The organism is Pseudomonas sp. PSPC3-2, assembly GCF_049897085.1.
GTDB classification, from domain to species: domain Bacteria; phylum Pseudomonadota; class Gammaproteobacteria; order Pseudomonadales; family Pseudomonadaceae; genus Aquipseudomonas; species Aquipseudomonas paraveronii.
The window spans coordinates 222,354-275,810 of record NZ_JAFCVO010000003.1; the positions used below are offsets into that span (position 1 = coordinate 222,354).

At 62.3% G+C, this 53,457-nt stretch carries 56 protein-coding genes (2 of these 56 running past the window's edge); 23 read left to right on the forward strand and 33 right to left on the reverse strand.

Translation table 11 applies throughout. The features are described from left to right. The 5 genes from ACP7CJ_RS07735 to ACP7CJ_RS07755 form a co-directional block, all read left to right on the forward strand. On the forward strand, positions 1–1,460 hold the 3' portion of the coding sequence (locus ACP7CJ_RS07735) for a putative 2-aminoethylphosphonate ABC transporter permease subunit (protein ID WP_426099955.1). The gene continues 253 nt to the left of window position 1, outside the view; only the last 1,460 of its 1,713 coding nucleotides appear in the window; its start codon lies beyond the left edge, outside the window; it ends in the stop codon at positions 1,458–1,460. Between the two features lie 18 nt (positions 1,461–1,478). After that, positions 1,479–2,501 carry a putative 2-aminoethylphosphonate ABC transporter substrate-binding protein gene (locus ACP7CJ_RS07740; RefSeq protein ID WP_276195320.1) on the forward strand — a complete coding sequence of 341 codons (1,023 nt, stop codon included), beginning with the start codon at positions 1,479–1,481 and terminating at the stop codon, positions 2,499–2,501. 141 nt (positions 2,502–2,642) lie between these two features. Then, a complete protein-coding gene (locus ACP7CJ_RS07745) occupies positions 2,643–3,776 on the forward strand; it encodes a TIGR03364 family FAD-dependent oxidoreductase (RefSeq protein WP_426099956.1) in 1,134 nt (377 codons plus the stop codon). Continuing rightward, on the forward strand, positions 3,773–4,330 hold the full coding sequence (locus ACP7CJ_RS07750; protein ID WP_426099957.1) for a phosphonate degradation HD-domain oxygenase: 558 nt from the start codon (positions 3,773–3,775) through the stop codon (positions 4,328–4,330). Before ACP7CJ_RS07745 ends, ACP7CJ_RS07750 begins: the two co-directional genes overlap by 4 nt. 92 nt (positions 4,331–4,422) lie before the next feature. Further along, positions 4,423–4,962 carry a hypothetical protein gene (locus ACP7CJ_RS07755; RefSeq protein ID WP_426099958.1) on the forward strand — a complete coding sequence of 180 codons (540 nt, stop codon included), beginning with the start codon at positions 4,423–4,425 and terminating at the stop codon, positions 4,960–4,962. A gap of 9 nt (positions 4,963–4,971) precedes the next feature. Here the strand turns inward: ACP7CJ_RS07755 and ACP7CJ_RS07760 are convergent, their stop codons facing one another. Both ACP7CJ_RS07760 and ACP7CJ_RS07765 read right to left on the reverse strand, forming a co-directional pair. Then, positions 4,972–6,339: a GTPase/DUF3482 domain-containing protein gene (locus ACP7CJ_RS07760; protein ID WP_276195316.1), complete on the reverse strand. Its 1,368-nt coding sequence runs from the start codon at positions 6,337–6,339 to the stop codon at positions 4,972–4,974. Further along, complete coding sequence (locus ACP7CJ_RS07765; RefSeq protein ID WP_276195315.1) at positions 6,332–7,711, reverse strand: DUF2868 domain-containing protein; 1,380 nt, start codon at positions 7,709–7,711, stop codon at positions 6,332–6,334. Before ACP7CJ_RS07765 ends, ACP7CJ_RS07760 begins: the two co-directional genes overlap by 8 nt. A 90-nt stretch (positions 7,712–7,801) precedes the next feature. On the opposite strand from ACP7CJ_RS07765, the gene ACP7CJ_RS07770 reads away from it, so the two are divergent. Then, a complete protein-coding gene (locus ACP7CJ_RS07770; protein ID WP_276195314.1) occupies positions 7,802–8,314 on the forward strand; it encodes a dihydrofolate reductase in 513 nt (170 codons plus the stop codon). Between the two features lie 122 nt (positions 8,315–8,436). Here ACP7CJ_RS07770 and ACP7CJ_RS07775 read toward each other — a convergent pair whose 3' ends face one another. Further along, positions 8,437–9,828 carry an L-cystine transporter gene (locus tag ACP7CJ_RS07775; protein WP_276195313.1) on the reverse strand — a complete coding sequence of 464 codons (1,392 nt, stop codon included), beginning with the start codon at positions 9,826–9,828 and terminating at the stop codon, positions 8,437–8,439. A gap of 241 nt (positions 9,829–10,069) precedes the next feature. Here ACP7CJ_RS07775 and ACP7CJ_RS07780 point away from each other — a divergent pair, with 241 nt between their 5' ends. Beyond that, positions 10,070–11,131: a haloacid dehalogenase-like hydrolase gene (locus ACP7CJ_RS07780; RefSeq protein ID WP_276195312.1), complete on the forward strand. Its 1,062-nt coding sequence runs from the start codon at positions 10,070–10,072 to the stop codon at positions 11,129–11,131. Positions 11,132–11,366: 235 nt separating this feature from the next. Here ACP7CJ_RS07780 and ilvD read toward each other — a convergent pair whose 3' ends face one another. Further along, positions 11,367–13,208, reverse strand: coding sequence for a dihydroxy-acid dehydratase (gene ilvD / locus ACP7CJ_RS07785; RefSeq protein ID WP_276195311.1), 1,842 nt, complete (start codon positions 13,206–13,208; stop codon positions 11,367–11,369). Positions 13,209–13,660: 452 nt separating this feature from the next. Here ilvD and ACP7CJ_RS07790 point away from each other — a divergent pair, with 452 nt between their 5' ends. Further along, positions 13,661–14,119 (forward strand): REP-associated tyrosine transposase, encoded by a 459-nt coding sequence (locus tag ACP7CJ_RS07790; protein WP_426099959.1) that lies wholly within the window; start codon positions 13,661–13,663, stop codon positions 14,117–14,119. A 124-nt stretch (positions 14,120–14,243) separates the two neighbouring features. Here ACP7CJ_RS07790 and ACP7CJ_RS07795 read toward each other — a convergent pair whose 3' ends face one another. Both ACP7CJ_RS07795 and ACP7CJ_RS07800 read right to left on the reverse strand, forming a co-directional pair. Further along, positions 14,244–15,443, reverse strand: a complete 1,200-nt coding sequence (locus ACP7CJ_RS07795) for an MFS transporter (protein WP_426099960.1) — start codon at positions 15,441–15,443, stop codon at positions 14,244–14,246. A 225-nt stretch (positions 15,444–15,668) separates the two neighbouring features. Then, positions 15,669–16,865 (reverse strand): class I SAM-dependent rRNA methyltransferase, encoded by a 1,197-nt coding sequence (locus tag ACP7CJ_RS07800; protein WP_426099961.1) that lies wholly within the window; start codon positions 16,863–16,865, stop codon positions 15,669–15,671. Positions 16,866–17,115: 250 nt separating this feature from the next. Here ACP7CJ_RS07800 and ACP7CJ_RS07805 point away from each other — a divergent pair, with 250 nt between their 5' ends. Together ACP7CJ_RS07805 and mutM are read left to right on the forward strand one after the other, a co-directional pair. Beyond that, on the forward strand, positions 17,116–17,928 hold the full coding sequence (locus ACP7CJ_RS07805; protein ID WP_276198005.1) for an HDOD domain-containing protein: 813 nt from the start codon (positions 17,116–17,118) through the stop codon (positions 17,926–17,928). A 21-nt stretch (positions 17,929–17,949) separates the two neighbouring features. After that, complete coding sequence (mutM, locus tag ACP7CJ_RS07810) at positions 17,950–18,762, forward strand: bifunctional DNA-formamidopyrimidine glycosylase/DNA-(apurinic or apyrimidinic site) lyase (RefSeq protein WP_426099962.1); 813 nt, start codon at positions 17,950–17,952, stop codon at positions 18,760–18,762. Between the two features lie 138 nt (positions 18,763–18,900). Here mutM and ACP7CJ_RS07815 read toward each other — a convergent pair whose 3' ends face one another. The 5 genes from ACP7CJ_RS07815 to ACP7CJ_RS07835 form a co-directional block, all read right to left on the reverse strand. Further along, on the reverse strand, positions 18,901–19,152 hold the full coding sequence (locus ACP7CJ_RS07815) for a YfhL family 4Fe-4S dicluster ferredoxin (protein ID WP_247403809.1): 252 nt from the start codon (positions 19,150–19,152) through the stop codon (positions 18,901–18,903). Between the two features lie 103 nt (positions 19,153–19,255). Then, entirely contained in the window at positions 19,256–19,735 is a 480-nt protein-coding gene (gene coaD, locus ACP7CJ_RS07820; protein WP_022641651.1) for a pantetheine-phosphate adenylyltransferase, read from the reverse strand. 103 nt (positions 19,736–19,838) lie between these two features. Continuing rightward, positions 19,839–21,434 carry a GMC family oxidoreductase N-terminal domain-containing protein gene (locus ACP7CJ_RS07825; RefSeq protein WP_426099963.1) on the reverse strand — a complete coding sequence of 532 codons (1,596 nt, stop codon included), beginning with the start codon at positions 21,432–21,434 and terminating at the stop codon, positions 19,839–19,841. Positions 21,435–21,469: 35 nt separating this feature from the next. After that, positions 21,470–22,015, reverse strand: a complete 546-nt coding sequence (locus ACP7CJ_RS07830) for a twin-arginine translocation pathway signal protein (protein ID WP_426099964.1) — start codon at positions 22,013–22,015, stop codon at positions 21,470–21,472. 28 nt (positions 22,016–22,043) lie between these two features. Continuing rightward, positions 22,044–23,471 carry a coniferyl aldehyde dehydrogenase gene (locus ACP7CJ_RS07835; protein WP_426099965.1) on the reverse strand — a complete coding sequence of 476 codons (1,428 nt, stop codon included), beginning with the start codon at positions 23,469–23,471 and terminating at the stop codon, positions 22,044–22,046. Positions 23,472–23,617: 146 nt separating this feature from the next. Here ACP7CJ_RS07835 and ACP7CJ_RS07840 point away from each other — a divergent pair, with 146 nt between their 5' ends. Beyond that, positions 23,618–24,289: a TetR/AcrR family transcriptional regulator gene (locus tag ACP7CJ_RS07840; RefSeq protein WP_276195308.1), complete on the forward strand. Its 672-nt coding sequence runs from the start codon at positions 23,618–23,620 to the stop codon at positions 24,287–24,289. A 33-nt stretch (positions 24,290–24,322) separates the two neighbouring features. Further along, positions 24,323–25,177: a sulfurtransferase gene (locus ACP7CJ_RS07845; protein WP_426099966.1), complete on the forward strand. Its 855-nt coding sequence runs from the start codon at positions 24,323–24,325 to the stop codon at positions 25,175–25,177. A 27-nt stretch (positions 25,178–25,204) separates the two neighbouring features. Here the strand turns inward: ACP7CJ_RS07845 and ACP7CJ_RS07850 are convergent, their stop codons facing one another. From ACP7CJ_RS07850 to ACP7CJ_RS07865, 4 genes are all read right to left on the reverse strand, one after another. Beyond that, positions 25,205–26,200 (reverse strand): hydrolase, encoded by a 996-nt coding sequence (locus tag ACP7CJ_RS07850; RefSeq protein ID WP_426099967.1) that lies wholly within the window; start codon positions 26,198–26,200, stop codon positions 25,205–25,207. A 142-nt stretch (positions 26,201–26,342) separates the two neighbouring features. Continuing rightward, complete coding sequence (gene rsmD, locus ACP7CJ_RS07855; RefSeq protein WP_247400266.1) at positions 26,343–26,960, reverse strand: 16S rRNA (guanine(966)-N(2))-methyltransferase RsmD; 618 nt, start codon at positions 26,958–26,960, stop codon at positions 26,343–26,345. Continuing rightward, positions 26,960–28,447, reverse strand: a complete 1,488-nt coding sequence (locus tag ACP7CJ_RS07860) for a M16 family metallopeptidase (RefSeq protein WP_426099968.1) — start codon at positions 28,445–28,447, stop codon at positions 26,960–26,962. The genes rsmD and ACP7CJ_RS07860 overlap by 1 nt, the downstream gene beginning before the upstream one ends. After that, entirely contained in the window at positions 28,440–29,795 is a 1,356-nt protein-coding gene (locus tag ACP7CJ_RS07865) for a M16 family metallopeptidase (protein ID WP_276195304.1), read from the reverse strand. Before ACP7CJ_RS07865 ends, ACP7CJ_RS07860 begins: the two co-directional genes overlap by 8 nt. A gap of 341 nt (positions 29,796–30,136) precedes the next feature. Between ACP7CJ_RS07865 and ftsY the strand changes: the two genes are divergently transcribed. The 4 genes from ftsY (at position 30,137) to rpoH (ending at position 34,148) form a co-directional block, all read left to right on the forward strand. Further along, positions 30,137–31,477 carry a signal recognition particle-docking protein FtsY gene (gene ftsY, locus ACP7CJ_RS07870; protein WP_426099969.1) on the forward strand — a complete coding sequence of 447 codons (1,341 nt, stop codon included), beginning with the start codon at positions 30,137–30,139 and terminating at the stop codon, positions 31,475–31,477. Beyond that, positions 31,474–32,145, forward strand: a complete 672-nt coding sequence (ftsE, locus tag ACP7CJ_RS07875; protein WP_247400282.1) for a cell division ATP-binding protein FtsE — start codon at positions 31,474–31,476, stop codon at positions 32,143–32,145. Before ftsY ends, ftsE begins: the two co-directional genes overlap by 4 nt. Next, complete coding sequence (gene ftsX, locus ACP7CJ_RS07880; protein WP_426099970.1) at positions 32,142–33,164, forward strand: permease-like cell division protein FtsX; 1,023 nt, start codon at positions 32,142–32,144, stop codon at positions 33,162–33,164. Before ftsE ends, ftsX begins: the two co-directional genes overlap by 4 nt. Before the next feature lie 129 nt (positions 33,165–33,293). Then, entirely contained in the window at positions 33,294–34,148 is an 855-nt protein-coding gene (rpoH, locus tag ACP7CJ_RS07885; RefSeq protein ID WP_169376087.1) for an RNA polymerase sigma factor RpoH, read from the forward strand. Between the two features lie 119 nt (positions 34,149–34,267). Here the strand turns inward: rpoH and mtgA are convergent, their stop codons facing one another. After that, positions 34,268–34,990, reverse strand: a complete 723-nt coding sequence (mtgA, locus tag ACP7CJ_RS07890) for a monofunctional biosynthetic peptidoglycan transglycosylase (protein ID WP_426099971.1) — start codon at positions 34,988–34,990, stop codon at positions 34,268–34,270. A 74-nt stretch (positions 34,991–35,064) separates the two neighbouring features. Between mtgA and ACP7CJ_RS07895 the strand changes: the two genes are divergently transcribed. From ACP7CJ_RS07895 to trmB, 4 genes are all read left to right on the forward strand, one after another. Further along, entirely contained in the window at positions 35,065–35,445 is a 381-nt protein-coding gene (locus ACP7CJ_RS07895) for a DUF423 domain-containing protein (protein ID WP_426099972.1), read from the forward strand. An 85-nt stretch (positions 35,446–35,530) separates the two neighbouring features. Further along, positions 35,531–35,731 (forward strand): sulfur carrier protein ThiS, encoded by a 201-nt coding sequence (gene thiS, locus ACP7CJ_RS07900; protein ID WP_247400313.1) that lies wholly within the window; start codon positions 35,531–35,533, stop codon positions 35,729–35,731. Positions 35,732–35,796: 65 nt separating this feature from the next. Continuing rightward, a complete protein-coding gene (locus tag ACP7CJ_RS07905; protein WP_017845016.1) occupies positions 35,797–36,591 on the forward strand; it encodes a thiazole synthase in 795 nt (264 codons plus the stop codon). 9 nt (positions 36,592–36,600) lie between these two features. Next, positions 36,601–37,326 (forward strand): tRNA (guanosine(46)-N7)-methyltransferase TrmB, encoded by a 726-nt coding sequence (trmB, locus tag ACP7CJ_RS07910; RefSeq protein ID WP_276195301.1) that lies wholly within the window; start codon positions 36,601–36,603, stop codon positions 37,324–37,326. A 142-nt stretch (positions 37,327–37,468) separates the two neighbouring features. Here the strand turns inward: trmB and ACP7CJ_RS07915 are convergent, their stop codons facing one another. The 9 genes from ACP7CJ_RS07915 to ACP7CJ_RS07955 all read right to left on the reverse strand — a co-directional run bounded on the left by ACP7CJ_RS07915 (position 37,469) and on the right by ACP7CJ_RS07955 (position 44,097). Next, positions 37,469–37,792, reverse strand: coding sequence for a DUF3392 domain-containing protein (locus ACP7CJ_RS07915; protein WP_276195300.1), 324 nt, complete (start codon positions 37,790–37,792; stop codon positions 37,469–37,471). A 19-nt stretch (positions 37,793–37,811) separates the two neighbouring features. Further along, a complete protein-coding gene (gene hemW / locus ACP7CJ_RS07920; protein WP_426099973.1) occupies positions 37,812–39,014 on the reverse strand; it encodes a radical SAM family heme chaperone HemW in 1,203 nt (400 codons plus the stop codon). Then, a complete protein-coding gene (gene rdgB / locus ACP7CJ_RS07925) occupies positions 39,011–39,607 on the reverse strand; it encodes an RdgB/HAM1 family non-canonical purine NTP pyrophosphatase (protein ID WP_276195298.1) in 597 nt (198 codons plus the stop codon). The genes hemW and rdgB overlap by 4 nt, the downstream gene beginning before the upstream one ends. Continuing rightward, positions 39,604–40,038: a DUF4426 domain-containing protein gene (locus ACP7CJ_RS07930; RefSeq protein ID WP_276195297.1), complete on the reverse strand. Its 435-nt coding sequence runs from the start codon at positions 40,036–40,038 to the stop codon at positions 39,604–39,606. The genes rdgB and ACP7CJ_RS07930 overlap by 4 nt, the downstream gene beginning before the upstream one ends. 21 nt (positions 40,039–40,059) lie before the next feature. Further along, a complete protein-coding gene (gene metW / locus ACP7CJ_RS07935; protein WP_247407941.1) occupies positions 40,060–40,680 on the reverse strand; it encodes a methionine biosynthesis protein MetW in 621 nt (206 codons plus the stop codon). 7 nt (positions 40,681–40,687) lie between these two features. After that, on the reverse strand, positions 40,688–41,827 hold the full coding sequence (gene metX / locus ACP7CJ_RS07940; RefSeq protein ID WP_247407940.1) for a homoserine O-succinyltransferase MetX: 1,140 nt from the start codon (positions 41,825–41,827) through the stop codon (positions 40,688–40,690). Between the two features lie 104 nt (positions 41,828–41,931). Then, the gene (locus tag ACP7CJ_RS07945; protein WP_247407939.1) at positions 41,932–42,519 is read right to left on the reverse strand and encodes a YggT family protein; all 588 of its coding nucleotides are present in this window, start codon (positions 42,517–42,519) and stop codon (positions 41,932–41,934) included. Positions 42,520–42,558: 39 nt separating this feature from the next. Next, positions 42,559–43,377: a pyrroline-5-carboxylate reductase gene (gene proC, locus ACP7CJ_RS07950; protein ID WP_426099974.1), complete on the reverse strand. Its 819-nt coding sequence runs from the start codon at positions 43,375–43,377 to the stop codon at positions 42,559–42,561. 33 nt (positions 43,378–43,410) lie between these two features. Beyond that, complete coding sequence (locus ACP7CJ_RS07955; protein WP_253399929.1) at positions 43,411–44,097, reverse strand: YggS family pyridoxal phosphate-dependent enzyme; 687 nt, start codon at positions 44,095–44,097, stop codon at positions 43,411–43,413. Between the two features lie 57 nt (positions 44,098–44,154). Between ACP7CJ_RS07955 and ACP7CJ_RS07960 the strand changes: the two genes are divergently transcribed. Next, positions 44,155–45,189 (forward strand): type IV pilus twitching motility protein PilT, encoded by a 1,035-nt coding sequence (locus tag ACP7CJ_RS07960; RefSeq protein WP_276195295.1) that lies wholly within the window; start codon positions 44,155–44,157, stop codon positions 45,187–45,189. 151 nt (positions 45,190–45,340) lie between these two features. On the opposite strand, the gene ACP7CJ_RS07965 is transcribed toward ACP7CJ_RS07960, so the two are convergent. Further along, positions 45,341–45,973, reverse strand: coding sequence for a C40 family peptidase (locus ACP7CJ_RS07965; protein WP_426099975.1), 633 nt, complete (start codon positions 45,971–45,973; stop codon positions 45,341–45,343). A 250-nt stretch (positions 45,974–46,223) separates the two neighbouring features. Here ACP7CJ_RS07965 and ACP7CJ_RS07970 point away from each other — a divergent pair, with 250 nt between their 5' ends. Beyond that, complete coding sequence (locus ACP7CJ_RS07970; RefSeq protein WP_017845004.1) at positions 46,224–46,652, forward strand: TM2 domain-containing protein; 429 nt, start codon at positions 46,224–46,226, stop codon at positions 46,650–46,652. 156 nt (positions 46,653–46,808) lie between these two features. Here the strand turns inward: ACP7CJ_RS07970 and ACP7CJ_RS07975 are convergent, their stop codons facing one another. The 7 genes from ACP7CJ_RS07975 to gshB all read right to left on the reverse strand — a co-directional run bounded on the left by ACP7CJ_RS07975 (position 46,809) and on the right by gshB (position 52,837). Continuing rightward, the gene (locus tag ACP7CJ_RS07975) at positions 46,809–48,080 is read right to left on the reverse strand and encodes a dihydroorotase (RefSeq protein WP_276195293.1); all 1,272 of its coding nucleotides are present in this window, start codon (positions 48,078–48,080) and stop codon (positions 46,809–46,811) included. Beyond that, positions 48,077–49,081: an aspartate carbamoyltransferase catalytic subunit gene (locus tag ACP7CJ_RS07980; RefSeq protein ID WP_276195292.1), complete on the reverse strand. Its 1,005-nt coding sequence runs from the start codon at positions 49,079–49,081 to the stop codon at positions 48,077–48,079. The genes ACP7CJ_RS07975 and ACP7CJ_RS07980 overlap by 4 nt, the downstream gene beginning before the upstream one ends. A 24-nt stretch (positions 49,082–49,105) precedes the next feature. Continuing rightward, a complete protein-coding gene (gene pyrR, locus ACP7CJ_RS07985; protein ID WP_276195291.1) occupies positions 49,106–49,612 on the reverse strand; it encodes a bifunctional pyr operon transcriptional regulator/uracil phosphoribosyltransferase PyrR in 507 nt (168 codons plus the stop codon). A gap of 84 nt (positions 49,613–49,696) precedes the next feature. Further along, entirely contained in the window at positions 49,697–50,134 is a 438-nt protein-coding gene (ruvX, locus tag ACP7CJ_RS07990) for a Holliday junction resolvase RuvX (RefSeq protein WP_426099976.1), read from the reverse strand. Next, the gene (locus ACP7CJ_RS07995; protein WP_276195289.1) at positions 50,134–50,703 is read right to left on the reverse strand and encodes a YqgE/AlgH family protein; all 570 of its coding nucleotides are present in this window, start codon (positions 50,701–50,703) and stop codon (positions 50,134–50,136) included. The genes ruvX and ACP7CJ_RS07995 overlap by 1 nt, the downstream gene beginning before the upstream one ends. 197 nt (positions 50,704–50,900) lie before the next feature. Continuing rightward, the gene (locus ACP7CJ_RS08000) at positions 50,901–51,806 is read right to left on the reverse strand and encodes an energy transducer TonB (RefSeq protein ID WP_253399917.1); all 906 of its coding nucleotides are present in this window, start codon (positions 51,804–51,806) and stop codon (positions 50,901–50,903) included. A gap of 77 nt (positions 51,807–51,883) precedes the next feature. Next, the gene (gene gshB / locus ACP7CJ_RS08005; protein WP_253399915.1) at positions 51,884–52,837 is read right to left on the reverse strand and encodes a glutathione synthase; all 954 of its coding nucleotides are present in this window, start codon (positions 52,835–52,837) and stop codon (positions 51,884–51,886) included. Between the two features lie 239 nt (positions 52,838–53,076). Here gshB and pilG point away from each other — a divergent pair, with 239 nt between their 5' ends. Continuing rightward, positions 53,077–53,457: the 5' portion of a twitching motility response regulator PilG gene (pilG, locus tag ACP7CJ_RS08010; RefSeq protein WP_010564379.1), read on the forward strand. The gene runs 27 nt beyond the window's last position; the window shows 381 of its 408 coding nt (coding positions 1–381); its start codon is at positions 53,077–53,079; the stop codon falls past the right edge of the window.

Here is a 53,457-nt window from a genome sequence, read left to right on the forward strand (position 1 = left end):
TCAGCGTGGCAGCCATCGTCGTACCGCTGGCGTATCTGTTTGCCTATGCGTTGCAACGCACGCTGATCCCGGCCAAGGCGATTTGGCGCGGCTTGTCGCTGTTGCCGTTGATGGCGCCGTCGATGCTGCCGGGGATCGCGCTGGTGTACCTGTTCGGCAACCAGGGCCTGTTGCGCGGTTTGCTGTCGGACAACATCTACGGCTTCTGGGGCATTGTCCTCGGCGAAGTGATCTACACCTTTCCGCATGCCTTGATGATTTTGCTGTCGGCGCTGTCGTTGGCGGATGCGCGCTTGTTCGATGCGGCCTCAAGCATGGGCGCCAGCCCGGCCCGGGCGTTTCGCAGCATCACCTGGCCGGCCACGCGCCAGGCGGTGTTCGCCGCGTTTTGCCTGGTGTTCACCCTGACCATCACCGATTTCGGCGTACCCGTGGTGGTCGGCGGCGATTATCAGGTGCTGGCGCTGGAAGCCTACAAGGCCGTGGTCGGCCAGCAACAGTTCGGACGCGGGGCGTTGATCGGCATGGTGTTGCTGCTGCCGGCGCTGTTCAGCTTTGGCGTCGACGCCTGGCTGCGTCGGCGTCAGGGCGATGCCATGGGGGGCCGTGCCCAGGTGTTCCAGCCGGCACCGTCGCGGCGGCGCGATGCCTGTTACCTGGCGATTGTGCTGCTGATCTGCGCGGTGTTGCTGCTGGTGTTCGGCATGGCGGTGTACTCGTCGCTGGTGAAGTTCTGGCCCTACAACCTGTCGCTGTCGCTCAACCACTACCAGTTCGAAGACACGGCCGGCGGCGGCTGGCTGGCGTACCGCAACAGCCTGACCCTGGCCCTGTTTACCGCCTTGATCGGCAGCGTACTGATCTTCACCGGCGCCTACCTGACGGAAAAGACTCAGGGCCAGAAGGGCCTCAACCTGGCGCTGCGCATGCTCAGCTTTGTGCCGATGGCCGTGCCGGGCCTGGTGCTGGGCCTGGGCTACGTCTTCTTCTTCAACCTCAGCGGCAACCCGCTGCACGTGTTCTACGGCACCATGACGCTGCTGGTGGTGTGCACCATCGCTCATTATTTGACCACCGCGCAGATGACCGCCACCACCGCGCTGCGCCAACTGGACGCCGAGTTCGAAGCCGCCGCGCTGTCGCTGAAGGCGCCGCTGTACCGCCACTACCTGCGCGTGACCGTGCCGATCTGCCTGCCGGCGCTACTGGACATCGTGCGCTACCTGTTTGTGTCGGCGATGACCACCGTCTCGGCCGCGATCTTCCTCTACAGCCCCGACACCATCCTCGCCGCCGTCGCCGTGTTGAACATGGACGACGCCGGCAATGTGGGCGGTGCGGCGGCCATGTCCACCTTGATCCTGTTCACCTCCGCCGGCGTTTCGCTGCTGCTGGCGTGGGCCTCACGTGGCGTGTTGCGCCGCTCCCAAGCCTGGCGCCAGACCGCGCCGGGCCAATAACCCTGAAGGAGGTACTCCATGTTCAAGCCCCTGGCGCTGGTCGCTGCCGTACTCACCGCATTCAGCCTGAATGCCTTCGCCAAGACCGAACTGACCGTGTACACGGCCCTCGAAGCCGAGCAATTGCAGACCTACAAAAAAGCCTTCGAACAAGCCAACCCCGACATCGAAATCAAATGGGTACGTGACTCCACCGGCATCATCACCGCCAAACTGCTCGCGGAAAAAAACCGCCCGCAAGCCGACGTGGTCTGGGGCCTGGCGGCTTCAAGCCTGGCGATCCTCGACCAGCAAGGCATGCTCGAGAGCTACGCGCCCAGGGACCTGGACAAGATCGGCACACACTACCGCGACGCCGCCAACCCGCCCGCCTGGGTCGGCATGGACGTCTGGGCTGCGACCATTTGCTTCAACACCGTCGAAGCCGAGAAGCAGGGCCTGACCAAGCCGGTGAGCTGGCAAGACCTGACCAAGCCCGAGTACAAGGGCAAGATCGTGATGCCTAACCCGGCGTCGTCTGGCACCGGTTTCCTGGATGTGAGCGCCTGGCTGCAGACCTTCGGCGAGAAGCAGGGCTGGCAGTACATGGACGACTTGCACCAGAACATCGGCCAGTACGTTCACTCCGGTTCCAAGCCGTGCAAGCTGGCGGCTTCGGGTGAGTTCCCGATCGGCATTTCGTTCGAATACCCGGCCGTGCAGTTGAAGCGCCAGGGCGCGCCGTTGGACATCATCCTGCCGAAAGAAGGCCTGGGCTGGGACATCGAAGCGACCGCCGTGATCAAGGGCAGCGCCCACGCCGATGCGGCGAAGAAACTCGCCGACTTCTCCGCCAGCACCGCCGCGATGGACCTGTACAAGGACAACTTCGCCGTGCTCGCCCAGCCGGGCATCGCCAAGCCGCAGACCGAATTGCCGGCGGACTACGAGCAGCGGCTGATCAAGAACGACTTCACCTGGGCCTCGAAAAACCGCGACAGCATTCTGACTGAATGGCGTAAGCGCTATGACGGTAAGTCGGAGAAGGTGGCGGGTCAGTAAGTACTCCGTTTGGGCTGATGGCCTCATCGGGGGCAAGTCGAATCGTCGCACCGCCCCTCCCACACGTTTGGTTTGTGAACACATTCAAATGTGGGAGGGGGCTTGCCCCCGATAGCGGTCTTGAAAACAGGACATCACTAAATGACACACCACAGCGACCTGCTGATCATCGGCGCCGGCATCCTCGGCCTGTCCCACGCCTACGCGGCGGCCAAGCGCGGGCTCAAGGTCAAGGTGTTCGAGCGCAGCGCCACCCCGTTGGGCGCCTCGGTACGCAACTTCGGCCAGGCCCTGGTCACCGGCCAACCGCCAGGCCCGATGCTCGACCTGGCGCGGCAAAGCCGCGATATCTGGGGCGAATGGGCGCGGCTGGCCGGCTTGCAGCTCAAGCGCAACGGCTCGTACCTGTTCGCCCGCAGCGAAGCGGAAGAACATCTGCTGGAAGCCTTCTGCGCTGGCCGTGCGTTGGAGCACGGCTACAACGTCGAGCTGCTGCAAGGCGCGGCGTTGCGGGATCTGTACGGCGGCCAGTTCCGTCATCACCGCGCGGCGTTGCATGGCAAGGACGATCAGCAACTGTATTCGCGCGAGGCGATCCCGGCGCTGATCCACTACCTGCGCGAGCAATTGCAGGTGGAGTTTCACTTTTCCACCCTGGTGCGCGACGTCGAGCCCGGCCAGTTGCACAGCACGGCGGGCAGTTTCCGTGGCGCGCAGATCATCGTCTGCTCGGGCCACGACTACCAAACCCTGCTGGCCGAGGCGATTGCCGAACTCAACCCGCATGTCTGCCGCCTGCAAATGCTGCGCGCGCGGCCGGCGGTTAACCTGAACCTGCAACACGCCTTGCTCACCGGCCTCAGTTGCGTGCATTACGGCGCCTTTGCCGACCTGCCGGAAGCGGCGGCGGTGCAGGCGCAGATCCTGCACGAGGCGCCGCACCTGCATGAGCACGGGATTCACTTGCTGATCAGCCCGACGCCGCATGGCGAACTGATCATCGGCGACTCCCACGACTACGGCCGCGATGCGTCGCCGTTCAATGCCGAGCAGGTCGATGACTGGATGCTCGAACTGGCCGAGCAGACCCTGGGTTGCAAGATCCAGGTGGTCGAGCGCTGGCAGGGCGTCTATGGCGCACGCGGGCCTGCGCCGTTCTCGTGCCTGCGCGTGGCGCCCGGCGTCAGCGCCGCCTTGATGCATACCGGCGTGGGCATGAGCGTGGGACCGGCGTTGGCCGAGCGCAGTATCAGGGCGCTCTGGGGTGAGGCATGAAGAACCCGGAACAGGTGATTGCCGAGGTCTTCGGCCTGTACGAGCAACACGGCACGGCGGATTACATCGGCGAGGCGATATCGCAGCTTGAACACATGTCTCAGGCCGCGCAGTGGGCCATGGCCGAAGGCTTCGACGATGAAGTGGTGCTGGCGGCGTTCTTCCACGATATCGGCCATCTTTGCGGCCAGGGCGGGGCGAACATGGGGGGCTATGGCGTGGTCGGCCATGAGCGGCTGGGCGCCGATTACCTGCGCCGCGCCGGTTTCAGCGAGCGCCTGGCCAGGCTGGTGGAGTATCACGTCCAGGCCAAGCGCTACCTGACCTTCAGCCAGCCGGACTACTACGCCCGGTTGAGCGAAGCCAGCCGCCGCACGCTGGCCTATCAAGGTGGGGTGATGACGCCTGACGAAGCGCGGGCTTTCGAGCAAGACCCGCTCTATGCGATCAGCCTGCGTCTGCGTCACTGGGACGAACAGGCCAAGCAACCACACGTGCCGGTGCTCGATCTGCAGGCACTCAAGGCCAAGGCCGCCCGGCTACTGGCCGCGTAGACGGGCCTTACGCCAAACGCAGATGCGCCGCCTAGAGCCCGGGTGGACGGATCACTAAGGTGCTTGCTTCTTCAATCTAAGGAGCAACGCTGATGCGCTACTTGAAAGTGACGGCCCAGGACATGAGCGGCAATGGTCATGCGGACACGGTCATCCTGCACTTCTATGAACAGCAGGCTGGCTGTCCCGATGAACTGATCCACGAGATTTTCGCCGTGGACATGAGCGCGGATGGCAAGGTCGACCTGCAATGGGCGGACGACCTGAGCCCGGCCACCCGGCCCGGCATGCTGGAAAAACACCGGGTGGACAGCTTCGCCGACAGCTTTTTGAAGTTGAACTGGTTCAATCGGCGCAGCCACTGGCAGCGCACGCTGACGATGTACGTCGATCATTACGGCAAAACAGGCACACCCAACGCGGTCAAGCTGGACTTCCATGAGCGCACCGCGGCGCAGTGCAAGGGTTCGCTGATCTACAAGGCGGCCGCCTATGACGGCGATGGCGACGGGGTGCTGGAGTCGTTTACCAACAGTGACATCGACCGCGACGGTATCGCGGACAAGGCCGATAAAGAGCTGATCCGCACGTTGTGTACGACCTTTCTGGGTTTTGAGTGGTACGCACACTAATAAGCGCGGTCACGCTTCGTCGAGCCGGGCGGCCAAGGCTTCGACCTGTTCCTGGCGCTCGGCCTGGCTCAATTTGGCGTGGGGGTTGAGGGACGACCATTGCGGATGGGCGCGGGCCTTGTGCAGGGCATCGGGTAGCTTGCCTTCGCGCCAGGTTTTGTCCTGCGGCGTGTCGACCTTGATGCTGTGCATCGCCGCATGACCGCGCAGGTTCAGGGCTTTGAGCAGTTGGCGTTGGCGCAGGGCCAGCAGGCGTAGCACGCTGTCGTCGACGGTCAGCTCGCGCTGGCCCTTGATCTTGCCCAACAGGCGGCCGCCATAGCTGCGCGCGGCTTGCAGCGCGCCACCGGCGATGGCGCCCGCCAGCGCGGCGGCGCCTAGGGTTAGCCCGCCCACCAGCAGATCGACCCCGGCACCGGCGGCCGCGCCGGCGGCAATCCCGCCGCCGACGCGCACGCCGAGTTGCTTGAGGGTTTCCGGGTTGAACAGGTCATCGCCCCAGCGCCCGTCGAGCAACGGCAAGTCGCTGGCGGCGGCGTCCTGCGGGCGGAAGCCGAACAGCTTGAGCAAGGCTTCCACGCAACGCTGCTCGCGCTGGCGCACGGCCTTGCGCAAATCACCGATGGCTTGCGGCTCGTCTTCAGTGACCACGCTGCGTCGGCAGGCGGCGCAGTCGATCAGCAGTTCAGCGATCAACCGCGCGGCGCTTTGCTGGCGGGCCTGGCGTTGGGCTTGCTGGTCGAGGATCAGCCGTTCCAGTTGCGGCCGGGCATTTTCCAGCAGCAGGGCGAGGCTTTCATACAGGCGGCGTTCGCCGTCTTCCGGCGGCGCGACGCTGTCGAACCGCACCAGGGCATGCAGGCCGAGGCGGGCCAGGGCTTCGCGCCAATCCGGCTCGCGATGCTCGCCGCTGCTGACGAAGTTGAGCACGGGCAATAACGGCTTGCCGCAACTGGCCAGCACTTGCAGCTCGTCGCGGTACTTGGCCAGCACCGGCTCGCGGGCGTCGATCACATACAGGCCGGCGTCGCAGGCCAGCAGTTGGCGCAGCACCTTGGCTTCCTGTTCGAAACGCTGGCGGGCTTCGCTGCCCTCCAGAAAACGTGCGAGGCGGGCCGGGCCGTCGAGGCGTTCGCCGGGGCGATCCAGGCGTTCCAGGTAGTCGAGCAGGGCGATGGCGTCTTCCAGGCCGGGGGTGTCATACAGTTCCAGCAAGGCTTCGCCCTCGACCGACAAGCGCGCGCCTTCGACATGCCGCGTGGTGCTGGGGCGATGGGAGACTTCGCCGAAACCGACATCGCGGGTCAACGTGCGCAGCAGCGAGGTCTTGCCGACGTTGGTGTGGCCGACCACGGCGAGTTTCAGGGGTTTAGTCATGACCGCTCTCCAGCCAGTTCAACGGCGCGCAATCGGCAAACGGCAGCTCCAATTGTTGCAGCGCCGCGTGCCAATCGCCCAGGCGCTCGGCGTCCAGCGCCTGGCCGGGCGGCGCTTGCAGCAGCCACACGCGGGTGGCGCTGGCGTTGCGCGCCAGTTCGGCGATCAGCGCCAGGCTGCCCCGGTCGGGCGAGCGACGCGGGTCGCAGGCGATGGCCAGGCGTGCGGGCGGGAAGCGGGTCAGTTGTTCCAGCAGTTTGTGGCGCGATTCGCGGCTGTCGAGGATGCCGGCGTTCTTCACGTTGCCCGGCAGTTTTGGCGGCCACGGGCGCTGGTCGTCGAGTTCGATGGCGACCAACAGCGCGCCGTCGCTGTGCAGTTCGCTGACGCCGCCGCTGACGGCGTGCAACTGTTGCGGTGCGGCATCGTTGACGCCAAGCCGCTCGCTGCTCGGCATCAGGCGCTCGCGCAGTTGGCTGTAGCCGGGCAGGTTGAGGTCCAGGCGCAGGGCGGCGCGTCCGTGTTTCCAGCGCCACAGGCACAGCAGGGCAAGGATCAACCGGGGCAACAGGCCGTAGATCAGCAGCACACCCACCAGCCAGGCGGCCCAGGCCTGGCGGGCGCTTTCGATGTTCAGGGCGGAATCGCCGCTGGCGCGGATCATCTCCACCGTTGGCACGTTGAAACCAAGCAGGGCGGGCAGGGCGCCGAGGGCTTGGGTCACGGCGACGAAGGTGTCGGCACCGAGGATGGTGGTTTCCCACACAAAGCCGTAGCGCCGGGTAGCGAGCAGTGTCAGCAGGATTACCAGCGCGCTGAGCAGCGCGAGCAACCAAAGGCTGTTGACCAGCACGCCGACGGCCCAGCGGTTGAGTTTCTGGCGCTGCAATAACAGCAGCAACGCCGGCGCCAGTTGTGCGGCTTTGGCATCGCGCGCGAGTTTTTCGCTGAGCCAGAGCCACAGGCGGCCGAGGCTGGCGCTGTGTTCGCCGGCAAACAGCAGGCCCAGGGCCCAACTGATCAACAAGATCAGGTTCAAACCGAGCAGGCTCCCCAGGGCCCAGAACACATTCACCGGGGTCAGGCCATTGCCCAACGCAGCGAAGGCCAGGCCGGCACCGCTGATGACCGCGACGACGGCCAGTAGCACCAGCGCTAAGCGGGCACCTTGCAGCCAGCGGCCGAGGGCGGCGGTCAGGCCATCGCGCTCGGCCAGGTGCAGGGCGCGCCGCTGAATGCGCGTCGGCAGGTCGCCGCCGGCCGTGCGGGCCAGGCGATTGGCTTCCAGGTCTTCCAGCGGGCCGGCGTGTTCTTCGCGCAGGCGCACGGTTTCCGTCAGCCAGAGTTTGTGCAGGGGGTTCAGTGCGGTCACGCGCTGTCCTGTTGTGTCAGTGAGCCTGGAGCATAACCGCTGTGCAGCCGGTTGGGGTACGCTTCGCGTGGCTCTGGTATTCTCGTCGCCATGAAAAAAACTCTCCCTTTAAGCCTGATCGCAGCCCTCGGTGAAAACCGTGTGATCGGCGTCGACAACAGCATGCCCTGGCATTTGCCGGGGGATTTCAAATATTTCAAGGCCACCACGCTCGGCAAGCCAATCATCATGGGGCGCAAGACCTGGGACTCCCTGGGCCGACCGCTGCCGGGGCGCTTGAACATTGTGGTTAGCCGTCAGACCGATCTTGCGCTGGAAGGTGCGGAAGTTTTTCCGTCGCTTGATGCCGCCGTGGCGCGGGCTGAAGCCTGGGCACTGGAACAGGGCGTGGACGAGCTGATGCTGATCGGTGGTGCGCAGCTTTATGCCCAAGGTCTGGAGCAGGCCGACCGCCTGTACCTGACGCGGGTGGCGCTGAGCCCGGAAGGGGATGCGTGGTTTCCGGCGTTTGATGAGAACCAGTGGAAGTTGGTTTCCAATCTGCAGAACCCAGCCGAAGGTGACAAGCCGGCGTACAGCTTCGAGGTGTGGGAAAAAGCCTAAAGGTTTGGCGCGCTTATTGTGGCGAGGGAGCTTGCTCCCGCTGGGCTGCGCAGCGGCCCCAAAAATCTTGGGAGCGCTTCGCACTCCAGCGGGAGCAAGCTCCCTCGCCACAGGTCTAGTCGTTAAGCCTGCGCCAACTCCGCATGCTCATCCGCATTCAGCCGTTCTTTATCCGTCTGCTGCATGATCTGGCTGGTAATCGCCCCCGCCGTCATCGAACCGTTCACGTTCAACGCAGTGCGGCCCATGTCGATCAGCGGCTCCACGGAAATCAGCAGCGCCACCAGTGACACCGGCAAGCCCATCGCCGGCAGCACGATCAGCGCGGCAAACGTCGCACCGCCGCCCACGCCGGCAACGCCTGCCGAACTCAAGGTCACAATCGCTACCAGGGTTGCGATCCACAGCGGGTCCAGCGGGTTGATGCCGACTGTCGGCGCGACCATCACCGCGAGCATTGCCGGATAGAGACCGGCGCAACCGTTCTGGCCGATGGTCGCGCCGAACGAGGCGGCGAAACCGGCAATGGACTGCGGGATGCCCAGGCGGCGTGTCTGCGCTTCGATACTCAGCGGGATCGCCGCTGCGCTGGAGCGGCTGGTGAAGGCGAAGGTCAGCACCGGCCACACCTTGCGCAAGAAGCGCAGCGGGTTGATCCCGGCCAGCGACAGCAGCAGGCCATGCACCACGAACATCAGCCCCAGCGCCAGGTACGAGACCACGACAAAACTGCCGAGCTTGATGATGTCTTGCAGGTTGGAGCCGGCCACCACCTTGGTCATCAGCGCCAATACGCCGTAGGGCGTGAGCTTCATCACCAGGCGCACCAGGCGCATCACCCAGGCTTGCAGGGTGTCGATGGCGTTGAGCACTTTCTGGCCTTTTTCCGCGTCATCCTTAAGCAGTTGCAGCGCGGCCACGCCGAGGAATGCGGCGAAGATCACCACGCTGATGATCGACGTCGGCTTGGCGCGTGCCAGGTCGGCGAACGGGTTCGCCGGCACGAACGACAACAGCAACTGCGGGATATTCAGGTCGGCGACCTTGCCCGCGTAGTCGTTCTGGATCACTTGCAGGCGCGCCATTTCCTGGGTGCCGGCCACCAGGCCCTCGGCGGTGAGGCCGAACAGGTTGGTCAGGCCAATGCCGATCAGCGCTGCAATCGCGGTGGTGAACAGCAGGGTGCCGATGGTCAGGAAGCTGATCTTGCCCAGGGACGCGGCGTTGTGCAGGCGCGCCACGGCACTGAGGATCGAAGCGAACACCAGCGGGATCACGATCATTTGCAGCAACTGCACATAACCGTTGCCGACCAGATCGAACCAGCCGATGGAGGCTTTGAGGACAGGGTTGCCGTCGCCGTAAATAGCGTGCAATCCCGTACCAAACGCCACGCCGAGTATCAGGGCGAACAGGACCTTCTTGGCGAGGCTCCAGTTTGTCCGACGGGTTTGTGCCAGGCCCAGCAACAGGACCACGAACACCAGTAAGTTGAGAATCAGGGGCAGATTCATTGAAGCTCCGTTGAGAGTGCTGCCAATCGCGTGAGCCTGCGATTGCGAACCGGGAAGCCTAACAGCTTGATATATATTGATTTAATACCGATATGGAATGGTGTCTGTCGTTTTTGGAATAAGTGGTTGGCGCTCTGGCGCATGGCAATGACGGAATCAGAACGCAAGCGGTCGTGCCCGGACGAAAACTGTCACAGGGATTTGTTAGCGTCGATGTCTTTCACTCAAGGAGACAACGCCTATGAAGCTCGCGCCGAAACTACTCGTATCCGCCGCATTCTGCCTCGGACTCGCCAGCCAGGCGTTCGCCGCCACCGAGTTGAAACACTGGCCGGCGCCGGCCGCCAAGCAACTCAACGAAATGATCGCCGCCAACGCCAACAAGGGTAACTTCGCGGTGTTCGACATGGACAACACCAGCTACCGCTATGACCTCGAAGAATCCCTGCTGCCCTACATGGAAAACAAGGGCCTGATCACCCGCGACAGCCTCGACCCGTCGCTCAAACTGATGCCCTTCAAAGACACCGCCGACCATAAGGAAAGTCTGTTCAGTTACTACTATCGCCTGTGCGAAGTGGACGACATGGTCTGCTACCCGTGGGTGGCCCAGGTGTTTGCAGGTTTTACCCTCAAGGAGCTCAAGGTCCAGGTCGATGAGTTGATGGCGTCCGGCAAGCCGGTGCCAGTCAGCTATTTCGAAGGCGACGTGGTGAAGAACTCCGAGGTGCAACCGCCGAAGGTCTTCACCGGCCAGGCCGAGCTGTACAACAAACTGATGGAAAACGGCATTGAGGTGTATGTGATGACCGCCGCGTCGGAAGAGCTGGTGCGTATGGTTGCCGCCGATCCGAAGTACGGCTACAACGTCAAACCGCAGAACGTCATCGGCGTGAGCACCCTGCTCAAGGACCGCGCGACTGGCGAGTTGACCACCGCGCGCAAGCAGATCACGGCCGGTAAATACGACGAAAAAGCCAACCTCGGTTTGGAATTGACCCCCTACCTGTGGACCCCGGCGACCTGGATGGCCGGCAAGCACGCCGCGATCCTGACCTACATCGACGAATGGAAAAAGCCGGTGATCGTCGGCGGCGATACGCCCACCAGCGACGGCTACATGCTGTTCCACGATGTGGACGTGGCCAAGGGCGGCGTCCACCTGTGGGTCAACCGCAAAGACAAGTACATGACCCAGCTCAACGGCATGATGGTCAAACACGCGGCCGCCCAAGCCAAGGAAGGGTTGCCGGTGACGGCGGATAAGAACTGGGTGATCGTCAAGCCTGACGAAATCCAGTAAGACCGAGTCGCTTGCTTATCGGGGGCAAGCCCCCTCCCACACTTGATTGGGTTCACACGGTCAAACTGTGGGAGGGGGCTTGCCCCCGATAGCGGTGGGTCAGCTGTGGATGTATCGACTGACCCTCTGCCATCGGGGGGCAAGCCCCCTCCCACATTTGATCCTCATGGTTATTGAGGTTTTCTCCCAGCAAAAAAATGCCCCGCACTTGGCGGGGCATTTTTATGGGCGAGCCTTACAGCCCGTCGAGCATTGCCTTGTTACGCACCGCACCCTTGTCGGCACTGGTCGCCAACAGAGCGTAGGCCTTCAATGCGGTGGTGACTTTACGCGGACGCTTCTCGACCGGCTTCCAACCTTTCTTGTCCTGCTCGACCCGGCGTGCAGCCAGTTCTTCATCGCTGATCAACAGGTTGATCGAGCGGTTCGGAATGTCGATCAGCACCTTGTCGCCGTCCTGTACCAGGCCAATCGCGCCGCCGGCAGCGGCTTCAGGCGAAGCGTGGCCGATGGACAGGCCCGAGGTGCCGCCGGAGAAACGGCCGTCGGTCAACAGGGCGCAGGCTTTGCCCAGGCCCTTGGATTTCAGGTACGAAGTCGGGTAGAGCATCTCCTGCATACCCGGGCCGCCTTTCGGGCCTTCGTAGCGGATGATCACGATGTCGCCTTCTTTCACTTCGTCGGCGAGGATGCCGCGTACCGAGCTGTCCTGGCTTTCGTAGATCTTGGCGCGACCTTCGAAGACATGGATCGACTCATCCACACCGGCGGTTTTCACCACGCAGCCGTCGAGGGCGATGTTGCCGTACAGCACGGCCAGGCCGCCTTCTTGCGAATAGGCATGTTCGACACTGCGGATGCAGCCGTTTTCACGGTCGTCGTCGAGGGTGTCCCAACGGGTCGACTGGCTGAACGCGGTCTGGGTCGGGATGCCTGCCGGGCCGGCCTTGAAGAAGGTGTGTACGGCTTCGTCGTCAGTCTGGGTGATGTCCCACTTGGCGATGCCTTCGGCGAGGGACTTGCTGTGTACGGTCGGCAAGTCGGTGTGCAGCAGGCCGCCACGGGCCAGGGAACCTAAGATCGAGAAGATCCCACCGGCGCGGTGGACGTCTTCCATGTGGTACTTCTGGATGTTCGGCGCGACTTTGCACAGTTGCGGCACGTGCCGGGACAGACGGTCTATGTCGCGCAGGTCGAAATCGATCTCGGCTTCCTGGGCGGCGGCCAGCAAGTGCAGGATGGTGTTGGTGGAACCGCCCATGGCGATGTCCAGGGTCATGGCGTTTTCGAACGCCTTGAAGTTGGCGATGTTGCGCGGCAACACCGACTCATCGTTCTCGCCGTAGTAGCGCTTGCACAGCTCGACGATGGTGCGGCCGGCCTGCAGGAACAACTGCTCGCGGTCGCTGTGGGTGGCCAGTGTCGAACCGTTGCCCGGCAAGGCCAGGCCCAGGGCTTCCACCAGGCAGTTCATCGAGTTGGCGGTGAACATGCCGGAGCACGAACCGCAGGTCGGGCAGGCGCTGCGCTCGTATTCCGCGACCTTCTCGTCAGAAGCGCTGGAATCGGCGGCGATGACCATGGCGTCGACCAGGTCGAGGCCGTGGGAGGCGAGTTTGGTCTTGCCGGCTTCCATCGGGCCGCCGGAGACGAAGATCACCGGGACATTCAGGCGCAGGGCCGCCATCAGCATGCCGGGGGTGATCTTGTCGCAGTTCGAGATGCACACGATGGCGTCGGCGCAGTGGGCGTTGACCATGTACTCCACGGAGTCGGCGATGATCTCGCGGCTCGGCAGGGAATACAGCATGCCGTCATGGCCCATGGCGATGCCGTCATCGACCGCGATGGTGTTGAATTCTTTGGCCACGCCGCCGGCGCGTTCGATCTCGCGGGCGACCAGTTGGCCCAGGTCCTTGAGGTGGACGTGGCCGGGGACGAACTGGGTGAACGAGTTGGCAATCGCGATGATCGGCTTCTTGAAGTCGTCATCTTTCATCCCCGTGGCACGCCACAGTGCGCGGGCGCCGGCCATGTTGCGGCCATGGGTGGATGTTTTCGAGCGGTAATCTGGCATTTGAGCCCTCCGGGCGGCTAATCAAAACTAATCAGGTGCTAAGGGGAGTGAGCTTCTATGGACGTCTGGAACACCCGAAAAATGGCCGTGTGTCCGGAAGTTGCCGCAAACGTTACGGGATCGCCGTGCGCAGTGGCCTTGAGCTCATAAACCCGCCGGGGGATGACTGGCGATGAATAGGGCCGATTCTACACCGCTGGCGGCTGGAGGGAATGGCGAAAAGCGCCGTGGCGACGCATGCCCGGATCAACCAATCTGATGTAGGAGCGAGCTTGCTCGCGAAAAACGAACAGGCGACACGGGCCTCCTGATAGTACTGCGTTATCGTTGACGCTTTTCGCGAGCAAGCTCGCTCCTACAGGGGGGGGGACATATTCAGAACCACTGTTTAGAGGCCGGTTGACGTCGCTGCGCCTACCGTTTCTCTTCCACTCACAGAAGAGGACGAAGGAATGTCCACCCAGCAACGTGCACATCGGCTGCGCATCGGGCGCTGTTCGGAGTCGGGCCGTATTTACCTGATCACTGCGGTTACCCATCAACGGCAGTTGGTCTTTCAGGACTGGCGCATCGGCCGCCTGCTTGTCAGTGAGTTCAGGCAGGCTCAGGACGAGGGTGAGGCGACTTCGCTGGCCTGGGTGGTCATGCCTGACCATTTCCATTGGCTGATCGAGTTGCATAACGGCGACTTGCCAAGGCTGATGCGAATCACCAAGTCGCGAAGTGCCCGTGCCATCAACCAGGCCAGGTGTTCGTTCGGGACCCTATGGCAAAAAGGCTACTTCGACCGCGCACTGCGTCGGGAGGAAGATTTGAAAGCAATGGCCCGCTATATCGTGGCCAATCCCTTGCGTGCAGGGCTGGTCGAGCATATAGGCCAGTACCCGCTATGGGACGCCATCTGGTTGTGACCGTTCTTCCTCTGTAGGAGCGAGCTTGCTCGCGAAGCACGTCAACGATGACGCAGCGCTATCAGGTAGCCCGCGTCGTCTATGCGTTTTTCGCGAGCAAGCTCGCTCCTACAGGGGGAAAGTGTCAGTGTCCGACCCGCGCATTGGTCAGCCAACCCCACAAGCTGAAAATGATAAAGCTCACGGCAATCGTGATCAGCAAATGACTGCCGGTTTGTGCAAGCGCTGCGCTGCTGACGGCAGCAGTGAGGAACATGATGCTATTTCCTGCTGATGCTGCTGTGCCCGCGCTGCTTGAAAACAACAGCATCGCCGCCGAAATTGCGGCGGGACGAACCAGGGTGACCGCGAGTGCGCTGATCAGCATCGGGATGAGCAGAGTCACTGTGGTAATGGCTTCAAAGATGATAATCAGCGCCAGCAGCACACCCGCGGCGAGCAACAACCCAAGACCGATATTGATTTGCCGGGACAGCGCGATACGTTTTTGCAGGTACGAGGCTGCCACCCCGCCGAGGAGATAAGCCGCGCCGTACACCATCAGCACCAGCGCGTACTGATATTCGGAAAGCTTCAGCGCGTCCATGAAAATCAGCGGCGTCACGCTGATCAAGGCGAAGTAGCAGGCGAACACCTGCGCGGCGATCCACCAGTAGCGTAGGAAATCGCGATTGCCGGCGACGGCTTTCAGCGTGGCGATGATGGATACTGGCGCGCGATGGGGGCTGGCGGATTTGGACGGCAGGATGCAGAACGCATGGATCAACATGCCCAGCGCCATCGCCGCGAATCCATAGAAGCTGCCTTGCCAGTCGAATGTGGTTTGCAGCCAGGAGCCTATCAGCGGGGATAGTGCGACAAACGAACCGCTCAGGGTCATGTAGTACAGGCGCACCCGGGCCCGGTCCTGTGCGTCGAACAGGTCTTCCACCAGGGCGTGACCCAGGACGAAGAAGCCGCAGCCCATGGCCTGCACCGTGCGAAACAGCAGGAAGGTCAGGTAGTCCGACGCCAGTGCACAGCCTATTGCGCCAAGAATCGCCAGCGTGATGCAGCCGAGCAGCACTTCCTTGCGCCCCCATTTGTCCGACAACGGGCCGGCGATCAGTTGGGAGATGGAGAAGACCAGTGTGAACAGGCTGATGGAGAGCGCGACGTCGGCCGTCGGAGTGTCGAATTGGGCGGCCAGGGAGGGGAACGACGGCAGGAGAATATTGATCGGGAAGAAGCTGATCAGGGCAATGCAGGTGATCAGGATGAAGCGGGAAAGTTGTTGGCGTTTTACCTCGCCACTGAGGGCGGGAGAGCAGAAGGGCTCAGACATGATTGGTAATTTCCGGAGTAAAACCAGAAACCGATACTAGTCTGCGAAAAATGGAATTCAATCAAATCTATTGTGCGAAGCGTCCCGTAATGGTGTACGCCGCCCCTGTAGGAGCGAGCTTGCTCGCGAAGCACGTCAACGATGACGCCGCGCTATCAGGTAGCCCGCGTCGTCTATGCGTTTTTCGCGAGCAAGCTCGCTCCTACAGGGGTGCGGTTTCGGTCTTTAGCTATTGGGCAACAACCGGCACGTAATGCTCTTGATGTAGCGCGTCTCGGCAATCGCCGGGTGTACCGGATGATCCGGCCCCTGGCCGCCGCGTTCGAGCATCTGGATGTTGCGGTCCAAGTGACGGGCGCTGGTCAGCAGGATGTTTTGCAGGTCGTCTTCCGGCAGGTGCATCGAGCACGAGGCGCTGATCAGGATGCCGTCCTTGCTGAGCAGGCGCATGGCTTGCTCGTTGAGGCGGCGATAGGCGCCTTCGCCGTTTTTCATGTCTTTTTTGCGTTTGATGAAGGCCGGTGGGTCGGCGACGATCACGTCGAAGCGTTCTTCGCTGGCTTTCAATTCTTTGAGGGCTTCGAAGACGTCGCCTTCGATGCAGGTCATTTTCTCGGCGACGCCATTCAGCGCGGCGTTGCGCTCGACGCCGTCGAGGGCAAAGGCCGAGGCGTCGACGCAGAATACTTCAGTGGCGCCGAAGGCCGCGGCTTGCACGCCCCAGCCGCCGATGTAGCTGTACAGGTCGAGTACGCGCTTACCTTTGGCATACGGGGCCAGGCGTGCGCGGTTCATGCGGTGGTCGTAGAACCAGCCGGTTTTCTGGCCCTGGATCACCGGGGCTTCGAATTTCACGCCGTTTTCTTCCAGCGTGACCCACTCCGGCACCAGGCCGAACACGGTTTCGACGTAGCGGTTGAGGCCTTCGGCGTCACGCGCGGCGGAGTCATTCTTGAACAGAATGCCGCTTGGCTTGAGCACTTGGGTCAGGGCGGCGATCACGTCTTCTTTATGTGCTTCCATGGTCGCCGAGGCGATCTGTACCACCAGGATGTCGCCGAAACGGTCGACCACCAGACCCGGCAGCAGGTCGGAGTCGCCGTAGACCAGGCGGTAGAACGGCTTGTCGAACAGGCGATCACGCAGGGACAGGGCGACGTTCAGGCGGTGTACCAGCAGCGACTTGTCCAAAGGCAACTTGATGTCGCGCGACAGCAGGCGCGCGCAGATCAGGTTGTTCGGGCTCATGGCCACGATGCCCAGGGTCTTGCCGCCGGCCGCTTCCAGGATGGCTTGGTCGCCTGCCTGGAAGCCGTGAAGTGGGGTGGCGGCCACGTCGATTTCGTTGCTGTAGACCCACAGGTGGCCGTTGCGCAAACGACGATCGGCATTGGCTTTGAGACGCAGGCTTGGCAGGGACATGACGTCGCTCCGGAAAAAAGAGCGGGAGTATACCGTGTTACATGAAACTTCGCGGCTTGGCCTGATGGGCTGTAGGGGCGGGCGTGCTGTGCCGAGGTCGCAGCGTCCATTTGATGGGAGTGCCATTGGTTTTTTTGAGGTGTCGGTCAGCTTCCCATCAGGGTTAGAATCCCCGCCTAGCCCGGAGTGTGTACTTATGTCCCAAGAACTTTCCGCCGAACAGATCCAGCAGGCCCTGCAAGGCATCAGCGTGCCGCCACAGCCGCAAATCATGGTGGATTTGCAGATGGAACAGTACATGCCCGACCCGGACCTGGAAGTGATCGCGCGATTGATTTCCCAGGACCCGGGCCTGTCCGGCGCGCTGTTGAAGATCGTCAACTCGTCGTATTACGGCCTGAGCAACAAGATCGCCTCGATCCAGCGTGCGGTGAACCTATTGGGCAGCCGCTCGATCATCAACCTGATCAATGCCCTGTCGATCAAAGGCGAGATGAGCGACGACACCATTGTCACCCTCAACCGCTTCTGGGACACCGCCCAGGATGTGGCCATGACCTGCCTGACCCTGGCCAAGCGCACAGGCGCCCAGGCGGTAGACGAAGCCTATGCCCTGGGGCTGTTCCACGATTGCGGTGTACCGCTGATGCTCAAGCGTTTCCCCAATTACATGGCGGTGCTCGAAGAGGCCTACGCCAATGCCGGCGCCGACTGCCGTGTGGTCGACACCGAAAACAATGCGTTCAACACTAACCATGCGGTGGTCGGCTATTACACCGCCAAGTCCTGGCGCCTGCCGGAGCATGTGACCGACGCCATCGCCAACCATCACAACGCCCTGGCGATTTTCAGCGATGAGTCGCCGCGCAATCCGCAACTCAAGAACCTGCTGGCGATCCTGAAAATGGCCGAGCATATCTGCTCGTCATACCGGGTGCTGGGCAACCAGGCGGTTGACCATGAGTGGGATGCGATTGGCCATCTGGTGCTGGACTACGTGGGCCTGTCGGATTACGACTTCCAAAGCATGAAGTTGTCGATCCGCGAACTGGGCACGCACTGACCCTTTTCTCACGAGGTACACATGCCCGAGTTACCAGAAGTCGAAACCACTCGGCGCGGGATTGCACCGCACCTGGAAGGCCAGCGGGTCAGCCGCGTCGTGGTGCGTGAGCGGCGCCTGCGCTGGCCGATCCCGGAAGACCTCGACGTGCGCCTGTCCGGGCAGCGCATCGTGCTGGTGGAGCGGCGGGCCAAGTACCTGTTGATCAATGCCGAAGTGGGCACCCTGATCAGTCACCTGGGTATGTCGGGCAACCTGCGCCTGGTGGAAGTCGGCCTGCCGGCGGCCAAGCACGAGCATGTGGACATCGAGTTGGAGTCGGGCCTAGCCCTGCGCTACACCGACCCTCGGCGTTTCGGCGCGATGCTCTGGAGCCTGGACCCGCACAACCACGAATTGCTGATTCGCCTGGGGCCGGAGCCGTTGACCGAGCTGTTCGATGGCGAGCGCCTGTTCAAACTGTCCCGTGGGCGTTCGATGGCGGTGAAGCCGTTTATCATGGACAACGCGGTGGTGGTGGGCGTGGGCAATATCTACGCGACGGAAGCGCTGTTCGCGGCGGGGATCGATCCGCGCCGCGAGGCCGGTGGCATTTCACGCGGGCGCTATTTGAAGCTGGCGATCGAGATCAAGCGCATTCTGGCGGCCGCCATCGAACGCGGTGGCACCACGTTGCGCGACTTCATTGGCGGCGATGGGCAGCCGGGGTATTTCCAGCAGGAGCTGTTCGTCTACGGCCGAGGGGGCGAGGCGTGCAAGGTCTGCGGGACCGAGTTGCGCAGTGTGGTGCTGGGGCAGCGGGCGAGTGTGTTTTGCCCGAAGTGTCAGAGCTGACTGTTGTGTGATTGCTGATATCGCCATCGGGGGCAAGTCGAATCGTCGCACCGCCCCTCCCACACTTTGATGTGTGAATACCTTTCAAATGTGGGAGGGGGCTTGCCCCCGATGAGGCCCTGACAGGCGCCAACAGACTCAAGCCTTACCGGTAATCTTGCGGTACTTCACCATCAACTGCTCTTGCGTTTCCGGATGCGCTTCATCCAGTGGAATGCAATCGACCGGGCACACCTGCTGGCACTGCGGTTCGTCGTAGTGGCCGACGCACTGGGTGCAGAGGTTGGGGTCGATCACGTAGATCTCTTCGCCTTGGGAAATCGCGGCGTTCGGGCACTCGGGCTCGCAGACGTCGCAGTTGATGCAATCGTCGGTGATGATCAGGGACATGGAAACTCCTGCCAGGGCAGTCAGCCAAGGCATCTGAAAAACTAATGCGCGCAATTGTGCCGCATTGACGCCCGCAGTGCGAGCGGGCGCCGATTGAGCGGTCTTACTTCTTGAAGCGCAGGGTCAGCGCCTCGGCGACGGCCGGGTGCACGAACTTGGTGATATCCCCGCCCAATGCCGCGATTTCACGGACCAACGTCGAGGAAATGAACGAATAACGTTCCGACGGCGTGAGGAACAGGCTTTCCACGTCCGGCGCCAGTTGGCGGTTCATGTTGGCCAGTTGGAATTCGTATTCGAAGTCCGACACCGCGCGCAGGCCACGCAGGAATACATTGGCGTTCTGCTCTTTGGCGAAATGCGCCAGCAGCGTCGAGAAACCCACCACTTCTACGTTGGGCAGGTGCTTGGTGACCTCACGCGCCAGCTCCACGCGCTGTTCCAGGGGAAACAGCGGGTTTTTCTTGGGGCTGGCCGCGACCGCGATGATCACATGGTCGAACAAGCGCGAGGCGCGTTCGACCAGATCGCCATGGCCTTTGGTAATCGGGTCGAAGGTACCTGGGTACAACACTCGGTTCATCGCGTCGTCCTGGCGGAGTCCGTTGGGGAACCGGATGGTATCGCAGCCATCCCGGTCGGCCAAGTCGACTTATGCGAATAGGCACGCGAAATACCTGGTTTTTTCATGCTGTTTTCAGACGTTCGGCCAATGCGCTCGCCAGTTGCGCGGTCAATCCGTACACCGACAATTGCGGGTTGGCGCCAATGCTGGTGGGGAACAGCGAACCATCATGAATCGACAGATTGCGCAGTTGATGATGGCGGCCGAGGCTGTCGGCCACGGCGTTTTTCGGCTCTTCGCCCATGGCGCAGCCGCCCATCACGTGGGCACTGCCCAGGCAGGTACGGTGTAATTCCAGGTTGAGGCCGTCTATCAGGCTGCGCGCTTCGGCCAGGGTCTTCACGTAGCGCGCATCGTGATGCAGCGGCTTGACCGACTTGGCGCCCGCCGCGAACTGGATCTCGGCCATGCTGTGGAACGCGCGGCGCAGGCCGTCCCAGGCGTAAGGCGAAACCTGATAATCGAGCACCGGCGTGCCGTCGCCGCGCAATTCCACGCTGCCGCCCGGGCTGTCGGGGTGGAATCCGTCGCGCAGCAGGGCGAGCATCGCGTGGGTATTGGGCAACTGGCTCATGTCCAGGGCGTTTTGTGTGCCGTAGCCGCCGAGCAGCGTACTCGCGAGCGCCGGGTGCAGCGGCGGTGCCTCCAGCTTGTACGACATTCTGCCGGTGGTGCCGTCCTGCCATTGGAAGTGATCGGAATAGATCGACTGCGGCGCGCCATAGAACGGGTTGATCACCTCGTCGAACAGCGCTGCGGAGAAATTCACCAAATGCAAAAAGGTGCGCTTGCCCAGCCGCGAATGCGGGTCGGGGGCGTCCGAGCGCATCAGCAGCGCCGGGCTGTTGATGCCGCCACCGGCCAGCACATAGTGTTTGGCCTTGACCGTGATGGTGCGCCCGGTAGGGGCGACGCAGCGTTCGTCCATCGCCACGCATTCCAGGCTGCTGATGCGGTCGCCGCTGTATTTCAGGCGTTCGGCGCGGGCCAGGTACAACAACTCGCCGCCTTTCTCCAGGGTGGCGGGGATGGTGGTCACCAGCATCGACTGCTTGGCGTTGACCGGGCAACCCATGCCGCAGTAGCCCAGGTTGAAGCAGCCGCGCACGTTGCGCGGGATCACATGCCAGCTGTAGCCCAACTGTTCGCAGCCTTTGCGGATCACGTCGTTGTTGGCGTTGGGTGGCATGGCCCAGGGGGCAATGCCCAGGCGCTGTTCCATTTTTTCGAACCACGGCGCCATGTTGGCGCTGCTGTGGCCCTTGACCGCATACTCGCTGGCCCAGTGGCTGAGGGTCGCGTCCGGGGTGCGGAAGCTGGAGGTCCAGTTGATCAGCGTGGTGCCGCCCACCGCCCGGCCCTGCAGGATGGTGATGGCGCCGTCCTTGCTCATGCGGCCGATGCCTTCCTGGTACAGGCTGGCGTAGGCCTCGTCTTCGAGCAGCTTGAAATCGCTGCTGGTCTTGAGCGGGCCTTCTTCGATCAGCAGCACTTTGTAGCCAGCGGCGCTGAGGATTTCGGCGGTGGTGCCGCCGCCGGCGCCGCTGCCGATGATCGCTACGTCGGCTTCCAGCGTCAGGTCGCGGTCGAGGGCGGCGCCGTTGTGGGTTTTCCAGCCACGGGCCAGGCCGTCGCGGAACAGATCGGGTACGGGCATCAGGGTCGTCTCTTGTTTTTATTGGGGGGGGCGAATCAGATCTTCGGTGGCCCGGGGTAGCCGCAATGGGCCCAGGACGCCGGCCGGAAGTACCAGGCCATGATCACCAGCTTGAGCAGCGAGCCCTGGCCCATGCGCAGCAGGTTCAGGTAGCTGTTTTCCCAGCGGTGCAGGAAGTTGCGGATTTGTTCAGCGCTGGCGTTTTCCCAACTGCCCCAGATCCCGGTCAGTGGGCCGCGGGTGATGCCCATGCCCAGCACGTCGAACAGTTGCTGGGTGAGCTTGAACATCTCCGGCGACAGGTGCTGCAGGCTGTAGTCGAGTTTTTTCAGGGTGTCTTCAATCCCGCTGGTGACTTCCTGGGCGCTGGCCACGCCTTCCAGCAACACCGGGATCACCGCGCGCAGAAATGGCAGATCGCTAGCCCGCAGCAAAGCAAAGCCGCTGGCCGGGGTGCTGCTGGAGCAGCCGCTGAGGCTGGCGCCCAGCCCGGCGGTGGCCAGGAAGGCGCTGGCGCACAGGCCGATTTTCAAGACGCCGCGCCGCGACAGCGCAGGTGAATCAGTCAGGCTTGGGTTCATTGTTATCGTTATCCCGAGGGTGGCGGTATCAGCGGATAAACAGCTTCTGGATCAACTTCTGGATTGCTTTGCCGTAGGGCGGGTAGATCAACTTCGCGGCGTTCAGGCGTTGCTTGACCAGCACGCCCTTGGCCTTGCTGAACGTGAGGAACCCTTCATGGCCGTGGTAGTGGCCCATGCCCGACGGGCCGATCCCGCCGAAGGGCATGTCGTCCTGGGCCACGTGCAGCAGCGTGTCGTTCAGGCATACGCCGCCGGAGTGGGTTTCGTGGAGCACGCGGTTCTGTTCGCGCTTGTTGTAGCCGAAGTAGTACAGGGCCAGTGGGCGAGGCCGCTGGTTGATGTAGGCAAAGGCTTGATCGATGCCGCGATAAGGCACGATCGGCAGCACCGGGCCGAAGATTTCGTCCTGCATCACCGTCATTTCGTCGCTGACATTCAACAGCAGGCTGTGGGCCATGCGGCGTGCCTGGCCCTGGTCGTACAGGGGGATCAGGGTGGCGCCCTTGTCGGTGGCGTCTTTCACGTAGGCATTGAGTCGGGCCAGTTGCCGCTCGTTGATGATGGCGGTGTAGTCCGGGTTGTCGGCCAGCGTCGGGTAAAACCCGCGAAGCGCTTTGCTGTAGGCCTCGACGAAACCCTCGACGCGATCCTCCGGCACCAGCACGTAGTCCGGCGCCACACAGGTTTGCCCGGCGTTCAAGGCTTTGCCGAAGGCGATGCGTTCGGCGGCGTCCTTGAGGGGCACATCGGCGGAAACGATAGCTGGCGATTTGCCGCCGAGCTCCAGGGTGACCGGGGTCAGATGTTCGGCGGCCGCGCGCATCACATGTTTACCGACGCTGGTGGCGCCGGTGAACAGCAGGTGGTCGAAGCGTAGGCTGGAAAACGCGATACCGACTTCGGCCTCGCCCAGCACCACGCACACCAGGTCTTCAGGGAAAACCTTCGCCAGCAGGGTCTTGAGCAGTTCGCCGGTGGCCGGGGTCGACTCGCTGAGCTTGAGCATCACCCGATTGCCGGCGGCCAACGCGCCCACCAGCGGCCCGATGGCCAGGTACAGTGGATAGTTCCAGGGCACGATCACCCCGACCACGCCCAGCGGTTGATAGATGACTTTGGCCGAGGCTGGCTGGAAGGCAATGCCTACAGCGCGGCGGGAAGGTTTCATCCAGCCCTTGAGGTGTTTGCTCGCATAGTGAATGCCATGCAGGCTGGGCATCAGTTCGGCGAACAGGGTTTCGTCGGCGCTGCGGTGGCTGAAGTCCTGGCTGATCGCGTTGATCAGCGCCTGGCGTTCGTCGCTGAGCACTTCGCGCAAGGCCTTGAGCCATTGTTGGCGCTGCGCGGCCGGCGGCATCGGGTTGGCGGCATAGGCGCGGCGTTGGGCGTCGAACAGGCTCTGGAGTTGATCCAGTGTCTGGGAATTTTGCAGGTAGGCAACGTTGGCAGACATGGTGCAATTCCAGATTGTTATTGGTCTGCCTGAATTTTTAGAGTCATTGCTCTAAATTGTCAAATAACATTGCAGCAACAACTGGATTTATCCCGACAAGGTTAGGCCGTAAGATGGTAGATCACGTGTACAGAAGCTGATCCCCTATGGCACCACGAGTAAAGACCAGCGAGCGCATTGTGCAAACCAGCCTGGAGCTTTTTAACCAGCAGGGCGAGCGCAGTGTGAGTACCAACCATATCGCCGCCCATATGGAAATTTCGCCGGGCAACCTGTACTACCACTTCCCCAACAAGCAGGCGATCATCGCCATGCTGTTTCGCGAATACGAAGCCTTGGTCGACAGTTTCCTGCGCCCGCCCCAAGGTCGCGCCATGGTGGTGGATGACAAGCGCTTCTACCTGCAGGCTGTCCTGGCTGGCATGTGGCGCTACCGTTTCCTGCACCGTGACCTCGAACACCTGCTGGAGAGCGACCCGGAATTGTCCACCGGCTACCGGCGGTTTTCCCAGCGTTGCCTGATTCAGGGTGGCGCCATCTACCAAGGCTTTGTCGATGCCGGCATTCTCACTATGGACCCGGTGCAAACCGAGGCGCTGACTCTCAATGCCTGGATCATCCTCACCTCCTGGGTGCGGTTTTTGTGTACCACCAATGAAAAATCCACGCATTTGAGCGCCGAAGCGATCAAGCGCGGGGTGTATCAGGTGCTGGTGCTGGAGGCGGGGTTTGTCACGCCGCAGGCAAAAAAAGAGGTGGATGCACTGTTCAAAGAGTTTTACGTGCCGTTGAACCAGGCACTGGAAGAAGTGAAGTAGGACCTTTCCCGAATCTGTTCACAGGAGTCCGTCATGCCGCTTGCCCAACTGATCAGCCCCCAGCAACTGGCCGAGCGCCAACAGCGCGGCGCTCTGGTGCTACTTGACTGCCGCTTTGCCCTGGAAGATCCGGACTACGGCCTGTGCAGCTATGCCGAAGGGCATATCGAGGGCGCGCAATATGCCGACCTGGAGCGTCATCTCAGCGGGCCGGTGACCAAGGGTGTGACCGGGCGTCACCCGTTGCCGCAGGCGCAGGCGTTGGCCGAGCAACTGCGTGTCTGGGGCGTGAACGCCGATACCGATGTGGTGCTCTACGACGACGGCCCCGGTGCCTTTGCTGCCCGCGCTTGGTGGTTGCTGGCCTGGCTGGGCAAGCGCGACGGCGTGTTTATCCTGGACGGTGGCCTGAAGGCCTGGCATTCAGCCGGTTTCCCGTTAAGCCTGGATGCGCCGTTGATCGAGCGCGGCACCTTGGTCGGCGCGCCGGACAATCGCCTGCTGCTGGATGCCGAGCAGTTGCAAAAACGCCTGGGCCAACCGGGCCTGACCCTGATCGACGCCCGCGCCCAGCCGCGCTTTCGCGGCGATGTCGAGCCTATCGATCCGATTGCTGGCCACATTCCCGGTGCGCAATGTGCGGCGTTCACCGAAAACCTCGGCAGCGACGGGCGTTTTTTGCCGGCCGAGCAGCTCAAGCAGCGCTTCGCCGCCCAGTTGCAAGGCCGTTCGCCGGATGAATTGGTGGCGTATTGCGGTTCGGGCGTGACGGCGTGCCATAACCTGTTCGCCCTGAGCCTGGCGGGTTACCCGTTGGGCACGTTGTATGCGGGGTCGTGGAGTGAGTGGATTACCGATCCGGCGCGGGAAATCGCGACGGGCGACTAAGTTGTCCTGCGCATAAACCCACATGGTTTAACGGGGTTGTGTCAGCAACCATTGCGGAATCCGCCGCTCCAGGTAGTAACCGGGGCGCTTCAGGGAGCCATCGACAAACCCCACATGCCCACCCTTGGCCAGCAATTCGAACTCGGTGCAATCCGACAATTCGCTGGCTTCGGGCAGGCTATGGGTGAACACAAACGGGTCATCGGCCGCGTGGATGATCAGGGTCGGCGTGCGGATATCGCCCAGGTAGTAACGGCTCGACGCGCGGCGGTAATAGTCTTCGGCACTCAGGAAACCATGCAGCGGCGCGGTGACCCGGCCGTCGAAGTCCCAGAACGTGCGCATCTTCTCCAGAGACCCGAGTGACGCCAGGGTTTTAAGCCCTTCAGCACGACCATCCTGTAAAAAGCGGCTTTGTTTGACGCGGATATACGCGACCATCTCGCGCATGAAGTGCTTCTGATACACCCGCGAAAAGCCCAGGCCGATGCGATCGGCGCACTGATCCAGGCGAAACGGCACCGACACCGCCGCCGCACCTTGCAGCCCCGAATTCGCGCCGGTTTCGCCCAAATGCTTGAGCAGCACATTGCCGCCGAGGGAATAACCCACCGCATACAACGGCGCCAACGGCCGCTTGGCGCGCAGATGCGCAATCGCTGCCGCCAAATCTTCGCTGGCGCCCGAGTGGTAGCTGCGCGCCAACAGGTTTGGCTCCCCCGAGCAACCGCGCCAGTTCAAGGCCGCACTGGCCCAACCTTGGGCGGCGAGGACTTTTTGCAGGCCGGCCACGTAAGGCGAATTGGACGAGCCGGTCAGCCCATGCAGCACCAGTACCAGCGGCGCAAGTGCGTCATGGGGGCCATGCCAGTCGAGGTCGAGAAAGTCGCCGTCGTCCAGCCATAGGCGTTCGCGTTGCCGTTCGAGGTGCGTCGTGGGGCGCCACAGCGGGCCCCACAGCGTTTGCAGGTGTGGATTGCCGAGGCCGAAGGCGGGTTTGAACAGGTCTGAAGAAGGGGTCATGACACTCTCTGTAGCACGCGGACTCACTGTGGCGAGCGAGCTTGCTCGCGTTGGGCTGCGCAGCAGCCCCATGAAGAACGCCGCATTTATTCAGTCAGAACACTATTTCAGCCCGGCGCGAGCAAGCCCGCTCGCCACAGGTTTAGACCGCGGGCTGTACCGAGCGCTGCCACAGCGCGTAATACACCCGCCCGGATTTCTGTTCCCGGTGCAGGCGCCAGCTCCCGGGCAGGCCCAGGCTGGACGGCGCGCTCTCGCTTTCGGTGTAGATCCACGCGTCCGGCGCCAGCCATTGGCGCTCTTCGAGCAACGCGCACACGGTCGGCAACAGGTTCTGGTTGAACGGAGGATCGAGGAACACCACGTCGTATTCGCTGGCGGCCTGGGTTTCCAGGTAGCGCAGCGCGTCGGCGGTCTGGACCTGGCCGTTGGTGCAGCGCAGGGTGCCCAGGTGTTCCTTGAGGCTGGACACCGCCACGTTGCTGGCATCCAGCGCCTGTGCCTGGGCCGCGCCACGGGACAAGGCCTCCAGGAACAGCGCGCCGCTGCCGGCAAACGGGTCGAGTACCTTGGCCCCGGCGATGTACGGCGCCAGCCAGTTGAACAGGGTTTCGCGCACGCGATCCGGCGTTGGGCGCAGGCCCACGACGTCGGGGAAGCTGAGCTTGCGGCTGCCCCATTCACCGCCAATGATGCGCAGTTGGCCCACACCGTTATGCACGTTGTGGACAGGTTTTTTCGGGCGAGATGAACTGGCCATTAATGCTCCGGAACCCCGAGCGGCTGCTCGGCAGGTTTATCAGTGGGGGGCGGTAGTGGCTTTTGCGCAGTCGTCGGGCCGGCGGTCACGATGACCATCTTGTCGGCGCTCAGGTGTTTATTCAAAGCCGCTTTGACCTGCTCTACGGTCAGGGCCTGGGATTGTTTCATGAAATCTTCCAGATAGCTCAGCGGCAGGTTGTAGAAACCCATGGCGCCCAGTTGCCCGACGATATCGGCGTTGCTTGCGGTGGACAGCGGGAAGCTGCCGCTGAGCTCGCGCTTGGCGTCATCCAGCTCCTTTTGTGTCGGGCCGGTCTTGAGATAGTCAGCCAGCACCTCTTCCACCAGGCGCAGGGTGCCGCCGCTCATTTCCGCGCGGGTCTGCAGGTTGATCATGAACGGGCCGCGCACCTGCATCGGTGAGAATCCGGAGTAGACGCCGTAGGTCAGGCCGCGCTTTTCGCGCACTTCACTCATTAAGCGGGTGCCGAAGCCACCGCCGCCGAGGATCTGGTTGCCCAGGGACAGGGCGGCGTAGTCCGGGTCGGCGCGATCGATGCCCAGTTGGGCGAACAGCAGGTGCGTCTGCTTGGATGGGAACTCGATATGGCTCAAACCGGCCTTGGGCTCGGTCGGCTGGGCGATCTTCGCCAGCGCCGGGCCTTTGGGCAGTGATGCAGAAACCTTGGCGGTCATGGCTTCGGCCTCGGCGCGAGTCAGGTCGCCCACCACGGCAATCACTGCGTTACCTGCGGCATAGGCCTTGGCGTGGAATGCCTGCAACTGCGCCTGGGTGATCTTCGGGACGCTCTCGGCCGTGCCTTCGCTCGGGTGAGCATACGGGTGGTCGCCGTACAGGCGCTTGAACAGCTCCAGGCTCGCCAGTTTGCCGGGGTTCTGCTTCTGGTACTCAAAGCCGGCGAGGATCTGGTTCTTGATGCGCGCCAGGGAGTCGGCGGGGAAAGTCGGTTTGCCGATCACCTGGTCAAACAGCGCCAGGGCGGCGTCGCGCTTGTCGCTGTCGCTCAGGCTGCGCAGGGAGACCAGCGCCATGTCGCGGTAAGCGCCATTGCCAAAGTCCGCGCCGAGGCCTTCAAAACCGCTGGCGATCTGGCTCACATTCTTGCCTGGCACGCCTTCGTTGAGCATGGCGTTGGTCATCAGCGCCACGCCCGGGACGTCGCCGTCCTGGCTGCTGCCGGCGGCGAACAGGATGCGCATGTCGAACATCGGCAATTCGTGGGCTTCGACGAACAGCACCTTGGCGCCTTCGGCGGTGTTCCAGGTTTGCACGTCGAGCTTGCGGTTGGTCGGCGCCTTGCCGTCCAGCTCCGCCAGGGATTGCAGTGTGTTGGCCGACTGGGCTTTTTCCAGGGCCGGGCTGGCGACGGATTCGCTTGGGCGCAGGAAATACACGGCGCTCGCCGCGATCAAGGTGACGGCGATCAGGCCGGGCAGGATCAGGCTGCGTTTGCGATCACTCATGAGCGGTCTCCTCAGGCAGGACATGGGCGACGCTGAGACGTTCGCGGGTGAAGTAAGTACGTGCGGCCTTCTGGATATCGTCCGGGGTCACGCTTTGCAGGTCGGCCAGTTCGGTGTCCATCAGTTTCCAGGACAGGCCGACGGTTTCCAGGGAGCCTATGGCGGTGGCCTGGCTGGTAATGGAGTCACGCTGGTAGACCAAGCCGGCGATGACCTGAGCGCGGATACGCTCCAGCTCTTCGGCGGTCGGCGGCTTGCCTTTGAGTTCTTCCAGCAGGCGCCACAGGCCCGCTTCGGCTTGGGCGATGGTCTTTTTCTTCTGTTGGTTGGGCGTGGCGCTCAGGGTGAACAGGCTGTCACCGCGGGTGTAGGCGTCGTAGTGGGTGGAGGCGGCGGATACCAGCTCTTCACCCCGTTCCAACTGTTCCGAAATACGTGCGCTGTAGCCGCCATCGAGCAGGGCCGAGATCAGGCGCAGGGCTTGTACCGAGCGTTTGTCTGTCGCGGTGGCCAGGCCGGGCACGTTGAAGCCCAGGATCACGCTCGGCAGTTGGGTTTGCACATGCAGGGTCAGCAAGCGCTCGCCGGGCTCGGCCAGTTCCAGCGGGATCTTGGCCGGCGGTACATCACGCTTGGGGATTGGGCCGAAGTAGCGCTGGGCCAGGTTCTTCACCTCGTCCGGGGTCACGTCGCCGACCACTACCAGGGTGGCGTTATTCGGCACATACCAGGACTGGTACCAGTGGCGCAGCTCTTCGACCTTCATGCGGTCCAGGTCGGCCATCCAGCCGATGGTCGGCGTGTGGTAGCCGCTGGCCGGGAACGCCATGGCCTTGAAGCGCTCGAAGGCCTTGGACATCGGGCTGTCGTCGGTGCGCAGGCGGCGTTCTTCCTTGATCACCTCGATCTCGCGGCTGAACTCGTCGGCCGGCAGGCGCAGGCTGGCCATGCGGTCGGCTTCGAGTTCGAAGGCGACACCCAGGCGGTCACGCGCCAGCACCTGGTAATAGGCGGTGTAGTCGTCGCTGGTGAAGGCGTTCTCTTCGGCGCCCAGGTCGCGCAGGATCAGCGAGGCTTCGCCGGGGCCGACCTTGGCGCTGCCCTTGAACATCATATGTTCCAGGGCGTGGGACAAACCGGTCTGGCCCGGGGTTTCGTAGCTCGAACCGACTTTGTACCAGACCTGGGAAACCACCACCGGCGCGCGATGATCTTCGCGCACGACCACTTTGAGGCCGTTATCCAGGGTGAATTCATGGGTGGGTTGTGGGTCGGCAGCCAAGGCTGAGAGGGGCAGACAAACTGTGCTGAGCAGCAGGCCTGCGGCGCGGCGGGCTAGAGCATTCATTCGTTTTTAAACCTGTTGGGCTGCCCGCTTGGTCTTAGCGTCGGCGGGCGAGGAGGTGCTAGGATACTGATCCGATTTGGGGACGGCCACTGCGGTCGTCATACCGTTCTGGATTCAGTTGTAGGATTGTTGGAGTTCGCGGCGGTTTTATCCGACGATCTTCCACTTTTCGCCGATTTTATCGCTTCAATCCCATATTGAATCGATTTTTTGAGGCGCTTATTTACGCCTCATAAAATGTTGCGCATGAACGAGCGGGCGTTAAAGCAGTCTGTTCTTCATTGAATTTTTATTTACCGAGGCGCCCTTGGCGCGTCGCTACCTTGAGATAGCCGTCCTCCATGTTTGGTTCCAACGACGACAAGAAGAGCCCAGCTGCGGCTGGCGAGAAAAAAGGCCTGTTCGGATGGCTGCGCAAAAAGCCGCAGGAAACCGTCGTCGAACAGCCGCAGGTTCAATCTGAGCCGATCCCGGAGCCCGTCGTAGACGCCGCACCGCTGGCGCCGGTGGTGTTGCCGATGGCTGAACCGGTGTTGCAGCCGGTGGTTGAAGCCGCATCGGAGCCTGAGCACAAGCCGTGGCTGGAACTGCCGGTGGCCGAAGAGCCCGTGGCACTGGTCGACGATGTGCAGGCCGAGCACTTGACGCCGCCGATTCCGCTGGTTGAGCCGGTGGCGGTCGAGCCGACTCCCGCGCCCGCCGTGATTGAGCCGCCTGCCGAGCCCGAGCCCGTTGTTGCTGCCGAAACCAGCAAAACCGGGTTCTTTGCCCGTCTCAAGCAAGGCCTGAGCAAAACCAGCGCAACCATCGGCGAAGGGATGGCCAGCCTGTTCCTGGGCAAAAAGACCATCGATGACGAACTGCTGGAAGACATCGAGACTCGCCTGCTGACCGCTGACGTGGGCGTCGAAGCCACCGCCGTGATCATCCAGAGCCTGACCCAGAAGGTCGCGCGCAAGCAGTTGACCGACGCCGATGCGCTGTACAAATCCCTGCAGGCCGAACTGACCGCGATGCTCAAACCGGTGGAAGCGCCGCTGGTGATCAGCCAGAAGACGCCGTTCGTGATCCTTGTGGTGGGCGTCAACGGTGCTGGCAAGACCACCACCATCGGCAAACTGGCCAAGAAGCTGCAACTGGAAGGCAAGAAAGTCATGCTCGCCGCCGGCGATACCTTCCGCGCCGCCGCCGTCGAACAGCTGCAGGTCTGGGGCGAACGCAACAAGATCCCGGTGATCGCCCAGCACACCGGTGCCGATTCCGCGTCGGTGATCTTCGATGCCGTGCAAGCCGCAAAGGCCCGTAACATTGACGTGCTGATCGCCGATACCGCCGGTCGCCTGCACACCAAAGACAATCTGATGGAAGAGCTGAAGAAAGTGCGCCGCGTGATCGGCAAGCTCGACGCCGAAGCCCCGCACGAAGTCTTGCTGGTGCTCGACGCCGGTACGGGCCAGAACGCTATCAGCCAGGCCAAACAATTCCACCAGACGGTGCAATTGACCGGCCTGGCATTGACTAAGCTCGACGGCACGGCCAAGGGCGGCGTGATCTTCGCCCTGGCCAAACAGTTCGGGTTGCCGATTCGTTACATCGGCGTCGGTGAAGGTATCGACGACCTGCGCACCTTTGAAGCCGAACCCTTTGTCCAGGCACTGTTTGCCGAGCGGGAGCGTTCATGATTCGATTCGAACAGGTCGGTAAACGCTACGCCAACGGGCATGTCGGCTTGCATGAGCTGAGCTTTCGAGTGCGTCGCGGCGAATTCTTGTTTGTCACCGGCCATTCGGGTGCCGGCAAAAGTACCCTGTTGCGCTTGCTGCTGGCCATGGAACGCCCGACCACCGGCAAACTGCTGCTGGCGGGCCAGGACCTGGCCACCATCAGCAATTCGCAGATTCCGTTCCTGCGCCGCCAGATCGGCGTGGTGTTCCAGAACCACCAGTTGCTGTTCGATCGCACGGTGTTCAATAACATTGCACTGCCGTTGCAGATCCTTGGGCTGTCCAAGGCCGAAATCATCAAACGTGTGGACTCGGCCCTGGAGCGCGTGGCGCTGTCGGACAAGACCGACCTCTATCCCGGCGACCTGTCCACCGGCCAGCAACAGCGCGTCGGCATCGCTCGCGCCATCGTCCACCGTCCGGCCTTGCTGCTGGCGGACGAACCCACCGGTAACCTCGACCCGCGCCTGGCGGCCGAGATCATGGGCGTGTTCGAAGACATCAATCGCCTGGGCACCAGCGTGCTGATCGCCAGTCACGACCTGGCACTGATCGCGCGTATGCGCCATCGCATGCTGACCCTGCAACGCGGTCGCCTGATCGGTGACGGGGAGGCCGGCGTATGAGTGCGACACGCAGCCCCAAGGTTTCCGAGCGCGTGGCGCCGAAACCGGCCGACCCGCAACCGAAAAAGAAAAAACACGACGAAGACGATGGCCCCGACTTCGCCACGCTGCTGCGCGCCTGGGTCGAAAACCACCGTGCCAGCCTGTTCGACAGCCTGCGCCGCCTGGCCAAGCAGCCAATCGGCAGCTTTTTCACCTGCATGGTGATGGCAGTGGCCTTGAGCCTGCCGATGGGCTTGTCACTGCTGCTTAATAATGTGGAGCGCCTTGGCGGTTCCTGGCAACGCGCGGCTCAGATTTCGCTGTACCTGAACCTGGACGCCAGCGCCAAAGATGGCGAGGCCTTGCGCGAAGAGATCAAGAACCTGCCGGGCGTGGCGGATGCCGAGTACATCAGCCGCGATCAGGCCCTTGAGGAATTCCAGCAACAGTCAGGCTTGGGTGAGGCGCTCAAAGAGCTGCCGCAGAACCCGCTGCCGGGCGTGGTGCTGGTGACACCCAATGAAGTCGACAAGCCAGCGCTGGAAGCCCTGCGACAAAAACTCGCAGAGATGCCCAAGGTGCAACAGGCGCAACTTGATCTAGTCTGGGTAGAGCGCCTGGCGGCGATTCTCAAGCTGGGTGACCGCTTTGTGTTCGGCCTGACGGTATTGTTGGTGTCTGCATTACTTTTGGTGATAGGTAATACCATTCGTCTTCATATTGAAAACCGCCGCACCGAGATAGAAGTGATTAAACTGGTCGGCGGCACGGACAGCTATGTGCGTCGTCCTTTTCTGTACATGGGCGCGCTTTATGGCTTCGGTGCGGGAATTTTGTCCTGGGGCTTATTGGCGTTCGGCCTGGACTGGCTGAACGACGCGGTTATCGGGCTGGCCGGCTTGTACGGCAGTGATTTCGCCCTGGCCGGAGTGCCGGTCGCAGATGGTCTGTCGCTCTTGCTTGGCGCGGTCTTGTTGGGGTATATCGGTGCGTGGATTGCGGTCGCACGGCATTTACGTGAGCTGGCACCGAAGTAGTTAATGTCAGATTAATGTGGTTTCGTTTGTATTGACCGTATCAGTGGTTTAGGGAACTTGTCTTACGGTTCCCGGTCAATTTTCGCAGTGCTGAACTGCACGAGTTATGTGAGTCGGAGGTTTTTTCGTATGACCACTTCTTTGCAACCTGTCTATGCCTTGGCCCCAGGTGCGAACCTTGAGGCCTATGTGCATACGGTCAACAGCATTCCATTGCTGACGCCGGAGCAGGAGCGTGAACTGGCCGAGAGTCTCTACTATGAGCAGGATTTGGGGGCGGCTCGGCAGATGGTGCTCGCCCACCTGCGTTTTGTCGTACATATCGCCCGTAGCTATAGCGGCTACGGCCTGGCCCAGGCAGACCTGATCCAGGAAGGCAACGTCGGCCTGATGAAGGCTGTGAAGCGCTTCAACCCGGAAATGGGTGTGCGCCTGGTGTCGTTCGCCGTGCATTGGATCAAGGCGGAAATCCACGAGTTCATCCTGCGCAACTGGCGCATCGTGAAAGTCGCGACCACCAAGGCCCAGCGCAAGCTGTTCTTCAACCTGCGCAGCCAGAAAAAACGCCTGGCGTGGCTGAACAACGAGGAAGTCCACCGCGTGGCCGAAAGCCTTGGTGTGGAACCGCGTGAAGTGCGCGAGATGGAAAGTCGCCTGACCGGCCATGACATGGCCTTCGACCCGGCCGCCGAAGCGGACGACGACAGCGCCTTCCAATCGCCGGCCAACTACCTGGAAGACCACCGGTACGACCCGGCGCGTCAACTCGAAGATGCCGATTGGAGCGACAACTCCAACCACAACCTGCACGAAGCGCTGGAAGTGCTGGACGACCGTAGCCGTGACATCCTCTACCAGCGCTGGCTGGCCGAAGAAAAAGCCACGCTGCACGACTTGGCGCAGAAGTACAACGTGTCGGCCGAGCGAATTCGTCAGCTTGAGAAAAGCGCGATGAACAAGCTGAAGCTGTCGATCGCTGCTTAAAAGTGTGGGAGGGGGCTTGCTCCCGATAGCAGAGTGTCAGTCGACATCAAGGTGACTGATCCACCGCTATCGGGGGCAAGTCGCACCGCACCGCCCCTCCCACATTTGTCTGTGTTGTGTCAGTCGGACCAGGGTGCCCTGCGCGAATTGTTCAACTCAACCAGATAGCCATCCCCACCCAACTGGCCCATCTGCTGGCGAATCCACGCCGCCCGCCGCGCCACATACGCCGTCGGATGGCTGGCGCTCCACACCCGCGGATTGGGCAACACCGCCGCCAGGTAGCTGGCCTGCTGCCGAGAAAGCGCCTTGGCACTCACCCCAAAGTGATGGCGCGCCGCTGCTTCGGCGCCGAACACCCCTTCATCCCATTCCACGCTGTTGAGGTATACCTCAAGAATCCGCTGCTTGGGCCACAGTACTTCGATCAGCCCGGTAAACCAGGCCTCCAGACCCTTGCGCAGATAACTGCGGCCGGCCCACAGGAACAGGTTCTTCGACACCTGCTGGCTCAGCGTACTGGCGCCACGGATCGAGCCGCCGCGCTCGTTGTGCAGGATTGCCGCCTGGATCGCGCCAAAATCGAAGCCCCAATGCTCGGGGAAACGCTGGTCTTCACCCGCCATCACCGCCACTTTGAGGTCGTTGGAAATCTCATCCCACGGCACCCAGGTGCGCTGCAGGTCAATCGGCTCGCCGTCAAACCAGGACTCGATCTTGCGCTCCACCATCAGCGCGGTGAACGGCGGCGGTACGACACGAAACAGCAGCACCAGCAACACGCTGCCGATGGCAAACCATTTCACGACTTTGAAAACACGACTGAAGAGGATACGCAGCATAGAGATGGCTTGGCCGAACCCGTTGAGCGGGCCATTATACAGACCCTGCCCAATGAGTCTGACTGGAGTTCCTCATGCTGCGTGGCTTTCTGATGTTGGCTGCCTTTTTCGGCTTCACCGGTGTCGCTCTCGGTGCGTTCGCCGCCCACGGCCTGAAAAACCGCCTGAGCGCTGAGTACCTGGCGATCTTCCATACCGGCGTGACCTACCAATTGGTCCACACCCTGGCGCTGTTCGGCGTGGCGCTGCTCGCCGCGCACCTGCCTGGGCGCCTGGTCACGTGGGCGGGCGTGTCGTTTGTCGTCGGCATCCTGCTGTTCTCCGGCAGCCTGTACGCGCTGACGATGACCGGCATCAGCAAGCTCGGCATCATCACGCCGTTTGGCGGCCTGGCGTTTCTGCTCGGTTGGTTCCTCCTGGGGCTGGCGGCGTGGCGCTTGCAACTGGCGGCTTGAAGCGCGCTGCTGATCAAAGGGTCTTGGGCCAGCTACGCCAATCGGGCTAGAATGCTTGCCCCTAAAAACGATGGCGGCCCATGGCATGCGCATTCAGTTGAACGGCGAATCCCTTGAACTGCCCGACGGCGAAACCGTCGCGGCCCTGCTGACCCGTCTGGACCTGACTGGGCGTCGCGTCGCAGTGGAACTCAACCAGGATATCGTCCCGCGTAGCCAGCACGCCGAGACCGCGCTCACCGAAGGTGATCAGGTGGAAGTGGTCCACGCCATCGGCGGCGGCTAGTCCTTCGCGCCACGCCTTTGTGGCCCCGAATTCTGCAGAACCTCACCCCATTTCGAGGATTTCCCATGAGCATCGTTCGTAGCGACAAGCCCTTCGTCCTGGCCGGTCGTACCTACCAGTCCCGTCTGCTGGTCGGCACCGGCAAGTACCGCGACATGGAAGAAACCCGCCTGGCCATCGAAGCCTCGGGCGCCGAGATCGTGACCGTGGCCGTGCGTCGCACCAACATCGGCCAGAACCCGGGCGAACCGAACCTGCTGGATATCCTGCCGCCGGACCGCTACACCATCCTGCCGAACACCGCCGGGTGCTACGACGCCATCGAAGCCGTGCGCACCTGCCGCCTGGCCCGTGAACTGCTCGACGGCCACAATCTGGTGAAGCTGGAAGTGCTGGCCGACCAGAAAACCCTATTCCCCAACGTGATCGAAACCCTCAAGGCCGCCGAAACCCTGGTCAAGGAAGGCTTCGACGTGATGGTCTACACCAGCGATGACCCGATCATCGCCCGCCAACTGGCCGAAATCGGCTGCATCGCCGTGATGCCGCTGGCCGGCCTGATCGGCACTGGCCTTGGGATCTGCAACCCGTACAACCTGCAGATCATCCTCGAAGAAGCCAAGATCCCGGTGCTGGTGGATGCCGGCGTGGGCACTGCCTCCGACGCCACCATCGCCATGGAACTGGGCTGCGAAGCGGTGCTGATGAATTCGGCCATCGCCAATGCCCAACAGCCGATCATGATGGCCGAAGCCATGAAACACGCCATCGTCGCGGGCCGCCTGGCCTACCTCGCCGGGCGCATGCCGAAAAAACTCTACGCCAGCGCCTCCTCGCCGCTGGATGGTCTGATCAAGTAAGAGCCATTGATGACTGAATCAAACGAAACGCCGAACACCGTGGAACAGGGCGACGAGTCCAAGCACCGCCGCATCAAGAGTTTTGTGATGCGCGCCGGTCGCATGACCGAAGGCCAGCAAAAGGGCCTGGAGCAAGGCACGCCGCTGTTCGTCCTGCCCCTGGCCGATGCGCCGGTGGACTATGACCCAGTGTTCGGCCGTTCGGCCCCGCGCTCCCTGGAAATCGGCTTCGGCATGGGCCACTCCCTGCTGGAAATGGCCGCAGCCGCGCCGGAACAGGATTTCATCGGTGTGGAAGTCCACCGCCCGGGTGTCGGCGCGCTGCTCAATGGCGTGCTGACTCAGGGGTTGACCAACCTGCGGGTCTACGACTGCGACGCGATTGAAGTGCTCAACCGCTGCATCGCCGACAACAGCCTCGACCGCCTGATGCTGTTTTTCCCGGACCCATGGCACAAAAGCCGTCACCACAAGCGCCGCATCGTCCAGGCGTCTTTCGCCGAGTTGGTGCGTAGCAAGCTGAAAGTCGGCGGCGTCCTGCACATGGCCACCGACTGGGAACCCTACGCGCAATACATGCTGGAAGTGATGAACGTCGCCCCCGGCTACCGCAACCTCGCCGAAGACGGCAAATGCGTGCCACGCCCGACCGAACGCCCGATCACCAAGTTCGAACGTCGCGGCGAGCGGTTGGGGCATGGGGTGTGGGATTTGAAGTTCGAGAAGCTGGCTTAACCCGCGCTCGGCATTGGAATGCAGTAAAAATGTGGGAGGGGGCTTGCCCCCGATAGCTGAGTGTCAGTCGACATCAAGGTGACTGAGCCACCGCTATCGGGGGCAAGCCCCCTCCCACATTTGTTTTATGTTGGGTTTGAGATCAGCGGCGGTCTGCGACGACGCCGATCAACACCAGCACCACCACCAATACCGGCGCCAGGCTGTAGTTATTGAACTGGCTCAACCCCCGCACAATCCACGGCGTGGCGTAGATCAGCGCCGCGCCGCTGCCGATCATGCACAGCAGGGCCATCAACGGCACGCGCAATGCGCCGGCGATGCTGCCGAGGCGGGCTTCGACCCAGCTTTTGATGTCGGCCCCGAACAGCACCAACAGGCAGCCGACGAGGGCCAGGGAGATTTCCGACAGGTTGCTGCGGCTCCAGCGGGATACCGTGGCGAGCAGGTCGAGTACCAAATCCATTCGATTTCCTTAAGAGCGATCAGCTCAAAAACTTCTGTAGCAGGTCATTGAGAAAAAGTTGCCCGCGGTCGGTCGCCGCCAGGCGTGACGGTTCGACCTGCATTAAGCCACTTTGTTCTGCTTCGGTGCGGCCTTCGGCGAGGCTCGTCAGGTCCAGCCCGGTGCGTTCGGCGTAGAGCTTGGCGTCGACGCCTTCGGTGAGGCGCAGGGCGTTCATCAGGAACTCGAACGGCAGCTCTTCGTTGGTCAGCTCCTTCGCGCCGGCCAGGAAACTTTTGGCCGGGTTTAGGTAGTCCTTCGGTGCGCGGGTCTTCCAGGTACGGACGATGCGCCCGTTCGGGTGGCTGAGCTTGCCGTGTGCGCCAGCACCGATGCCGATGAAGTCACCAAAGCTCCAGTAGTTGAGGTTGTGTCGCGCCGCACGCCCCGGTTGCGCATAGGCCGAGACTTCATATTGCGCGTAACCGTGTTCGGCCAGCAGCGCCTGGCCGGCTTCCTGGATATCCCACAGGGTGTCGTCTTCCGGCAGCGTTGGCGGCTGGTTCCAGAAGACGGTGTTGGGCTCCAGGGTCAGTTGGTACCACGATAGATGGGTCGGATTGAGCGCGATGGCCTGGCGCAGGTCGCTCAGCGCGTCGTCCAAGGACTGATCGGGCAAACCGTGCATCAGGTCCAGGTTGAAGTTGTCGAACCCGGCCTGGCGCGCCATGCCGGCGGCGCGCACGGCTTCATCGCCATTGTGGATGCGGCCCAGGGCTTCGAGTTTTTCCTGCTGGAAGCTCTGGATGCCGATGGACAGGCGATTGATTCCCAGCTTGCGGTAAGCCACGAACTTTTCTTGCTCGAACGTCCCCGGGTTGGCTTCCAGGGTGATCTCGATGTTGTCGGAAAACGGGATGCGCGCTTGTACGCCCTTGAGCAGGCGGCCCAGCGCGACGGCGCTGAACAGGCTCGGCGTGCCGCCACCGAAGAAGATCGAGCTCAGCTCCCGACCATAAACGGCGTGTAGGTCCTGATCGAGGTCGGCCAGCAGCGCGTCGACGTACTCTTCTTCCGGTAACACTGGGCTGGCGGTGTGGGAGTTGAAGTCGCAATAAGGGCATTTGCGCACGCACCACGGGATGTGGATGTACAGCGCCAGGGGCGGCAATTGGGGCAGGGCCGCACGGGGTGTTTGCGCGCCGCCGTGGATCAGCGGCTGCGCAGAGGTGTTCTCGGTCATTTCAAGCTCAGGCGTTGGCGCAGCAAAGCCATGGCGCGGGCGCGGTGGCTGATCTGGTTTTTGTCGGCCGGGCTCAGTTCGGCGCTGGAGACATTGCGCTCCGGCACCCAGAACAGCGGGTCATAGCCAAACCCATGTTCACCGCTGGCCGCATGCAGGATGCGCCCGTGCCACAGGCCTTCGCAGAGGATCGGCAGCGGATCATCGGCATGCCGCACCAGGGCCAGCACACAGACAAACTGCGCGCCGCGCTCGGCATCCGGCACGTCCTTGAGGGCGTCGAGCAGCTTGGCGTTGTTCGCCGCGTCGCCTTTACCGTCGGCATAACGCGCCGAGTAGATGCCGGGGGCGCCGCCGAGGAAATCCACCGCCAGGCCCGAGTCGTCCGCCAGCGCCGGCAGGCCGGACAGGCGTGCGGCGTTGCGCGCTTTGAGGATAGCGTTTTCGACGAACGACAGGCCCGTCTCTTCCGGCTCGACCTGGCTGAACTCGCCGATCGAACGCAGTTGCACGGACTCGCCGAGCATGGCCTGGAGTTCTTTGAGTTTGCCAGCGTTATGGCTGGCCAGTACGAGTTGAGTCAGGTTCATCATTCTGCCGGAAACAGTTCCTGATTGAATTGGAAACCATGGGCCTTGCCGCCGGCTTCAACGTTGATGGTGAAAACTCGTACTTCCTGTTGCGGTACGTTGTAGGGCGCGAGGTAATAGATCGCACCTTTCTCGGTAATCTGCTTGAACGTCAGGATTTCGCTCCTGCCGCTCAGGTCCTTGATCGTGCCGGTCACTTGCGCGGCCACGGGCGTCACGCCCTTGACCACGGCCACGTTGATCAACCCCTTGTTCTTACTGCGTACCACGCCAACCGCCTGGGCCGTTTCGGGTTGCAGGAAGCTGGAAGTGAAGGTGTTGTAGTGCACGGTGATATCGCCAAATTCTTTCTGGCGCTTACTGTCGATAGCATCGGCGGCCATGGCGCTTGCGCCCAGGCATGCGGTGAGTAGAAAAACAGCCAGACGACTCATGAGCGTCCCTCTTGAAAATGATTAGACGGCAATCTTGTGATCTGTCAGGCCAGGGCTGCTGACCCGGTAAATCCCGATTTCGCCCAACAGGTTGGGCCATAGTTTACTTGCCCAGCCGTGGCGGTGCTGTTGATCGACGGCAAGGCGGTTGATCACCTTGGCTTCCCGCTCGCTACACAGGGCTTCGAAGTCTTCGAAGGTGCAAAAGTGGATGTTCGGTGTGTTGTACCACGTGTACGGCAGGAAATCCGAGACCGGCATGCGGCCCTTGGTGGCCAGGTACCAGCGGCAGCGCCAGTGACCGAAGTTGGGGAAGGTGATGATGCACTGGCGGCCGACGCGCAGCATTTCGTCGAGGATGCGGTCCGGGTAATGCACCGCTTGCAAGGCCTGGGTCATCACCACGACGTCGAAGCTGTTGCTGGCAAAGTTGCCCAGGCCCTTGTCCAGGTCCTGCTCGATCACGTTGATGCCCTTGGCCACGCACTGGGCGATGTTGTCCGGGTCGTTTTCCAGGCCGTAGCCGGTGACTTGCTTGTGGTCGCGCAGCCAGCTCAGCAGTTCGCCATCGCCGCAGCCAAGGTCGAGCACGCGGCTGCCGGCGGGTATCCAGTCTTGGATGATTTCCAGGTCGGCTCTCATGGCGTTCTCACAAAATTATGCGGTTCATGTAGTTGCTGAACGCCTGCAGATAACGAGGGATCGGGATCAGGAAGGCGTCGTGGCCTTGCGGAGCATCGATTTCCAGGTAGCAGACGTCTTTCTTCGCCGCCATCAAGGCATCCACCAGTTCCCGCGAGCGGGCTGGCGAGAAGCGCCAGTCGGTGGTGAACGACATCACGCAGAACTTGGCCGACGCGCCCTCGAAGGTTTTCGCCAGGTCGTCGTCGAAGTTGGCCGCCGGGTCGAAGTAGTCCAGGGCCTTGGTCATCAGCAGGTAGGTGTTGGCGTCAAACCGCCCGGAGAACTCTTCGCCCTGATACCGCAGGTAGCTTTCCACCTGGAACTCGACGCTGTGGAAGTCGTAGTTGAGCTTCTCGCTCTTGAGGCCACGGCCGAATTTCTCACCCATGGAGTCGTCGGACAGGTAGGTGATATGCCCGACCATCCGCGCCAGCATCAAGCCGCGCTTGGGGATCACGCCGGCTTCCTGGAACGAACCGCCGTGAAAGTCCGGGTCGGTCAGGATCGCCTGGCGCGCCACTTCGTTGAAGGCGATGTTCTGCGCCGACAACTTGGGGGCCGAGGCGATGGCCAGGCAATGGCGCACGCGATCGGGGTAAGTGATGGTCCACTGCAGGGCTTGCATGCCGCCGAGGCTGCCGCCGATCACGGCGGCCCATTGCCGGATGCCCAGCAGGTCGGCCAGACGCGCCTGGCTGTGTACCCAGTCTTCCACGGTCAGTACCGGGAAGTCGGCGCCGAAGGGCTTGCCGGTTTCCGGGTTGAGGCTGCTGGGGCCGGTCGAGCCGTTGCAGCCGCCGAGGTTGTTCAGGCTGACCACAAAGAATTTGTTGGTATCGATGGGTTTGCCGGGGCCGATGCAGCTGTCCCACCAGCCGGGCTTGCGCTCGTCGACGCTGTGGAAGCCGGCGGCATGATGATGGCCGGACAAGGCGTGGCAGATCAGCACGGCGTTGCTCGCGGTGGCGTTCAACTGGCCGTAGGTTTCATAGATCAGGTCGTAGGCTGGCAGCGAACGGCCGCAGGCCAGGGCCAGCGGTTCGCTGAAGTGCGCCACTTGGGGCACGACCAGTCCAACAGAATCGGGGGGAAAGGCAGTTGGCATCGACCCTGCTCTCGTTTAAATGAGGCGTAAGTCTAAAGACCGCTGCCCCTAGCGGCAAGCAAAGGCCGGAGGTTATCCGGCCCTGATACACAAGCGGCGCTGAATCAGATCAGCCCGAACAGCTCTTTGGGCATGAACGCGTAGAACGCAAGGCGCGGGATCACCCAGCTTTGCAGGAGCTGGATCGCGATAAACGCGAAGATCGGCGAGATATCCAGGCCGCCCAGGTTGGGGATCAAGCGGCGGAACGGCGCCAGCACGGGTTCGGTGATCTGGGCGACCAGTTCGGCCCCGGGGCTGCGGCTGCCGGGTGCGACCCACGAGAGGATCACGCTGATGATCATCGACCAGAAGATGATCTTTAAAAACAGCGAGAAAACCCCGATCAGCGCCCATGGCAACAGCAGGAGGGTCAAGGCCTGGTAGCCACTGAGCGTCAGGATCACCGCGAACAGCAGGATCTGCAGCAGCAGCGCCAGTACCAGCGAGGACATGTCCAGCCCAAACAGGCTAGGGATCACCCGGCGCAGGGGCTTGAGCAACGGCTGGGTGGCCTTCACCACGAACTGGCACAGCGGGTTGTAGAAGTTCGCCCGCACCAATTGCAGGATAAAGCGCATCAGCACGATCAGCAGGTACAGGCTGCCTAGGGTCTGGATGATGAAAATGGCAGCGTCATTGATTCCGAGCATGTTCGATTCCTATCTAGTCCTGTTGCAGGTTGGGGACGACTATTTGCCCAGTTGCTCGGCCATCTCGGCCGAACGATGTGCCGCGGCACCCAGTGCTTTTTCCACCAGGGCTTCGAAGCCCCCGGCCTGGAACGATTCGATGGCGGCTTGCGTGGTGCCGCCCGGGGAGGTCACACGGCGGCGCAACTCGGCGGCATCCACGTCGCTGGATACGGCCATCTGTGCGGCGCCCAGGGCGGTTTGCTCGGCCAGTTGCTCGGCGATGTCCTGGGGCAGGCCCAGTTTCACGCCGGCAGCGGTCATGGCCTCGATCAGCAGGAAGAAGTACGCCGGGCCACTGCCGGAGACGGCGGTCACTGCGTCCAGTTGCTGCTCCTGTTCCAGCCACACGGCGAGGCCCACGGCAGACAGCAGCGCCTGAGCCTGGTCACGCTGTTCGGCGCTGACTCCGGCGGTTGCATACAAACCGCTCACGCCTTTGCGCAGCAGCGCCGGGGTGTTGGGCATGCAGCGCACGATGGGCTGGGCGCCGAGCCAGTTGGTCATGCTGGCGCAGGTGATGCCGGCGGCAATGGACACCACCAACTGGTGGGGCTGCAGGCTCGGGCGCAGGCTTTCGCACACGGCCTTCATGGCTTGCGGCTTGACCGCCAGCACGATCACATCGACGCCCTGGATGGCCGCGGCGTTGTCGGCGAAGGTGTCGATACCGTGCTCGGCGCTGACGCGGGTGCGGGTTTCGGCGCCGGGGTCGCTGGCACGGATCTGTTGGGCTTGCAGGCCCTTGGCCCGCAGGCCGCCGATCAGGCTGGCCGCCATGTTGCCGGCGCCGATAAAGGCAATACGCGTGTTGCTCATGACAGGTCCTTATTCAGTGGGAGGTCAGCCATTTCACGGCTGGCCGTAGTCGCGGGCGCCAAACAGGGCGGTACCGATCCGCACCCAGGTGGCGCCTTGGGCGATGGCCGACTCAAGGTCGTGGCTCATGCCCATGGAAAGTGTGTCGAGCGGCAGGTTCAGGCTGGCCTGCAGGTCGCGGACGGTGGCGAAGGCGGCGTCCTGCGCGGCGCGGTCTTCCGTCGGCTCAGGGATCGCCATCAGGCCCCGCAGTTTTACGCGCGGCAGGGCGCTGATCGCTTGGGCCAGGGCCGGCAGGTCGGCGGGCGTGCAGCCGGACTTGCTGGCTTCGCCACTGACGTTGACCTGGATGCAGATGTTCAGCGGCGGCAGGTCGGCCGGGCGTTGTTCAGACAGGCGTTGTGCAATTTTCAGACGGTCCACGGAGTGCACCCAAGCGAAGTTCTCGGCGATCGCACGAGTCTTGTTCGATTGAATGGGGCCGATGAAGTGCCAACTCAAGGGCAGGTCGGTTAATTCGGCCTGTTTGCCCAAGGCTTCCTGCAGGTAGTTTTCGCCGAAATCACACATCCCGGCGGCATAGGCTTCGCGCACGGCTTGCGCGGGCTTGGTCTTGCTCACGGCCAGCAGGTGGATGCTGTTTGCGTCACGTTGCACGGCGTCGGCTGCGGCGCGGATGCGCTGGCTAACCAGGCCAATGTTGTCTGCTATCGTCGACATTCAAGATGCGCCCGTGGATATGGAGTCCGCGGCATTCTACTGGAAATGGAAAGCCCTATGGATATCACTGAATTACTCACGCAAAGCGTGCACCGGGGCGCCTCCGACCTGCACCTGTCGGCCGGCCTGGCGCCGATGCTGCGGGTGGATGGCGAGGTATGGCCGCTGGATGGGCCGGTGCTGTCAGCCACTCACGTGGCGGATTTGCTTAGCCCTTTGCTCAACCGCTATCAACAAAAGGATTTCGAAACATCTCTTGAAACGGATTTTGCCTTCGAACTGCCCGGCGTGGGGCGATTCCGGGTGAATGTGTTCCAGCAGGCGCGCGGCATGGGCGCGGTGTTTCGTAGCATCCCCGCGCAGGTCCAGAGCCTGGAAAGCCTTGGGTTGGGCGCTGTGTTCCAGCGTATCGCCCAGTTGCCGCGTGGCCTGGTGCTGGTGACCGGGCCCACCGGCTCGGGCAAGTCCACCACCCTGGCGGCGATGGTCGATCACCTCAACCAGCATCGGCGCCAGCACATCCTCACGCTGGAAGACCCCATCGAATTTATCCACCTGCCCAACCGGTCCCTGATCAACCAGCGCCAGGTGCATCGCGACACCCAGAGTTTTTCGGCTGCCTTGCGCTCGGCGCTGCGGCAAGACCCGGATGTGATCCTGGTGGGTGAACTGCGTGACCTGGAAACCATCCGCCTGGCGCTGACGGCGGCTGAGACCGGGCATCTGGTCTTCGGCACCCTGCACACCGCGTCGGCGGCCAAGACCGTGGATCGCCTGGTGGACGTGTTCCCGGCGGGGGAAAAGCCCATGGTCCGCTCGATGCTCTCGGAGTCGCTGCAGGCGGTGGTGTCCCAGGTGCTGGTCAAGAAGATCGGCGGTGGGCGCGTGGCGGCCCATGAAGTCATGCTGAGCACGCCGGCCATTCGCAATCTGATCCGCGAAGACAAGCTGGCGCAGATGGTCTCGGCCATGCAGACCGGCGGGGCGTTGGGGATGAAGACGCTGGATATGAGTTTGAAGGCGTTGGTCACGGAGGGCGTGATCAGCCGGGAAGCGGCGCGGGAGAAGGCGAGGGTGCCGACAGACATATGAGATCTTGTGGGCAATGAAATCAAATGTGGGAGGGGCTTGCCCCCGATTGCAGTGGGTCAGCTACAGATAAGCTGACTGGTCCACCGCTATCGGGGGCAAGTCGAATCGTCGCACCGCCCCTCCCACATTGGTACTGTATTCCAGCTTTAGATCAACGTTGGACGATCCGCAGGTTGTTCTGTTCTTTCGGCAGAACCCGTTTGGCGATTACGTAGTTCTTGTCCCAGAACGGTTTCTTCAGCGTATCGATGCTGACCGACTTGCCACGACGCGGTGCGTGGATAAAGCGGTCGTTGCCCAGGTAGATGGCTACGTGGTTAACCTTGCGGCTCTTCAATTTGAAGAAAAGCAGGTCGCCCGGTTTCAAGTCCTTGCGATCAACCTTCTGCCCGTGGCCGGCGGCCATGGCGTTGGAGGTGCGCGGTAAATCCACGGCGGCAACGTTGTTAAACGCATATTTCACCAAGCCGCTGCAGTCGAAGCCTTTACTTGGGCTGCTGCCGCCCCAACGATAAGGTGTACCGAGCACATTAACGGCGCGGCTGAGCACGGTGCTTTGCTTGGTGTTGCCTGCCATCAGGGCGGGTGCTGCCTTACCGTGGGCCTTGCTCAGTTTAGTCGGGCGGCTGACGGTCGGCTTTACGGATTTGGCCGTACTGGGCGTGCTGTGAACTTTAGGGGTGAAACCGTTGACGTTAGGAAGTCGTTGCTCACGATTGGTGGCGTGGGCGGCCAGTGGCATTAATAGGCAAATGGTTAGCCATGTCTTGAAAAATGGTCGCATTAGGCGTGGCTCTTATGGGTTTGCGCGCAACTTTATAACAGCTTTTTGTGTCGTTCTCAGGCCGTTTGTCGACTGAACCTTGGGGTCAAACTCAGGAAATGCGCGACGAATCGCCGCAATTGTCCTACACAAGTCAGGTGGCATAAGGCTTTCAGGGGAGGGAAGATACCATCGGCCATACGTCGGGCGCATGTAAAAAAGTCACAAAGAAAGTGAAAAAATTTATCTATCGCAGCCAAAGAGGTACTCCATGAACACCTATCGACAGGATGTTTCGCAGCAAGACACCCACAGCAAGGTGATCGGTTACCTGCTCTGGATTTTTGGTTTTACCGGCGCGCATCGCTTCTATTACGGCAAACCCGTCACTGGGACGATCTGGTTTTTCACGTTGGGCTTGTTGGGTATTGGCTGGCTGATCGACTTGTTCCTGATTCCGGCCATGGACCGTGAAGCCGACCTGCGTTTTACCGCCGGCCCGATCGAATACAACGTGGCCTGGATTCTGTTGGCGTTTCTCGGGGTGTTCGGTGTACACCGGATGTACCAGGGCAAATGGATCACCGGCCTGCTCTACCTGCTGACCGGCGGCCTGTTTCTGGTGGGGGTGCTGTATGACTTCTGGACGTTGAATACGCAGATTTCGATCCGTAACGCCGAGCTAAGGGGCGGGCGCTGAATCTCTCACCCATACAGACAGGCAAATGTGGGTGGGGGCTTGCCCCCGATGGCGGTGGACCAGTCAGCTTATCTATAGCTGACCCACTGCTATCGGGGGCAAGTCGAATCGTCGCACCGCCCCTCCCACATTGACTGTGCTCACTCCCGACTTGTATCAGGCCCGGTAGCTGATGCGTCCGTCTACCAGCGTGTAGCGCACGCTCGCCGGCAGGCTATGCCCGATGAAAGGGCAGTTCTCGCCCTTGGACAGCCAGTGCTCACCGGCAATCGTCGAGCTGGCTGGATCGAACAGCACCAGATCCGCGGCGGCGCCCACAGTCAACTTGCCCGCCGGTAGGCGCAAGGCTTCGGCAGGGCCGGCGCTCAGGCGTGCCAGCAGCGTTGGCAGGTCCAACAAGCCATCCTCCACCAGCGTCATCGCCAGCGGCAGCAACAGCTCGACGCTGCTGATACCCGGCTCGGTCGCACCAAACGGTGCCAGTTTGGCATCGCGCTCGTGGGGTTGATGATGGCTGGAAATCGCCGACACCACGCCGGACTTCACCGCTGCACGCAAGCCGTCGCGGTCGGCACGGGTACGCAGCGGAGGTTGTACGTGATACAGGCTGGAGAAGTCGATCAGTGCCTCGTCCGTCAGGATCAACTGATACAACGCCACGTCTGCCGTCACCGGCAAACCTCGGGCCTGGGCCTGGGCGATCAGGGCCACACCGCGGGCGCTGGTCAGTTGGCTGAAGTGCGCACGCACGCCGCTTTGTTCCACCAGCAGCAGGTCGCGGGCGAGGGCCACGGTTTCAGCGGTCTCCGGAATGCCCGGCAGGCCGAGGAAGCTGGCCACGGCGCCTTCATGGGCCAGGCCGCCTTCGGCCAGGTCGTGGTCCTGGGAGTGGAAGATCACCGTCAGGTCGAAGGTGGCCGCGTACTCCAGGGCACGGCACAGCGTGCGGGTGCTGCGGAAGCTCTCCAGGCCGTTGCCGAAGGCCACGCAACCGGCATCGCGCAGCGCGATCAGTTCGGCCAGTTGTTCGCCTTCCAGGCCTTTGCTCAGGGCGCCGATCGGGAACACTTTGCAATTGCCGGCTTCGCGGGCGCGGTCGAGGATCAGCTCGGTCACCGCCGAGGTGTCCAGCACCGGCTTGGTGTGCGGTGGGCAGCACAGGCTGGTGACGCCACCGGCGGCGGCGGCGCGGGTTTCGCTGTTGATGTTGCCTTTGCGGCTGTAACCCGGCTCGCGCAGGGCGACGTTCAGATCGACCAGGCCAGGCGCGGCCACCAGGCCCTTGGCGTCGATGGTTTCACTGGCGTTGAAAGCGCTGGGCGCGGCGCCGATGGCGATGATCTTGCCGGCTTCCAGATGAAGATCGGTGACTTGATCCAGGCCACTGGCCGGATCGATGACGCGGGCGCCGAGAATGCTGAGCTTCACTGGGCCTTCTCCTGCTCGAATTGACGTTGCGCGGTTTGCCCGCTCATGGCCATGGACAGCACCGCCATGCGCACGGCGATGCCGTAGGTCACCTGGTTGAGAATCACCGACTGGTTGCCGTCGGCCACTGCCGACTCAATCTCCACCCCTCGGTTGATCGGCCCCGGGTGCATCACGATGGCCTCCGGCTTGGCCCCGGCCAGGCGCGTGGTGGTCAGGCCGAACAGGCGGTAGAACTCGCCTTCGCTCGGCAGCAGGCCACCGGACATGCGTTCGCGTTGCAGGCGCAGCATGATGACCACGTCCACATCCTTGAGGCCTTCGGTCATGTCGGTGTAGACCTTCACGCCGTACTGCTCGATGCCGACGGGCAGCAGGGTTTTTGGCGCGATCACGCGGATATCCGGGCAGCCCAGGGTTTTCAGGGCCAGCATGTTCGAGCGCGCGACCCGCGAGTGCAGGATATCGCCGACGATGGCCACCGAGAGGTTTTCAAAGCTGCCCTTGTGCCGACGGATGGTGAGCATGTCGAGCATGCCCTGGGTCGGGTGGGCGTGACGGCCGTCGCCGCCGTTGATGATCGCTACCTGCGGGCACACGTGCTCGGCGATGAAGTGCGCGGCGCCGGAGTCGCCGTGGCGGACCACGAACATGTCCGCCGCCATGGCTTCGAGGTTGCGCAGGGTGTCGAGCAGGGTCTCGCCCTTGCTCGCCGACGAGGTGGACACGTTCAGCGTGATCACGTCAGCCGACAGGCGCTGGGCCGCCAGTTCGAAGGTGGTGCGGGTGCGCGTGGAGTTCTCGAAGAACACGTTGCAGATGGTTTTGCCGCGCAGCAGCGGGACTTTCTTAACCGCGCGGCCACCGACTTCGAGGAACGAGTCGGCGGTGTCGAGGATTTCGGTGAGCAGTTCACGGGGCAAGCCGTCGAGGGACAAGAAGTGTTGCAGTTGGCCCTGAGCATTGAGCTGCAGCGGGCGCTTGGCATCTAGAGGCGTCATCGCGGGGACTCTTTACAAGGCGGTTTAAAGGGCAAGGTCTTGCAGTTCGAGTACGAGCGGCGTGGGACCGGACAATTTTACCCGCTGCTGGGCTGAAAGCGACACGGTGGCGCCGACCACATCCGGGCTGATCGGCAGTTCGCCGGCGTCCAGGTCCAGCAGGCAGACCAGGGTCACACTGGCGGGGCGGCCATAGTCGAACAACTCGTTCAGTGCGGCGCGGATGGTGCGGCCGCTCATCAGTACGTCGTCGATCAGCACCAGGTGCTGGCCTTCGATCTCGAACGGCAGGGCCGACGGGCGTACTTGCGGGTGCAGGCCGTTCTGGCTGAAGTCGTCGCGGTAGAAAGACACATCCAGCGTACCCAACGGCGAATCGCTGCCCAACTCCTGCAGCAGCGCCTGGGCCACCCACACGCCGCCGGTGCGAATGCCGATGAAGCGCGGCTCGCTGATGGCACGGTGTTTCAGGTGGGCCTTGAGGCGAATCGCCATCTGGCTGATCAGTTCGGCGGGGTTTGGCAGGCTCATGGTCGCTCCTTCAAGGCCTTGCGCGACAGGGGTTGCCTGCAAGGTCCGGGCTCAAACGTAAAAAGACGCGGCAAGCCGCGTCAGTCAGGATTCAAATAACGCGGTGTTTTCATCCAGCCAACCCTGCAACAGCAAGGCGGCGGCGATGGCGTCTACCGGGTTGTCGCGGTAGCTGCCTTTCTGCCCGCCACGGTCGCGGCGCTCACCCTTGGCCTCGAAGGTCGTCAGGCGCTCATCGTGGGTATAAAAGGGCAGGTTGTAGCGGCCATTGAGGCGGCGCGCGAACTTCTCGGCGCGCAGGCACATCTCGCTGGGGGTGCCGTCCATGTTCAAGGGCAGGCCGACCACCACCGCGTCGGGCTTCCACTCCTTGATCAGGGCTTCGACCTGATTCCAGTCCGGTATGCCGTTCTGGGCTTTGAGGGTACACAGCTCGCGGGCCTGGCCGGTGATGACCTGGCCGACTGCCACGCCGATCTGTTTGGTGCCGTAGTCAAAACCGAGGATCAGACGCAAGGCCATCAGGCGTGCCCCGCCTGGCTGGTCAGTAGGCTGAGGTTGACCCGTAGCTTGGCCGCCGCCGCGTCCAGGCGCAGTTCGCAGGCGGTGTTGAACAGAATGTCGGCATCGTAGGGGCAGGTCAGCCAGGCGTTACTGGCCAGTTCGGCCTCCAACTGCCCGGCTTCCCAACCGGCGTAGCCGAGGGCGATCACGCTCTGCTCGGGGCCGACGCCGTCGGCGATGGCGAACAACACATCCTGGGACGTGGACAGCGACACGCCGTCGAGGTCCACCGTGGCCTGGAACTTCGGCCCGGTTGGGTGCAGTACAAAACCGCGATCGGTCTGCACCGGCCCGCCGGTATAGATCGGCACGCCCTGACAGCGGGCCGGCGGGTCGATCTCCGGGCGCAGTTGCTCAAGGATATCGGCCAGGTTCAGCTCCTGCGGGCGGTTCACCACCAACCCCATGGCACCATTGGCCGTGTGCTCGACGATGTAGGTCAAGGTCTGCGCAAAGTTCGGGTCGGCCATATGGGGCATGGCGATCAGGAATTGGTGCTTGAGGTAGGTCGGGCTGACATTTTTCATGTCCGCTAGTGTGGCGTTGGAGGGGCGAACTGACAAGCTGGGAGTGATCCGAATACAGCGCCGTCGGCTTTTCTGTAGGAGCGAGCTTGCTCGCGAAAAACTTGAAAGCGACGCGGTTCTGCCTGGAGCGCTTCGTTATCGTTGAGGTTTTTCGCGAGCAAGCTCGCTCCTACAGTGATTGGTGTTGATTGGGGTTATCAATTGCTGGACAGGCGATCGCCCTTGGCAAACCGCCAGGTGCGGATGATTTCCAGGCGGTCCACGTCATTCAAGTCGCCGGTAAACGGGGCGAAGGGCGCGGCCAGGCGCACGATGCGCTGGGCGGCCTGGTCCAGCAACGGCTGGCCGGACGATTCCAGCACTTGCACTTCATATAACGTGCCGTCGCGGTTGATCGACACCAACAGGCGCAAATTGCCGTAAATCTGTTGGCGGCGGGCCTCGTCCGGGTAGTTGAGGTTGCCGATGCGTTCGACCTTCTTGCGCCACTCGTCCTTATACCAGGCGCCTTTGTCACGCATGGTGGACGCGGCGTTCAGGCGGTAGATGCGCGGGCGCTTGGCGTAGAGCTGTTGCTCATTGGCCAGTTCGGCTTCAAGGCTGGAAATCTGGTCGGAGAGCTGCGAACTGTCGAAGGTCGGCGCCGGCTTGACGGGCTCGGGTTGCGGTTCGGTCTTGGATTTTTCGCGCTGGGTCGGGGCTTTTTGCGGTTTCGGCGCGACGGTGGTCACCACGGGCTTGGGCGCGGTCTGCTTGACTTCGGGCTTGGCGGCCGGCGGCGGGGTGACTTTATTGACCTTGTTGTCCTGGAACGGCGCCACTTCAGTGGTCTTGGGCACGGCTTTCTTGTCCAGCGTGCCGCTGCCCTGCTGATTGTCCTGAGCGAGAAAATCGGCCTTCTCGGGCTTCTTTTCGCTCTTGAACGTGGCGAGGGTGATTTCCAGGGTCTTGGTGATTTGCTTGGGTTCGACCATGGTGAAACCCACGCCGAGAATCAGCACCAGGTGAATCAACGCCGCGAGAAACAGGGTAAATCCGAGCCGATCAGCCGGGCGCACGCCGCTGGGGGAGGGTTCGAAGGGCAGATCGGACGGGAGCGTCATGACAAGAAAACCAACATCGCGCGTTTCACAGGTGGCGCATGATAACGCAATGTTGGTGGCTGTCCGGCTGTTCTATGTCACTTGGCTTGTAGCTTGCGTTCAATCGCGGCCATCAGCATTTCGCCGATGTTCGTGCCAAATGCATTGTCGATCTCGCGAATACAGGTCGGGCTGGTGACGTTGATTTCGGTGAGGTGTTCACCAATTACGTCGAGGCCTACAAACAGCAAACCTTTTTCCCGCAGCGTCGGGCCAACTTGGGAGGCAATCCAGCGGTCCTTGTCCGACAAAGGCCGGGCTTCGCCACGACCGCCGGCCGCCAGGTTGCCACGGGTCTCGCCGGCTGCCGGGATGCGCGCCAGGCAATAATCCACCGGTTCGCCGTCGATCATCAGGATGCGCTTGTCGCCGTCCTTGATCGCCGGCAGATAAGCCTGGCCCATGATCTGCTGGGTGCCCAGGGCGGTCAGGGTTTCCAGGATCACCGACAGGTTCGGGTCGCCGGCGCGGTGGCGGAAGATCGAGGTGCCGCCCATGCCGTCCAGCGGCTTGAGGATCACATCGCCGTGTTTGGCGGCGAACTCACGCAGCACATCGGCGCGGCGGCTGACCACGGTCGGTGGCGTGCAGTGCGGGAAGAGCGTGGCGAACAGCTTTTCATTGCAGTCGCGCAGGCTCTGCGGCTTGTTGACGATCAGCACGCCAGCGCGCTCGGCCTGCTCGAGCAGGTAGGTGGAGTAGACGAATTCCATGTCGAACGGCGGGTCCTTGCGCATCAGGATCACGTCCAGGTCGCTCAGGGGGCTGTCGATTTCGTCTTGCAGCTCGAACCACTTTTCAGGGTTGGCAAACACCTCAAGCGGACGCATCCGCGCACGCGCCTGGCCGTCGCCCTGGTAAAGGTCGCGCTGTTCCATATAGAACAGGCTCCAGCCGCGGGCCTGGGCGGCCAGGAGCATGGCCAGCGAGCTGTCCTTTTTATAGGAAATGCTGGCGATAGGGTCCATGACAATGCCGACGCGAACGCTCATGGGGGATTTCCTCTAGCAAATTAGGGCGCATAAAAGTGGCGTCAGAGTGGCGCTGCGGCTGTTGTGGGTCAAGGAAAAACCACCTAGCGGGTCGCTCGATAGATTGCTCCACGAGACTGTGCTAAAAAGACTGCCACGGTGCAGCAGCCCCTGAATTCCAAGGCTTCTGGCGCTCATTCTGGGCGGCATCAGGCAGTACACACCGAAAACCGATTCGCTGTGGCGATGGTAGAGCAGATATGGAACAGCATTCCAACGCCTTGAGAGTGATGGTGATCGACGATTCGAAAACGATCCGCCGCACCGCCGAGACCCTGTTGAAGAACGTGGGGTGCGATGTCATCACGGCCATCGATGGTTTCGATGCCCTGGCCCGGATTGTGGATCATCACCCGCACATTATCTTTGTCGACATCATGATGCCGCGCCTGGATGGCTATCAGACTTGCGCCCTGGTGAAGAACAACCCGGCGTTCAAGTCGATCCCGGTGATCATGCTGTCCTCCAAGGACGGCCTGTTCGACAAGGCCAAGGGGCGCATCGTCGGGGTCGATCAGTTTTTGACCAAGCCTTTCAGCAAGGAAGAACTGCTGGGTGCGATCAAGGCCTACGTGCCGGGT

What these genes read in the sequence shown, in the direction of transcription:
- ACP7CJ_RS07995 (WP_276195289.1), bottom strand. Translation starts at nt 50,703, where the DNA reads ATGAAAAATGTCAGCCCGACCTACCTCAAGCACCAATTCCTGATCGCC.
- ftsY (WP_426099969.1), top strand. Translation starts at nt 30,137, where the DNA reads ATGTTTGGTTCCAACGACGACAAGAAGAGCCCAGCTGCGGCTGGCGAG.
- ilvD (WP_276195311.1), bottom strand. Translation starts at nt 13,208, where the DNA reads ATGCCAGATTACCGCTCGAAAACATCCACCCATGGCCGCAACATGGCC.
- ftsX (WP_426099970.1), top strand. Translation starts at nt 32,142, where the DNA reads ATGAGTGCGACACGCAGCCCCAAGGTTTCCGAGCGCGTGGCGCCGAAA.
- rdgB (WP_276195298.1), bottom strand. Translation starts at nt 39,607, where the DNA reads ATGATGAACCTGACTCAACTCGTACTGGCCAGCCATAACGCTGGCAAA.
- ACP7CJ_RS07970 (WP_017845004.1), top strand. Translation starts at nt 46,224, where the DNA reads ATGAACACCTATCGACAGGATGTTTCGCAGCAAGACACCCACAGCAAG.
- ACP7CJ_RS07745 (WP_426099956.1), top strand. Translation starts at nt 2,643, where the DNA reads ATGACACACCACAGCGACCTGCTGATCATCGGCGCCGGCATCCTCGGC.
- ACP7CJ_RS07800 (WP_426099961.1), bottom strand. Translation starts at nt 16,865, where the DNA reads ATGTCCCTGCCAAGCCTGCGTCTCAAAGCCAATGCCGATCGTCGTTTG.
- ACP7CJ_RS07930 (WP_276195297.1), bottom strand. Translation starts at nt 40,038, where the DNA reads ATGAGTCGTCTGGCTGTTTTTCTACTCACCGCATGCCTGGGCGCAAGC.
- ACP7CJ_RS07755 (WP_426099958.1), top strand. Translation starts at nt 4,423, where the DNA reads ATGCGCTACTTGAAAGTGACGGCCCAGGACATGAGCGGCAATGGTCAT.
- ACP7CJ_RS07865 (WP_276195304.1), bottom strand. Translation starts at nt 29,795, where the DNA reads ATGAATGCTCTAGCCCGCCGCGCCGCAGGCCTGCTGCTCAGCACAGTT.
- ACP7CJ_RS07840 (WP_276195308.1), top strand. Translation starts at nt 23,618, where the DNA reads ATGGCACCACGAGTAAAGACCAGCGAGCGCATTGTGCAAACCAGCCTG.
- trmB (WP_276195301.1), top strand. Translation starts at nt 36,601, where the DNA reads ATGACTGAATCAAACGAAACGCCGAACACCGTGGAACAGGGCGACGAG.
- proC (WP_426099974.1), bottom strand. Translation starts at nt 43,377, where the DNA reads ATGAGCAACACGCGTATTGCCTTTATCGGCGCCGGCAACATGGCGGCC.
- ACP7CJ_RS07965 (WP_426099975.1), bottom strand. Translation starts at nt 45,973, where the DNA reads ATGCGACCATTTTTCAAGACATGGCTAACCATTTGCCTATTAATGCCA.
- ACP7CJ_RS07915 (WP_276195300.1), bottom strand. Translation starts at nt 37,792, where the DNA reads ATGGATTTGGTACTCGACCTGCTCGCCACGGTATCCCGCTGGAGCCGC.
- ACP7CJ_RS07860 (WP_426099968.1), bottom strand. Translation starts at nt 28,447, where the DNA reads ATGAGTGATCGCAAACGCAGCCTGATCCTGCCCGGCCTGATCGCCGTC.
- pyrR (WP_276195291.1), bottom strand. Translation starts at nt 49,612, where the DNA reads ATGAGCCTGCCAAACCCCGCCGAACTGATCAGCCAGATGGCGATTCGC.
- mtgA (WP_426099971.1), bottom strand. Translation starts at nt 34,990, where the DNA reads ATGCTGCGTATCCTCTTCAGTCGTGTTTTCAAAGTCGTGAAATGGTTT.
- hemW (WP_426099973.1), bottom strand. Translation starts at nt 39,014, where the DNA reads ATGACCGAGAACACCTCTGCGCAGCCGCTGATCCACGGCGGCGCGCAA.
- ACP7CJ_RS07830 (WP_426099964.1), bottom strand. Translation starts at nt 22,015, where the DNA reads ATGAACCCAAGCCTGACTGATTCACCTGCGCTGTCGCGGCGCGGCGTC.
- ACP7CJ_RS08000 (WP_253399917.1), bottom strand. Translation starts at nt 51,806, where the DNA reads ATGACGCTCCCGTCCGATCTGCCCTTCGAACCCTCCCCCAGCGGCGTG.
- ACP7CJ_RS07960 (WP_276195295.1), top strand. Translation starts at nt 44,155, where the DNA reads ATGGATATCACTGAATTACTCACGCAAAGCGTGCACCGGGGCGCCTCC.
- gshB (WP_253399915.1), bottom strand. Translation starts at nt 52,837, where the DNA reads ATGAGCGTTCGCGTCGGCATTGTCATGGACCCTATCGCCAGCATTTCC.
- rpoH (WP_169376087.1), top strand. Translation starts at nt 33,294, where the DNA reads ATGACCACTTCTTTGCAACCTGTCTATGCCTTGGCCCCAGGTGCGAAC.
- ACP7CJ_RS07905 (WP_017845016.1), top strand. Translation starts at nt 35,797, where the DNA reads ATGAGCATCGTTCGTAGCGACAAGCCCTTCGTCCTGGCCGGTCGTACC.
- ACP7CJ_RS07750 (WP_426099957.1), top strand. Translation starts at nt 3,773, where the DNA reads ATGAAGAACCCGGAACAGGTGATTGCCGAGGTCTTCGGCCTGTACGAG.
- ACP7CJ_RS07850 (WP_426099967.1), bottom strand. Translation starts at nt 26,200, where the DNA reads ATGACCCCTTCTTCAGACCTGTTCAAACCCGCCTTCGGCCTCGGCAAT.
- ACP7CJ_RS07780 (WP_276195312.1), top strand. Translation starts at nt 10,070, where the DNA reads ATGAAGCTCGCGCCGAAACTACTCGTATCCGCCGCATTCTGCCTCGGA.
- ACP7CJ_RS07835 (WP_426099965.1), bottom strand. Translation starts at nt 23,471, where the DNA reads ATGTCTGCCAACGTTGCCTACCTGCAAAATTCCCAGACACTGGATCAA.
- coaD (WP_022641651.1), bottom strand. Translation starts at nt 19,735, where the DNA reads ATGAACCGAGTGTTGTACCCAGGTACCTTCGACCCGATTACCAAAGGC.
- ACP7CJ_RS07760 (WP_276195316.1), bottom strand. Translation starts at nt 6,339, where the DNA reads ATGACTAAACCCCTGAAACTCGCCGTGGTCGGCCACACCAACGTCGGC.
- ACP7CJ_RS07895 (WP_426099972.1), top strand. Translation starts at nt 35,065, where the DNA reads ATGCTGCGTGGCTTTCTGATGTTGGCTGCCTTTTTCGGCTTCACCGGT.
- ACP7CJ_RS07740 (WP_276195320.1), top strand. Translation starts at nt 1,479, where the DNA reads ATGTTCAAGCCCCTGGCGCTGGTCGCTGCCGTACTCACCGCATTCAGC.
- ACP7CJ_RS07815 (WP_247403809.1), bottom strand. Translation starts at nt 19,152, where the DNA reads ATGTCCCTGATCATCACCGACGATTGCATCAACTGCGACGTCTGCGAG.
- ACP7CJ_RS07770 (WP_276195314.1), top strand. Translation starts at nt 7,802, where the DNA reads ATGAAAAAAACTCTCCCTTTAAGCCTGATCGCAGCCCTCGGTGAAAAC.
- ACP7CJ_RS07980 (WP_276195292.1), bottom strand. Translation starts at nt 49,081, where the DNA reads ATGACGCCTCTAGATGCCAAGCGCCCGCTGCAGCTCAATGCTCAGGGC.
- ACP7CJ_RS07955 (WP_253399929.1), bottom strand. Translation starts at nt 44,097, where the DNA reads ATGTCGACGATAGCAGACAACATTGGCCTGGTTAGCCAGCGCATCCGC.
- metX (WP_247407940.1), bottom strand. Translation starts at nt 41,827, where the DNA reads ATGCCAACTGCCTTTCCCCCCGATTCTGTTGGACTGGTCGTGCCCCAA.
- thiS (WP_247400313.1), top strand. Translation starts at nt 35,531, where the DNA reads ATGCGCATTCAGTTGAACGGCGAATCCCTTGAACTGCCCGACGGCGAA.
- ACP7CJ_RS07945 (WP_247407939.1), bottom strand. Translation starts at nt 42,519, where the DNA reads ATGCTCGGAATCAATGACGCTGCCATTTTCATCATCCAGACCCTAGGC.
- ACP7CJ_RS07825 (WP_426099963.1), bottom strand. Translation starts at nt 21,434, where the DNA reads ATGCCCGTACCCGATCTGTTCCGCGACGGCCTGGCCCGTGGCTGGAAA.
- mutM (WP_426099962.1), top strand. Translation starts at nt 17,950, where the DNA reads ATGCCCGAGTTACCAGAAGTCGAAACCACTCGGCGCGGGATTGCACCG.
- ACP7CJ_RS07795 (WP_426099960.1), bottom strand. Translation starts at nt 15,443, where the DNA reads ATGTCTGAGCCCTTCTGCTCTCCCGCCCTCAGTGGCGAGGTAAAACGC.
- ftsE (WP_247400282.1), top strand. Translation starts at nt 31,474, where the DNA reads ATGATTCGATTCGAACAGGTCGGTAAACGCTACGCCAACGGGCATGTC.
- ACP7CJ_RS07775 (WP_276195313.1), bottom strand. Translation starts at nt 9,828, where the DNA reads ATGAATCTGCCCCTGATTCTCAACTTACTGGTGTTCGTGGTCCTGTTG.
- ACP7CJ_RS07790 (WP_426099959.1), top strand. Translation starts at nt 13,661, where the DNA reads ATGTCCACCCAGCAACGTGCACATCGGCTGCGCATCGGGCGCTGTTCG.
- ruvX (WP_426099976.1), bottom strand. Translation starts at nt 50,134, where the DNA reads ATGGCCTTGCGTCTGATCCTCGGTTTTGACTACGGCACCAAACAGATC.
- ACP7CJ_RS07845 (WP_426099966.1), top strand. Translation starts at nt 24,323, where the DNA reads ATGCCGCTTGCCCAACTGATCAGCCCCCAGCAACTGGCCGAGCGCCAA.
- metW (WP_247407941.1), bottom strand. Translation starts at nt 40,680, where the DNA reads ATGAGAGCCGACCTGGAAATCATCCAAGACTGGATACCCGCCGGCAGC.
- rsmD (WP_247400266.1), bottom strand. Translation starts at nt 26,960, where the DNA reads ATGGCCAGTTCATCTCGCCCGAAAAAACCTGTCCACAACGTGCATAAC.